Origin of the sequence: Anabaena sp. PCC 7108, assembly GCF_000332135.1 — a bacterium.
Classification (GTDB): Bacteria; Cyanobacteriota; Cyanobacteriia; order Cyanobacteriales; family Nostocaceae; genus Anabaena.
In genome coordinates, this window is the sequence record NZ_KB235896.1 from 5,631,054 (window position 1) to 5,688,724 (window position 57,671).

Annotated in this window: 38 protein-coding genes and 1 pseudogene (1 of these 39 only partly in view); 28 read left to right on the top strand and 11 right to left on the bottom strand. The window is 35.7% G+C overall.

Annotation, left to right across the window (positions count from 1 at the left end):
• Nucleotides 1–83: 83 nt before the first annotated feature.
• From ssb to ANA7108_RS0126295, 20 genes and pseudogenes are all read left to right on the top strand, one after another.
• The gene (gene ssb, locus ANA7108_RS0126195) at nucleotides 84–467 is read left to right on the top strand and encodes a single-stranded DNA-binding protein (protein WP_016953802.1); all 384 of its coding nucleotides are present in this window, start codon (nucleotides 84–86) and stop codon (nucleotides 465–467) included.
• 110 nt (nucleotides 468–577) lie between these two features.
• A complete protein-coding gene (locus ANA7108_RS0126200; protein WP_016953803.1) occupies nucleotides 578–1,021 on the top strand; it encodes a hypothetical protein in 444 nt (147 codons plus the stop codon).
• 397 nt (nucleotides 1,022–1,418) lie between these two features.
• Nucleotides 1,419–2,231 (top strand): ParA family protein, encoded by an 813-nt coding sequence (locus ANA7108_RS0126205; RefSeq protein WP_016953804.1) that lies wholly within the window; start codon nucleotides 1,419–1,421, stop codon nucleotides 2,229–2,231.
• Nucleotides 2,232–2,523: 292 nt separating this feature from the next.
• A complete protein-coding gene (locus ANA7108_RS0126210) occupies nucleotides 2,524–3,681 on the top strand; it encodes a ParB/RepB/Spo0J family partition protein (protein ID WP_016953805.1) in 1,158 nt (385 codons plus the stop codon).
• A gap of 103 nt (nucleotides 3,682–3,784) precedes the next feature.
• Complete coding sequence (locus ANA7108_RS0126215) at nucleotides 3,785–4,000, top strand: hypothetical protein (protein ID WP_016953806.1); 216 nt, start codon at nucleotides 3,785–3,787, stop codon at nucleotides 3,998–4,000.
• A 448-nt stretch (nucleotides 4,001–4,448) separates the two neighbouring features.
• Nucleotides 4,449–4,775, top strand: a complete 327-nt coding sequence (locus ANA7108_RS0126220) for a hypothetical protein (RefSeq protein ID WP_016953807.1) — start codon at nucleotides 4,449–4,451, stop codon at nucleotides 4,773–4,775.
• 82 nt (nucleotides 4,776–4,857) lie between these two features.
• A pseudogene (locus ANA7108_RS28040) lies at nucleotides 4,858–6,199 on the top strand (transposase).
• 89 nt (nucleotides 6,200–6,288) lie between these two features.
• Entirely contained in the window at nucleotides 6,289–8,139 is a 1,851-nt protein-coding gene (locus ANA7108_RS28350; RefSeq protein WP_016953808.1) for a dynamin family protein, read from the top strand.
• A gap of 91 nt (nucleotides 8,140–8,230) precedes the next feature.
• Nucleotides 8,231–10,363 carry a dynamin family protein gene (locus tag ANA7108_RS0126240; RefSeq protein WP_016953809.1) on the top strand — a complete coding sequence of 711 codons (2,133 nt, stop codon included), beginning with the start codon at nucleotides 8,231–8,233 and terminating at the stop codon, nucleotides 10,361–10,363.
• A gap of 149 nt (nucleotides 10,364–10,512) precedes the next feature.
• The gene (locus tag ANA7108_RS0126245) at nucleotides 10,513–12,174 is read left to right on the top strand and encodes a dynamin family protein (protein WP_016953810.1); all 1,662 of its coding nucleotides are present in this window, start codon (nucleotides 10,513–10,515) and stop codon (nucleotides 12,172–12,174) included.
• A 235-nt stretch (nucleotides 12,175–12,409) separates the two neighbouring features.
• Nucleotides 12,410–13,507: a hypothetical protein gene (locus ANA7108_RS0126250; protein ID WP_016953811.1), complete on the top strand. Its 1,098-nt coding sequence runs from the start codon at nucleotides 12,410–12,412 to the stop codon at nucleotides 13,505–13,507.
• A 163-nt stretch (nucleotides 13,508–13,670) separates the two neighbouring features.
• On the top strand, nucleotides 13,671–14,117 hold the full coding sequence (locus tag ANA7108_RS0126255; RefSeq protein WP_016953812.1) for a DUF1257 domain-containing protein: 447 nt from the start codon (nucleotides 13,671–13,673) through the stop codon (nucleotides 14,115–14,117).
• A gap of 3 nt (nucleotides 14,118–14,120) precedes the next feature.
• A complete protein-coding gene (locus ANA7108_RS0126260) occupies nucleotides 14,121–14,345 on the top strand; it encodes a DUF2997 domain-containing protein (protein ID WP_016953813.1) in 225 nt (74 codons plus the stop codon).
• A gap of 39 nt (nucleotides 14,346–14,384) precedes the next feature.
• Nucleotides 14,385–14,633 carry a hypothetical protein gene (locus tag ANA7108_RS0126265; protein WP_016953814.1) on the top strand — a complete coding sequence of 83 codons (249 nt, stop codon included), beginning with the start codon at nucleotides 14,385–14,387 and terminating at the stop codon, nucleotides 14,631–14,633.
• Nucleotides 14,634–14,638: 5 nt separating this feature from the next.
• Nucleotides 14,639–16,255, top strand: a complete 1,617-nt coding sequence (locus ANA7108_RS0126270) for an AAA family ATPase (protein WP_016953815.1) — start codon at nucleotides 14,639–14,641, stop codon at nucleotides 16,253–16,255.
• A 128-nt stretch (nucleotides 16,256–16,383) separates the two neighbouring features.
• Nucleotides 16,384–16,932: a WGR domain-containing protein gene (locus ANA7108_RS0126275; protein WP_016953816.1), complete on the top strand. Its 549-nt coding sequence runs from the start codon at nucleotides 16,384–16,386 to the stop codon at nucleotides 16,930–16,932.
• A gap of 311 nt (nucleotides 16,933–17,243) precedes the next feature.
• Nucleotides 17,244–22,361: a DEAD/DEAH box helicase family protein gene (locus tag ANA7108_RS0126280; RefSeq protein ID WP_016953817.1), complete on the top strand. Its 5,118-nt coding sequence runs from the start codon at nucleotides 17,244–17,246 to the stop codon at nucleotides 22,359–22,361.
• Between the two features lie 679 nt (nucleotides 22,362–23,040).
• Nucleotides 23,041–23,442, top strand: coding sequence for a hypothetical protein (locus ANA7108_RS0126285; RefSeq protein ID WP_016953818.1), 402 nt, complete (start codon nucleotides 23,041–23,043; stop codon nucleotides 23,440–23,442).
• Between the two features lie 580 nt (nucleotides 23,443–24,022).
• Nucleotides 24,023–24,502, top strand: coding sequence for a hypothetical protein (locus ANA7108_RS0126290; protein ID WP_016953819.1), 480 nt, complete (start codon nucleotides 24,023–24,025; stop codon nucleotides 24,500–24,502).
• 94 nt (nucleotides 24,503–24,596) lie between these two features.
• Entirely contained in the window at nucleotides 24,597–25,553 is a 957-nt protein-coding gene (locus ANA7108_RS0126295) for a DUF4351 domain-containing protein (protein ID WP_016953820.1), read from the top strand.
• 146 nt (nucleotides 25,554–25,699) lie between these two features.
• Here the strand turns inward: ANA7108_RS0126295 and ANA7108_RS0126300 are convergent, their stop codons facing one another.
• Nucleotides 25,700–26,929, bottom strand: a complete 1,230-nt coding sequence (locus ANA7108_RS0126300; protein ID WP_016953821.1) for a ParM/StbA family protein — start codon at nucleotides 26,927–26,929, stop codon at nucleotides 25,700–25,702.
• Nucleotides 26,930–27,031: 102 nt separating this feature from the next.
• Nucleotides 27,032–27,556 (bottom strand): hypothetical protein, encoded by a 525-nt coding sequence (locus tag ANA7108_RS0126305; RefSeq protein WP_016953822.1) that lies wholly within the window; start codon nucleotides 27,554–27,556, stop codon nucleotides 27,032–27,034.
• A 700-nt stretch (nucleotides 27,557–28,256) separates the two neighbouring features.
• On the opposite strand from ANA7108_RS0126305, the gene ANA7108_RS0126315 reads away from it, so the two are divergent.
• From ANA7108_RS0126315 to ANA7108_RS0126325, 3 genes are all read left to right on the top strand, one after another.
• The gene (locus ANA7108_RS0126315) at nucleotides 28,257–28,658 is read left to right on the top strand and encodes a ribbon-helix-helix protein, CopG family (RefSeq protein ID WP_042491374.1); all 402 of its coding nucleotides are present in this window, start codon (nucleotides 28,257–28,259) and stop codon (nucleotides 28,656–28,658) included.
• Between the two features lie 402 nt (nucleotides 28,659–29,060).
• Nucleotides 29,061–30,167 (top strand): IS630 family transposase, encoded by a 1,107-nt coding sequence (locus ANA7108_RS0126320; RefSeq protein ID WP_016953825.1) that lies wholly within the window; start codon nucleotides 29,061–29,063, stop codon nucleotides 30,165–30,167.
• A 161-nt stretch (nucleotides 30,168–30,328) separates the two neighbouring features.
• Nucleotides 30,329–31,963 carry a relaxase/mobilization nuclease domain-containing protein gene (locus ANA7108_RS0126325; RefSeq protein WP_016953826.1) on the top strand — a complete coding sequence of 545 codons (1,635 nt, stop codon included), beginning with the start codon at nucleotides 30,329–30,331 and terminating at the stop codon, nucleotides 31,961–31,963.
• 270 nt (nucleotides 31,964–32,233) lie between these two features.
• Here the strand turns inward: ANA7108_RS0126325 and ANA7108_RS0126330 are convergent, their stop codons facing one another.
• Nucleotides 32,234–32,764 carry a hypothetical protein gene (locus tag ANA7108_RS0126330; RefSeq protein ID WP_026104474.1) on the bottom strand — a complete coding sequence of 177 codons (531 nt, stop codon included), beginning with the start codon at nucleotides 32,762–32,764 and terminating at the stop codon, nucleotides 32,234–32,236.
• A gap of 58 nt (nucleotides 32,765–32,822) precedes the next feature.
• On the opposite strand from ANA7108_RS0126330, the gene ANA7108_RS0126335 reads away from it, so the two are divergent.
• Nucleotides 32,823–39,461: a hypothetical protein gene (locus ANA7108_RS0126335; RefSeq protein WP_016953828.1), complete on the top strand. Its 6,639-nt coding sequence runs from the start codon at nucleotides 32,823–32,825 to the stop codon at nucleotides 39,459–39,461.
• Between the two features lie 44 nt (nucleotides 39,462–39,505).
• Nucleotides 39,506–40,288, top strand: a complete 783-nt coding sequence (locus ANA7108_RS0126340) for a hypothetical protein (protein WP_016953829.1) — start codon at nucleotides 39,506–39,508, stop codon at nucleotides 40,286–40,288.
• Nucleotides 40,289–40,347: 59 nt separating this feature from the next.
• Here the strand turns inward: ANA7108_RS0126340 and ANA7108_RS0126345 are convergent, their stop codons facing one another.
• The 4 genes from ANA7108_RS0126345 to ANA7108_RS0126360 all read right to left on the bottom strand — a co-directional run bounded on the left by ANA7108_RS0126345 (nucleotide 40,348) and on the right by ANA7108_RS0126360 (nucleotide 47,693).
• On the bottom strand, nucleotides 40,348–41,010 hold the full coding sequence (locus tag ANA7108_RS0126345) for a Uma2 family endonuclease (protein WP_016953830.1): 663 nt from the start codon (nucleotides 41,008–41,010) through the stop codon (nucleotides 40,348–40,350).
• 441 nt (nucleotides 41,011–41,451) lie between these two features.
• Entirely contained in the window at nucleotides 41,452–45,561 is a 4,110-nt protein-coding gene (locus ANA7108_RS0126350) for a hypothetical protein (protein WP_016953831.1), read from the bottom strand.
• Between the two features lie 698 nt (nucleotides 45,562–46,259).
• Nucleotides 46,260–47,246 carry an MvdC/MvdD family ATP grasp protein gene (locus tag ANA7108_RS30745; protein ID WP_016953832.1) on the bottom strand — a complete coding sequence of 329 codons (987 nt, stop codon included), beginning with the start codon at nucleotides 47,244–47,246 and terminating at the stop codon, nucleotides 46,260–46,262.
• Nucleotides 47,247–47,456: 210 nt separating this feature from the next.
• Nucleotides 47,457–47,693: a hypothetical protein gene (locus ANA7108_RS0126360; RefSeq protein WP_016953833.1), complete on the bottom strand. Its 237-nt coding sequence runs from the start codon at nucleotides 47,691–47,693 to the stop codon at nucleotides 47,457–47,459.
• A 240-nt stretch (nucleotides 47,694–47,933) separates the two neighbouring features.
• On the opposite strand from ANA7108_RS0126360, the gene ANA7108_RS0126365 reads away from it, so the two are divergent.
• On the top strand, nucleotides 47,934–50,327 hold the full coding sequence (locus ANA7108_RS0126365) for a tetratricopeptide repeat protein (RefSeq protein ID WP_016953834.1): 2,394 nt from the start codon (nucleotides 47,934–47,936) through the stop codon (nucleotides 50,325–50,327).
• Between the two features lie 74 nt (nucleotides 50,328–50,401).
• On the opposite strand, the gene ANA7108_RS0126370 is transcribed toward ANA7108_RS0126365, so the two are convergent.
• Both ANA7108_RS0126370 and ANA7108_RS0126375 read right to left on the bottom strand, forming a co-directional pair.
• Nucleotides 50,402–52,000: a helix-turn-helix transcriptional regulator gene (locus tag ANA7108_RS0126370; protein ID WP_016953835.1), complete on the bottom strand. Its 1,599-nt coding sequence runs from the start codon at nucleotides 51,998–52,000 to the stop codon at nucleotides 50,402–50,404.
• Nucleotides 52,001–52,325: 325 nt separating this feature from the next.
• Nucleotides 52,326–53,429 carry a hypothetical protein gene (locus tag ANA7108_RS0126375; protein WP_026104476.1) on the bottom strand — a complete coding sequence of 368 codons (1,104 nt, stop codon included), beginning with the start codon at nucleotides 53,427–53,429 and terminating at the stop codon, nucleotides 52,326–52,328.
• Between the two features lie 1,011 nt (nucleotides 53,430–54,440).
• Here ANA7108_RS0126375 and ANA7108_RS0126380 point away from each other — a divergent pair.
• Both ANA7108_RS0126380 and ANA7108_RS0126385 read left to right on the top strand, forming a co-directional pair.
• Nucleotides 54,441–54,869: a helix-turn-helix transcriptional regulator gene (locus tag ANA7108_RS0126380; protein WP_016953837.1), complete on the top strand. Its 429-nt coding sequence runs from the start codon at nucleotides 54,441–54,443 to the stop codon at nucleotides 54,867–54,869.
• 701 nt (nucleotides 54,870–55,570) lie between these two features.
• A complete protein-coding gene (locus ANA7108_RS0126385; protein WP_016953838.1) occupies nucleotides 55,571–56,266 on the top strand; it encodes a response regulator transcription factor in 696 nt (231 codons plus the stop codon).
• Nucleotides 56,267–56,269: 3 nt separating this feature from the next.
• Here ANA7108_RS0126385 and ANA7108_RS0126390 read toward each other — a convergent pair whose 3' ends face one another.
• Entirely contained in the window at nucleotides 56,270–56,908 is a 639-nt protein-coding gene (locus ANA7108_RS0126390; RefSeq protein WP_016953839.1) for a DUF6753 family protein, read from the bottom strand.
• A gap of 299 nt (nucleotides 56,909–57,207) precedes the next feature.
• Nucleotides 57,208–57,671, bottom strand: the 3' portion of a protein-coding gene (locus ANA7108_RS0126395; protein ID WP_042490695.1) for a hypothetical protein. Its footprint extends 343 nt past the window's final position; the window shows 464 of its 807 coding nt (coding positions 344–807); its start codon lies beyond the right edge, outside the window; its stop codon occupies nucleotides 57,208–57,210.

Genomic DNA, 57,671 nt, shown 5'->3' on the forward strand with positions numbered 1-57,671 from the left:
AAAATCATTCGTTTAGTTGCATAACCGAGAATGCGCTATCGCGCTAATACCGTGAAAAAAATAGATTACCCAAGGAAAATAATATGACTCAGCAATACATCAATAAAGTTGATTTAGTTGGTCGCGTTGGTCAAACACCTGATGTTCGCTATTTTGAATCAGGTGCAATGAAAACATCCTTGACTCTTGCTGTCAAACCTCCCTACAGAAGTGAAAATCCCCTCTGGTTTGATTTAGAACTTTGGGGAAATATTGCTCAAGTTGCAGCAGACTGGGTTCAAAAAGGTTCAACTATTGGGATCACCGGTGAAATAGTCTTCGACAGATGGATAGATAAAAACACCAACGAATCCAGACAAAAACCCATCATTCGTGTCAGTAATCTAGAACTGATCAGTTCTGCTCAACGTAAGGACTCGAATGAAACCAGTGAAGACCAAGATTCCATAATTAACGCCAATTTCTAGAAAACTAACCACATCCCGCAGCATAACTTTTGTCTGTGGGATGTTGTGGTTGAAAAGCGCAAAGCGCAATTTTAATGAACAATTGAAAATTTCATCACAAGGAATAGACCATGATTAATTCAACCCAAACCATTCGACTGCTCAGTATTGATGAAGCCTTTGACAGTCAAGGTGTAAAGATTGTCTATGGTGAATGTACCTTCTCTTACTATTCAAAAGATGGCGTAGTGGAAGACACAATTCCCTACAGAACCAAGGGAGCAGCCGCAGTTTCCATTGCTGAATCTGGAATTAATGCTAATGGTATCGCTATGGGCTATTTGGATATTAACGTGGTGGATAGCGGTAAGGGATATAAGGAAAAGAAAACTGCCTTGGTTATCCGCACTTTCATCTGCACTACCACTGGTAATCGGAATCCTATACCAACTGCTACACCTGTTGTTCAACCAATTCCACAAGAAAATACTCAACAGCTAGTTGGTGCTGGTGTAGCTACAGCATCTAACAACGGACATTCTCGGAATACTAATATTTCTCACATTCCCTTTTAAGGATCTTACTTCTGGCTACTTTGCCAGAGGTATTTTTTTTCTGTGGGCAGATAATTTTTTTCACTTATCAGTGCTAGGCTATGACTTCAATGATAGATGTAGGAACTGTTATTTTTTTAACCCATGTTTTGAGCAATAGTCTACAGGTTGCAGCAACAGAGAAAATTCCTGTTTCAAGATTCGGTTAATTCTCATATATTGATATATGATGCAAAAGAATAAATATTAGACTTGTTAGGAAATAGATGGTGAAAATCGCTGAAATGTTTTCCAGGAAAGGAATTAAAGAATTTTAAGGGTTATTACCCAACGACTCTAATATATTCTTAAATCATATATCAATATATGATGTAGAAAATCCGATATATGATACTCACATAACATCAAAAAAATAGTCATGCAAATTAGATTAGCTGTAATAAGTAATGCCGGAGGAAGTGGTAAGACAACCCTTTCTGTCCATCTAGCTCATGCTCTGGCAAAACGCAGGTATAACGTAGCACTGTTTGACCTTGATCCGCAAGGGTCACTGACACTGTTTTGTGGTTTAAATCAACCAGAACCAGAACATACTTTAGCTGCTGTCCTCAAAGAGAATTTTGATGGTAATTGGCCGTTAACCCCTTGCTGGAGTGAACACACAGATAAAGTAGTCATTTGTCAGGGTGGTATGGTTCTCACCCAAACAGCAGATGAATTAGTGTTACACAAACGAGGAGCTTACTTATTAGGCGATCGCTTAACTGACTATCCTCTAGAACATGATTTGATGATCTTTGATTGTCCAGCTACCCTGGGTCCATTACCTTTAATGGCACTAGCAGCCAGTACACACATAATTATCCCTGTCCAGCTAGAACCCAAATCAATTCAAGGAGCGGCTCATTTACTGGAATGGTATTACTACCATTGCAAGCACCTACGCTTAAAACCCACACCAGAAATTCTCGGCTTTGTTCCCAACCAATATGATGCTCGACGTGCAGCCCATAGACAAATGTTAGCTGCATTACCATCTCAGTTAGAGCAGATGAATATCCATGCTTTTCCAGAAGTTCGGGATAGTGCTGAATTTGTTAACGCCAGTGGGCAAGGATTACCATTACCTATTCACCGTCCCAGTCATCCAGCAAAAGATGACTTTAAAGAAATTGCCTCAAAATTAGCGGCTTTGATTGGCAGTAAGAGTAAAGAGAAAGTTATAGCTTAACCAAGATGATGGCAGGAGTAAAAAAACTCTCAATTTAACCAAGCTGTTGTAAAAATTACGCATTTTTATTTTTTAGCAATGGCTGAAAAATACTCCTTTATTCAGTAGCTCATTGAAATTAATGCCTCATCAAAGTGCTAGAAATACTTGTGAATCAAACTCTTGATGTGTCAATAATTTTGCATAACCACTTACCTAATGGATTGAATGACGGCTTAGGCCATGCTGCGCTATTGGTACTGCACTCCGCGCGATCGCTGTTTCAATAAACAAATTAAAACTGTGCTAACTTATGACTACCCGTAAATCTCCTGACCTCACCAATTATTTTTCAGGCGCAAAGCAATCCCAACAGTTATCAGAAGCAGAAGCAGAAATTCAACGCCTAAAAGCAGAAATCGAAGAACTCCGCTCTCAAGGATCAAGTGAGTTAGAAACGCAGTTACAAACACTCAGAGCGCAACTTCAATCACAATCAGGTATTCAATATATTCCCTTAGACAAAATTCAAGCCAACCCTGAACAACCGAGACAGACATTTTTATCAGAAAGTATTGAGTCTATGTCTCGTTCCTTGGTATCAGATGGACAACTAGAGCCAATTATTTTAATTCAACGGGAACACTTAGTTATATTTGATGGTGAACGGCGTTGGCGTAGTGCTAAAAACTTGGGTTGGCAAAATCTGCAAGCTGTTATTATTCCTGAACCTGATGCTCTACACCGCAAAGCTTTAATCACTTCATTACACCGGGAAGACCTCAATCCTCTTGATAAAGCTGAAGCTATTGTCCGGGAATTGGCAACTAATACTGGTTTAGAACCCCAGGATATTCCCCGGATTCTCTCAACAGTAGTGCGACGGTTGAATGCACAAAAACGAATGAACTCCGTTGTGGAACTGCTCACGGTAACACCAGAGGAACAGCAACAAGGTTTAGCTACTTTGGACTTAGATGAGCGAGAAGTGGCAGTGTTGACTATACTTTTAGATTTACAACTTAATCCTGCTTCTATTGATGCCAATATTTTTCCGATGCTTTCTTTAGCTGAAGACTTGAAAGCTGCGATTAGGTCTTCTGGACTTAAAGGTGTTCACGCAATGGCATTACAAAAACTTTCTGCGAAAAATTTGGGACTACCAGAATCAGAAGCAGAAGAAATTAGAATCAACATCACCCAAAAGGTGTTAGCAGAAAAATTATCTGTACAAAAAACCCGGCAATTAGTCACTGAGGCGATCACTTCACAAAGTACCGACGCTGAGAAAATCGAAAAACAAGTTAAACCAGTAGCAACAGCAACACGCTCTTTGTATAAAGTTTCTGGGGAAGCGTTGAAAAAAGTTGAGGTGTCTCAATTAATGGAGTTTCAGGAAGTCCTTCGCAAGAAGTTGGCAGAGATTGAAGAAGTGATACAGGAAAAAGCTGTCAACGATAATAAGGTTTAAAATGTTCAGTTGAATTTGAAATTAAGGCTACAAAGCTCAAGGATTGCAGTTTTAATAAACAGCGATCGCTCGTGTTAATGATTTAGCACAACGAACTGCACTTTTGGAGGCGACAATAACAGACAATTTATCACTAACTCAGATCAACGAAAGAATTAAAGCCACTCGTCAGGTAAACCAAGAACCCAGTTCACTCAAGAATCGTTATAAGGAAGCATCAAAGCAATTACAAAAAGCGAAGGTTTGGGAAAATCCTAAAAAGCAAAAAGCTTTGGAAAAACTGCTGGCTCAAATAGAGGCTTTGTTAGTAGAGGAGTAGATAGGAGAAGTAAGAAAATTCGGAAATACCATTTGTGAATAAAACCAAAATACACGGCTTCTGCTCATTGGGGGTAGGAGCCACATCTTTTGGGCTTGATTATAATTTTCTATTAATTTCCAACTCTGAAGTTGCTTGCTTTTTAGTTTATATGTACTAATAAATCAGCTTTTTGTTGATGTGTAACAGTTTGTGTCCAACAAGTAGGATACGCACATTTTTTACAAACAAAAATTGATGAATTTTTACTACTCCGTATAATTACAAAACCTTTGATTTACCGTTAAAAGCAATAAAAGTGAGGTAGCATTATTGCACATCTTCTTAAGATATCAGGAGTTGTACGTAAAATTGCAAGATATTAAGATTTATTTCCCAGAAAAATTACGGAAATTGCTGTAAATTAGTGTTTAATAAACATAACAGTTAGTTGTCATGGTGGAAAAGTATGGTAGACCCTATATTTACAACACTACTCACTTCATCTGTAGTAGAAGCTGTTGCTACAACTATTGGTGACATTCTTGGTAAGTTCATTGACATTTATCAAGAATCCGAAGCGAGTCGCCATCGTTTGGAAGAAATGGCAGAATCTAGCCGGCTTCGGTTGAAAGAACTCCAACAAGAACACGAATACAGTATTATTAAATCTCTCACAGATTCCAAAATTAAGATAAATGAACAGCAAATTATTGAGCATTTAAGAGCAAGTTACTCTATTGCAACACATAGAGCTTTTAGAGATATAAATACAGAATACGCAACAATACTGTAGCCAAAAAAAGAGTATAAAAAGAGGGCTGATGTAGTAGAGTTATAGTCTTCCACAACGACAACTCGAAAGCCACATACAGCCCATGTTTGACATACTAGCACTGTTGCAATGCCTACTACCAGAAATAAAAGTGACGACGATGCGGCAGTTAAGCCAGATCATCACGGCCATGTTAGCCATGAGCGGGCGAGTCACAATGTTGGGAATATCGCGTTGGACGCTTAGTGGTGGTAGTTATCGGACGGTAATCAGATTTTTTCGTACAGTCATACCGTGGACAACGGTGTTCTGGGTGTTTTTTCGGCGGCATTTGTTCTGCCCAAATGATGTTTATTTGTTGGCAGGAGACGAAGTAGTAATAAGCAAAGCCGGGAAAAAAACCTATGGATTAGATAGGTTCTTTTCCAGTCTAATAAGTAAACCAATATTGGGACTATCTTTCTTTACATTATCATTAGTAAGTGTTCAACAAAGACACTCATTTCCGATTCAGATAGAACAGGTAATAAAAAGCGATGTAGAAAAAAGTAGTGTCTCGCCAAGTCCAGAAGTAAAACCTCAAGAAAAACGTGGACGGGGACGACCAAAAGGAAGTAAAAACAAAAATAAAAAGGAGGTGACTTTTACACCTGAATTGCTAAGAATTAAGAAGATGATTAATGAGCTATTTAAGTTAATAGCTAACTTTATTCCCCTCACTTACTTGGTCGTAGATGGTCACTTTGGGAACAATAATGCTTTGCAGATGGCTAGGCAGGTAAAGTTACACATAATTTCCAAGTTACGCCACGATTCGGCGTTATATATACCTTACCAACATACCTGACCCCAATCATCGTTCTCGTCGTAAATACGGAGATAAGCTGGACTGGCACAATATATCTGATAAATATTTGTGTCAAATTAGTATTGAAGAAGATATCCAAACAAATACTTATCAATCTACCTTACTGCACAAAGAATTTGCCCAGCCTTTGAATGTAGTGATTTTAGTAAAAACCAATCTGAAAACTAATGCTTGCAGTCACGTAATTCTGTTTTCTAGTGACTTAACTTTATCATATGACAAAATAATTGACTATTATAAACTGCGCTTCCAAATCGAATTTAATTTTCGTGATGCTAAACAATTTTGGGGATTGGAAGATTTTATGAACAGGGGTCAAACTGCGGTGACTAATGCTGTCAACCTTTCATTTTTTATGGTCAATTTATCTCATTATCTTCTAGCTCAGTTCCGTCAAGATAATCCTGGTTCTGGCATTGTTGATCTTAAGGCTTACTGTCGTGGTTTTCGATATGTTCGGGAAATGTTAAAAATGCTTCCGCAACAGCCTGAGCCTATTTTATTATCCCAGATTTTTGCCAAGCTTACCTCTCTTGGTCGTATTCACAATGCTTCTACAGCCGTTGAACCCTCGTAATTTGGCTACAGTATTGCGCAAACAGCCCCTTTTTTGATGGGATAGAGACGACTTACCACAGACTAAAAGCGTTATATGAGAAAACAAAGTTGCCGATTATTTTAGTATCTCCTTTTTGGGATGATACTAAACCTATAGAGTTAAATTATAAAGGTGGTTATGTAGATTTCCGCAATGCTTTCAATACTTCTTATCTCCAAGCCTCTTGGAAAAATTTAGCATCTAAACAAGATGGTTATTTTAAACGCCCTTTGTGTTATACAGATCGGGATATAAACTATATTTATAGCAATCTATCAGATATTCCAATTATTTTGGTACATGGAACAATTCAAGGAGTTCATACACCACAACAGAACATCCAAAGAATTTGCCCTCATATTACTTTTTGGAATTTATTCCCAGAACAAAAAGATAGCTACACAAGTTTAAATTTGAATTTCTTTCCCTTACAACTACCAATAGGTATTAATTCCTTACCTGATATTGATCTACAAATAGGAGAATACAGCCTATATTTGCAAGATAATGTAGGAAAGTATCTAACTAAAGCAATTGGTTTATTAAGTTCTTTTTACCATTTATATCATTTTGAAAGCCGTCCAAATTTGCAACAATTTCAGTTAGACAATATACTTGAATTAGAAGCTTTATCGCTTCAGGTTAGTTGTTTGTATGATTTTCTTTCTCAAAAAAATCCTAGCAAGGCAGATTATTATAAATTTCAAAAAGAAACATTATTCCTAGAATGTGAAATTGATAAACTTAGAAGAAGCTATCATTTTACTCAATTTCATAACACTTCATTGAAGTTAGAAGTAAGAAAAGAAGAAGACCGTCGTTGGTTTGCTAATCAACTGATAACAATGATTGACACAATAGATGAATTTCAGTGCCAAATAAGAGATGAAATAGGATTAGATTTATCTTCTTTCACAGATTCTTTAAAAGAAGCAATTAGAAGCTTGGTAGCTATGAAATTTCGTTTCTTGATTATTGGAGATTTGAATCGTGGTAAGAGTACGATTCTTAATGTTTTGCTTGGACAAGAATTACTTCCAACAGCACCAATTGCTACCACTGCAATTCCTATTTTTGTCAAATATGGTAAACAGGAGAAAGTATTAGTTCATAAAAAAGATGGTTCACAGGAAGAATTGAGTCTAGAAGAGTACAAACAAAGATATAGCCTCAACTCTAAAGAATTACGCAATCAAATTAAATATTCATACAAATCAGAAAAAGAATGGCTAAGTCATTTAGATCATGCTGAGTTATACTATCCAATTGAATTATTGTCTGGAGGAGTAGAGTTTATTGATACAGCAGGATTCAATAATCAGGATATACGATCAGAGCAAATATTTACCACAATTCAAGAGTCTCACGTTATTATTTTTATTTTAAGTGCAGACCAACCATTTACTAAAATAGAGAAAGAATATCTACACTATTTAGTATCTGATGATAATCAAATCAGAAAGCCAATATTTTATGTAATTAATAAGTGGTACAACCTTGAAGACGTTCCCGAAAAAGAGAAAGAAGAAATACATAGAGCTTTTGTTGAGGTTTTTTGTAACTGTTTAAAGATAAATGAAAATGGAGCAGAAAAAATGTGGGGAGACACAGTATTCAATGTCTATGATAAAATAGGTTTAGAAAATTTAAAACAAAGAGAAACGTTGGATGACACTGGACTTCAAGGATTCACAAAAAGGCTTGATGATTTTATAATGAATGAGCGATTAACAACTGAAATAGATCAAGCTATGCAAATAGCAGAATTTGTTAAAGTTCAGATATTATCTCAAGTTAGCGAAAGATTAACGAAAAGTCAAGATGAACCAGAAATAAACCGCTTAATAGCTAATATTTCTCAACAACTGGAAACATTGAAAACAAGATATAAATTGATAACTAGTTTGGCGAAAATCTAACAGTTCAACTAAAGTTGATATCAATCAATGTATTTTGTGCGGCAGATTCCCAAAAAATAAAAGCAATTAAACAATAATGAGGTTAACTACCATGTACAATCAAAATAACGCATTCGACTTAGAAGCAACAAAAATCCGTCCTTGGTTTGCCGAAGAACTTGGTAAAATGCGTCAAATAATTGCTCAATCTGAAAAGCAAGCAACAAAACAAGGAGCATCGGGAGAATTAGCTTTATCTGCCTTCATCAATAATTTAGATCAAGAAATAGAAAAATTAAAAAATGGTAAGTTTCGCTTTTTGATTATTGGAGATTTTAATCGTGGAAAAAGTACAATTCTTAACGCTTTTTTTGAACAAGAATTGCTGCCGATGGGAGCGGTCGCTACCACTGCAATTCCTACTTTTGTCAAATATGGTGAAGAGGAAAAGGTATTAGTTCACAAAAAAGATGGAACAAAAGAAAGGTTGAGTTTCAAACAATATAAAGAGCAATACACGCTCAATTCAGGAAAAGTAAAAGAACAAATCAAGAATATATTTAAGTCAGTAGGGGGTTGGCTAAATCCTCTAGACTATGCTGAATTTTATTGTCCGATTGAAGTGTTATCAAGAGGTGTAGAATTTATTGATACAGCAGGATTAAATCATACAGAAGAAGAAAACAACAAAACATTTTCGTATATTTCACAATCCCAAGCTATTCTTTTTGTTTTAGCAGCAGATCAACAATTTACTATTCCAGAAAAAGATTATTTACAAAGGTTTCTTGAAGTTAAAAAAGAAATTGAAAAAAGTGACATTCAGCCAGAAGTAAGACAAAATGAACTTCAAAATAAAAGCTATAAAAATCAAGTAAGACCTATTTTTTATTTGATTAATAAATGGGAAAATATTGATGAAGAGAGTAAAGAAGACGTACATGGAGCTTTTGTTGACGGGTTCTGTAAATGTTTAAAGATAAATGAAAATGAAGCAGAAAAAATGTGGGGAGATACAGTATTCGATGTCTGTGCTAAAACAGCTTTAGAAAGTTTAAGACAAGGAAATTCCATTGATGGTACTGGAATTAAAGAATTTCAAAAAAGATTAAACGATTTTTTGATTCATGAACGATTAATGACAGAATTATTGCAAACTGTTTATACAGCCAAATTTGTTGCAACTGGAGTAGGTTCAAAAATTAACGAAAGATTGTTTGTACTTAAAGATGATTTAAAAACATTGGAAGGAAAAATTGAAAAAACTAAGCCTTGTATTGCGTTAATGAAAAAGGGTGTTCAAATTTTAGAAACAAATGTTAGAACACAAAAAGATGCCTGTATTGATAAAATTGGAGGAGAATATCATAAATATTTTTCTGATTTAGTGATCAACTTTGAAAGAGATTTTGAAATGCCTCCAGTATCCGGTCTTAAAGATAATGAGCGTGAACAATATACCCGGACTTTAGAGAAAAAATTAACACAATACCGACAAGAAAAGCTTGAAAATTGGCACAACATCAGTAAAGGTATAGTATTAGGTATTATTAATCCCTTGAACGATTCATTTAACAAAGAAATTGATGATTATACTCAACAAAGAGACGTAATCAGAGAAATTCTTAATCCAAAAAATTTTAATGCTCGGAATCAGACAGGTTTATCAATCCATGCGAATGATTCATCAGAAGAAGTTTCCTTAGACAAGGCTGATGCTAATGCAATAATAAAAATGCTCATGGGTGGGACTGGTGGTACAGTAGGTACGATAGCAGCGGGGGCTGGCACAGTAGCAATAGCCAATATGGCAGGCGCAAATCTATTCTTACTAACTGCTGGTTTAGCTTTAACCCCTGTAGGATGGGCTTTATTGGGTGCTAGTGCTGTTGTTGGAGGCGGGTTAGCTTGGTGGCAAAGACGCGGAGAAGTCCAAAAGTTTCAAAAAGAAATGCAAGAAAAGGTTAAAAAAGAATTTCAAAAATTACTTGAACCAGATAAAGTCTCGAATCTTAAAAAGCAAGTTAGTCAATTATTTGAACCCTTTCAGAACTTAGCCACATTAATCAGTGAGGATGTTCAATCTTTGGAAAAATCTCTCAATAATGTCTTGGAATCAAAAAGAACAACTGAAGTTAATTGTGAAGCAGAAGAAGAGCGCCTAAAAATATTATTAAATAGTATTTCTGCTCAATTGGAAATAATCAATGCAAAATATGAAGAAATTGAACGAAAGATAAAGTAAGTTAGATATTTTATTAATTCTACTTACTTGAGCGTAGTTTACTAAGAATATACCCTTTAATAATTTATTCTTTAGTAGACTACGTTTTTCCATACTGAACTGATGTGAAAATTTATCCTTAAACTTACTTGTTCCAAATTTTAATAAAGATGAAATCATTTTTTATAATTTCAAAATCTATTAGAGATGCTTGTCAATTTCTTAATCATCAAGAAGATCAACAACTTATAAAAGATGTAGAATTAATCTGCAAAGAATTAGTTAATCCAGATTTTAGGATAGCCGTGCTTGCCCCATTTAATTTTGGTAAATCTACCCTAATTAATGCCATGTTAGGTAGAGAAATCATGCCAGCAAAAATGGTTAGAACGACTGGAACAGTGATTAGTATTAAATATGGAGAAACTCTGACAACACTGATTACCTTGAAATCAGGTCAAGTCATCAGACATAGTGACACAAAAATCCTTCAAGAATTTGCTGTATTAAATAAAAAAGGACAACGAAGAGAAGATGTCATTTCTGTACAGGTTTTATACCCTAATGAATTGCTAAAAAATGGAGTAGAAATTTTTGATTTACCAGGAACTAATGATAGTCAAGAACAAGATACCTTGGTGCGTGATAAATTATTACAAGTTGATTTAGTCATACAAATATTAAGTGCTAAACAACCTTTTACATTAGATGAGCAAAACAAACTTAATAATTGGTTGATTAATCGAGGTATTAAGACATTTATTTTTATTCTTAACTGGATGAATGAAATAGAAAGTAAATATGAGAAAAATGAAGTGTATAATGATGCTTATTCAACAATTAAGAAGTTCAAATCTGATTTACCCCTTGGGGTAAAAAAACTATATCGTGTTGATGCACTACCAGCTATAAAAGCAAAACAAGAAAGAAATATTTGGAAAACCTTTACAAGTGGTATTATTACTTTTAATGCTGGCTTATTTACTATTATTTCTATTCAGAAAAAAAGAACAAATCAAACTAGATTACTTCGCATAATTGCCATAGCAGATCGAGTAAAATTCATTTTGCAAACAAAAGTGAATGATTTAGATAAAGAAATTAGAACTAATGAAAATATTAGAAATATGGCTATTGAAAAAGGAAAACAACGCGAAAAATATCTGAGAGAAGAATTCAAAAAGAAAGTAGAATATTATCGAAATTGGCTATATTTAAACAATATTTTAGGAAGTTATCAAAGCGAAGCAGCACAACACTTAGAGAGAGGAGAATTTTATACGTGGCAAGATCATAAATTTAAACCAACTATTACTAACTATATTCAATCAATTGAAACTTGGGCTAATCAGTCCTGTGATGAGTTTCGGAAAAACAGACTGAATAGTATTAATATATCCTTGCCTAGTTATCCTAATATATCCTTACCAAAGCGTCAAGATAGAAATGCTGGACAGTGGTTTAGTGATGTTTTTAATGGTGGCGTAAATCGAAGAAGATTAGATGAAGAATATGAAAGAAAAAAATGGGAATCCTATAAAAATGCTATTTATAACTATTTGTCAGAATTTAGCCAAAATGCTCTTATATCGCTCAATCAATATGAACAAAAATTTGAGTCATTATTAATTTTTACAATCCCACCAGAGTCATCTGAATTAATTCAAAAAAGAAATTATTTAAAATATTTAAATTCCTCCCTAGATGAACTTCAAAGTATAGAATCCCTAAAAAGCACAATTCATCCAGATAGATTTAACTGGTTAGAACTTGTTCAAATATTTATATTATTTTGGAAAAATTGGATATTGTTCTTTTTTCAACAAGACTAAATTTAACAACTCATTTGATTATCATTTAACTCTCAACTTATACATTCTCTCTCACTTTTCAAGTTTTTCTATTAATAAAAAGGTTTAAAGAAACGCAATATCAATTGATTCAGGTGTTTATAGTTAAAATTTCGTGATCTGGTCATATTGTAGAATTTATCTTAAAAAATAACTGAGCTATAAATACCAAAGCTAACGCTTTTTTGGAAGTAAAAAAATTAACTTCCAAAACAATATGCTACAAGCAGTCATTCCCAACTCAAATGAAACCTTCCTCAAAGACGCTGTTGTTGAAAAATACAACTTCTCCAAACTAAACAAAACACGCATCCGGTTCAAAATCCAGTTAAAGAAAACCACTAAAAGCAATGCTCCAAAATGGGCAGATGTCCTCAAATCTTCTCAAAATGAGCAAGAATCTGACTTAGTAAAAGTTACAACTTCAGAAGTTGGTTTAAAGGGCATCAAAGTTTTCAAAGCTTTAGATGAAGCCGCAAACAAATTAAGACAAGAAGTTGCTTCAGTCCAAGAATGGATGAATTATGACAATGGTGATTGGATTTGTTCCATAGACTTAGCACCCATAGTCTGGAGTCAATTAATCGAAATTCGAGATAATATTGCCCCTACTTTACGCACCCAATTGAGAGAAGAGTATGACGAGGGTTACACAGATTATCAAGAACGGATTGATAAATTCCTCTCACTGAATGCTTGGCAATTATCTGTAGAACAACAACAAGAAGTTAAGCAAAACTTAGTAAAAGCTTTTCCCTGTTTAGAGGAACTAGAAGACTATTTACAAGTAATAATTGGTCGTCCTGTGATTATTCCTGCTATTAGCGAGCAATTATCAGAACAACAAGCTGAATGTTTACAGCAAATAACTCGGTTTATCGAGCAGTATGACACAAATTTAGAACAAACACTCAGAGAATCAGCGATACCTTCGGTGCGCTTCGCTAACGCAGGTGGCGAACAACTAGCAGCGCAATTACTCGAAGATTTGAGCAATTGGGAACCAGGACGCAAACCAGTCAACTTTAAGAAAAAGATGGAACGTCATTTCAAGAAAGTGCAAATGCTTTTGGGTAACGCCAGTTTTGAAGCAGGTAGCAGTCTCGAACAAATGATGACTCATCTAGAAGACATTCTCGAAAACGCTTCTGTAGATGCCAAAAGGCTTGATTTACAGGGGCGTTCTCAATTAGAGGGAAAAATGGACGAAATTTACGCCAAGCTGCTGGATGAACAACGTCATCTTCAAAGATTAGCAAGTGATGAGGGTATGGGGTTAAGCAAAGCTACAGCCATGTCTCTCAAACTTCGCTGAAAAATAGTCAAGTATTTATATCATCGTTGAGCAAAAACGAGGTGTGAGGTGTAGATGAGAATAATACACCTCATACACTTGCTACGCAATTAAGAGAGGAAGTAATAGCAACTGTTTGCTTTCCTGTTTATCAGTATTAATTTCCCAATTCACAGTAACTAAGATGTCACATTTCTCAACTGTCACCACAAAATTAACTAATCGTGAATGTTTAGTTGATGCTCTACAAGATTTGCAGCTTACCGTGCAAGTTTATGAGAAACCACAATTGCTCAAAGGTTATTACGACGACTCTGAAGGCAAAAGTGCAGAGATTGTTGTTCCTGGTTCTACTTTAAATGCCCGCGCAGATATCGGGTTTTTGTGGGATCAAGAAGCGAGGTTCTATCAAATCATCCACGATGCCTATGAAACCGTACCCCGACTGGGAGAAAACTTCTTTTCTCATACCCTCATGCAAGCCTACGGTAAAAACATGGTTCGCGCTAAAGCAGCACAGTTACAGGAACAGCTAGGAGAATGCACCATTACAGAAGAAACCAAGGGTCAGTTACATACCTTGCGTCTTGCGTTCTCAGCACATCAACAAACTCAGCAAGTACGGAGATAGTTTATGGAAAGGGCAATATTGATACATTTTGACACTGCTACAGGTGAAGTAAAAATAGAAGCTGAAGGATTTGAGGGATTGTCCTGTCTAGAAGCAACCCAACCTTTTGAGGAAGCTTTGGGAATAGTAGAGAGCGATGCCTACGGCGGTGAACTACGCACTTACAAACCCGAATCCCACCAGCAGCTTCGTAGCACTAATACCCATCAACACCGACTGCATCAATAAAATTTCACCGGGGAATAAACAAAATTCCCCCATCTTTCCATGAGCAAACTACCTGAAGAATATCCCATGCTCCATATCTACCCCTCAAAAGGAGCGCGACAACCAGTAATTATCAAAGGAAACACTGAGGGACTTTGCACTTTAGTTAATGCCCTAATTTCCGCTATTGCTCATCCACAGTCTTCTGGAGTTGCTGAAGTCTTTAACAGTGATGCCGAAATTTACGAAGTAGTTGTACATCTTGTTACCACTCATAACGAACTTTCTTCCGTACCTGAGCAAAATTAACAACCATGAAACTATCAAACCTAATTACCACCATTGACTCTCAAATACCCATTGTGGCTTTAGAGGTTCTATCTCCTGAAGAAGCAACCATTATTCAATGGTTAACCACTGAAGTTATGGACAAACTTAACAGTCCTGTGTATTTCTGGAATTTGGGAGTATCCAACTTAGAACAATGTCTAATTGCTGACGACGGTGGACTGGTATTCAAGTCAATTGAGACTTACAAAAAGCCTCCTCACATAGACCCTTTAATATATGTATTCGAGTACATCAACAATTTTGAAGGGAATGGGGTTTTCATTCTGGGAGATATTCACCCTTTTGTGGGTAAAAATTCCCTGCAATTGAGTTGGGAAGTTCTCACCAGAGTGAAGAACTTGTATCATCGTCTCAAACCAACTGAAAAGCGCATTGTACTTCTGGGTCAAAACATTCAACTACATGAATCTTTGCTGAGGCTAATTCCTTGCTGTGAAGTTCCTTTACCCAGCATTGAGCAAATTCAAGACCACTTAGAATCATATTTGCTCTATTTGCAAGAATCTGCCAGTGAGCAAAAGGTGAATTTTACAGTTTCTCTGACCACTGAAGATAAAGAAACCTTAGCAAGAGCAGCATTAGGACTAACTTTGGAAGAAATCAGTGACTTTCTGCGGTTGACTGTGAAAGAACGATTAACTTCTTTAGGCATTGTCATTGATGCTACAGTCATTTCCTTGGTTGTCGAATATAAAACCCGGCTACTGGCTCAAATGGGTATTGAATTGGGTAAACCAACGACAATACCTTTTGGCGGTTTGGATTTACTGCGGGATTGGCTGCAACGCCGTCGTCGGTTGTTTTCCCAAGAAGCGCGATCGCTCAATTTACCCCAACCTAAAGGAGTGCTACTAGCCGGACCACCAGGGACAGGTAAATCAATAGTAGCGAAGAATATTGCCACCATCCTCAATCTTCCATTGTTGCAATTAGACATTGCCTCAATGCTTGGTAGCCTAGTGGGAGAATCTGAAGGCAATGTCCGTCGCGCACTCAGTACGGCTGAAGCGATCGCTCCTTGTGTATTATGGATTGATGAAGTTGAGAAGGCACTTTCCGCTAATGGCGATACTTCTGGAGTTTCACAAAGAATTTTAGGAAATATCCTCACCTTCATGTCTGAGTGTACAGCAGGGGTGTTTGTGGTGGCAACCTGTAATGACCCAACTGCTTTACCGATTGAGTTTAAGCGCAAAGGACGGTTTGATGAGAATTTCTTTGTTGATCTACCCACAGAAATAGAACGTTGTCAAATTCTCAGAATTCATCTGGGACGATACGGTATAAAAGTTCCTGAAGAGTATCTGGAAGCGATCGCTGCTAGTACCAGCAAGTTTAGCGGTGCTGAATTGGAAACTCTGGCCTCAGAAGCCGCACTACTAGCTTTTGATGAGGGAAGACCACAGCAGGTGACACTAGCTGACTTAGAAAATTGCCAGCGAAATATTACGCCTTTAGCTGTTCAAGATGCTGCTGCTGTTGAGCGGATGCAGTCTTGGTCAAAGGTGGCACGACCAGCTTCTAGTCCTGTGCAGGTTTCCAAGAGAAGTCTTCGTACCTCTAAATTCCGTACCAATTAGATTGCCTCCGGCACAGAAGTAAGCGAGCGATCGCTTTCAGTGGTCAAGTAAGCCATAAATCACTAAACCGCTAAATACTAATTGGAGTTTTTAGCGGTTTACCACCATGAAATATCGTTGTAATCATCATGGAAATATATTTAGTATTCGTAGATGCTGCCCAGAATAGCAATAAGTTCTGGAGTGCTAAAGTTGAGCAAGAAAATTTAACTGTTGAATGGGGTCGAGTAGGGTACAAATCTCAACAGAAAGTTCACTCATTTGGTAATTTTCAACAAGCAGTTTCTAAATTTCACAATCTCGTTGCTGAAAAGAAAATGAAAGGCTACCGAGAAAGCCAACCTCAAATTGATAATAATTCTGATTCTTCGGAAATCAAAAGAGCTATTCAATTGCTAGAGATATTACGTCCTTATGTAGCTGAAAGACAATTTGCAAATAGCAATTATTTAGAGACATTAAACCAATATCTCAAAATTGTCCCTACACCTTTGGGCATGAAAATAATACCATCCTTAATATACCGTCATGTAGGAGACGTAGACCACCAACTATCACTACTGAACTCCTTATTAAGAAATGAATCTGTTCAAGGTGAAAATACATCAGAATCTGGTAACAACAGGAAAGTTATCAGCTTAAAAACAATTAGTAAGAACTTTTGGAGGTATATCTAATACTGCCTCACATTCAAATTCTCAAGCTTTTCAACCTGTTAATGTAATTTTTTCAACCATAAATATTTACAAATTATTAAAAAATAATATGGCTTACTAATGAATGTAAGCTATATTTTTCTCTGATATCATTTGACTTTAAAGATGCACATATAGTATTTCCTGGTCTAATAAAGTACAAAATTATCTGCGTTTATCTGCGTTCAATTATTACTACCCATACTTCACTTGAATGCGAATATCTATAACATATTTAAATTGTAAATTTGCGCTATGCGCCCATTACCAAAACTATTTTTTGGCAATGGTATATGTTTACAATCAATTCAACAATAGAATCAGAATTAAAAGCCACACCCCAACAAAGATGGGAAAACAATAAACAGGCAATTATCACTCTGCAAACACTCAACACCACTCCCACCCAAGAACAACTACAAACATTAGCCAAATTCAATGGATGGGGTTGTTTACCTGAAATATTTAGCTTAAATCCACAAAACAAATGGGTTGCTAAAGCACAAAAAGAATTGCTAACTTTACTGAATCAAGATGAATTTAATAACGCTGCCAGTAGCATATTAAATGCCCATTATACAGAACCAAAAATTATTCGTAGTATTTGGGAAATGCTATCACGCATAGGATTTACAGGAGGCAGAATCTTAGAACCAGCTTGCGGTACTGGTTTATTCTTTGGATTAATGCCAGAAGATATACGCTGCAACTCAAAACTATTTGGAATTGAATTAGATAAAACACCCGCTACCATAGCCAAACATTTATATCCCGAAGCTCAAATCTATAATCAGGGTTTTCAAGAAGTCAGCTTCCCAGAAGGATATTTTGATTTAGTATGTGGGAATTTTCCCTTTGGTGATTATGGAGTAAACGACTCAAAATATAACTTTCTGGGAGTCAACATCCATAACTATTTTCTAGCCAAATCTGCCGACTTAGTGAGAGAGGAAGGGTTAATCGCAGTCATTACTTCTACCTACACTTTAGATGCTCCAAGTTCTCAAAAGTTCCGGGCTTGGTTAGGACAAAAACTAGAACTGGTAACAGCCGTAAGACTTCCTAGTGGAGTATTTAACACCATAGCTAGAACTCAAGTTAGCCCCATTATGCTAATCTTTCAAAAAGTCAAAAATCCTCGTCATTCCAACACATCAAAATGGATAAATACTCAAGAAGTGCAAATTGTTCCTCAAGATTGGGGTAATGAAGGTGACAAAACTAAAGCTCATCTCAACGAATATTTCCTAAGTGAATTTCAAGGCAGAAGTTTTGATAAATATTATCAAAACCAACTGCAAAAATCTCCCCAATACACACATTTACAACAGAGAATCTATCCTCATGTACATCACTTATTAGGTACACCAAGCATTAATAAACTGTACGGTGAAGGTTTTGCTCTATTAGATGACGGCAGAGATTTATCTGAAGCATTGTGCAGAATACCTCTAAATGTTAACTACTCTCCTAGAAAAGAAACTGAAGAACTTCTCTTAGTTCCACCTGAACTGCAACACATTAAAGAAATGGCTTTTTGTATTCATGAAAACCAAATTTATCAAAGAGCGAAAAGCCATTTAGTTTTAGTAGAAACAGTAGAGAGAAATCGAATTGAGGATTTTTGGCAGCTACGTAGTTGTTTAATAAAAGTCATCAATGCCCAACAAACAGTAAATGATGAAGAATTAACACAACTCCAACGAGAACTTAAAAACAGCTACAACTCATTCATTCGCAAATGGGGGAGAATCAATAGTAAATACAACCTAATACATCTGGGAAAAGACCCCAACTATTATTTAGTCAGAACTCTAGAAAAGAGCAATTACAAATTAGCTGATATTTTCTCTAAACGAGTTTGTCGTTCATATTCTGCTCCCACAAAAGTTAATTCAGCCCAAGATGCTTTAACACATTCGCTGAATATCAAAGGTTGCTTAGATTTGGATTATATCTCAGAAATTAGCAACCTGACTCCAGAGGAAATCATTCAAGAACTCGATGCTGATAATCTCATCTTTTATAATCCTACTACCCAGAAATGGGAACTTGCTGCTCAATATTTATCTGGTAACGTTTACAGAAAACTGCAAGAAGCGATCGCAGCTAGTTTAGCGAAAAACATAGAAGCACTCAAAGCAGTTCAACCGTTACCAATGCTGCCAGATGCTACAGAAGATATCAAACTTGCTTGTCTAGAAACATCCAATATTGATTGGAATTCTCTCACAGATTCCCAAAAAGATAAAATCTTGAACAAGAAGATTCACATAATGCTGGGTACAAACTGGATTAAACCAGAAATTTACCAGCAGTTTGCGAAAGAGATATTGAAAATTAAAGTAACGATATCTCACATTACTTCATCTAGCACATCTTTTTGGACAATAGGAGGGAATTCTGATGACCTTACAGAATACGGCACAAGTTATATAGATAGTGCCAAACTTTTGGAAAAAGGATTAAATCGTCAAGACCCCAGAATCATTATCTACGAAAGCAAGGATACCATTAATACTCTAGCATCTAACGAAGCAACAGAAGAAGCCAGAGCTAAATTAGAAGTCATCAAATTTGCTTTTAGAAATTGGATTTGGGAGAATCAACAAAGATGTGTGGATCTGTATACATATTACAACACACACATTAATGTTTTCTCTGCCCGAAAATATAATGGTAGTTACCTCCAGCTTCCAGGTAGTAATCCTCATGTGCAGTTAAACTATTGGCAATTAGATGGTGTTTCTAGAATCCTTGAAGAAAATGCCACTTTTCTAGCCCATGATGTAGGACTTGGTAAAACATATACCATGATTGCATCTATCATGGAATGTCGGCGGTTGGGATTAGCTAACAAGCCAATGTTAGTTGTGTTGAATGGCACTGAAAAGCAAATTGAAGAGAGTTTTAGATATCTCTATCCAATGGCAAACTTATTAGTTCCTGAAAAGCTAGATGCTGAAGGGAGAAAAATCTTCACTGCTGCCATTCAAACAGGGGATTTTGATTGCACTATCATTACTCATTCTCAATTCTTCAGTTTAGCATTATCGGAGGATTATCAATTAGCGTTCCACAATCAAGAAAAAGAAATTCTCCAAGCTTTCTTGAGAAATGAGTCAAATGACAGAATCACCACTAAACAATTGAAAAAGGCGTTAAAAAGCCTAGAAAATAAAATCAACAAGGTAACAGCATCAACAAGAAAAGACAATCACATTGATTTTGATAATTTGACAGATATGTTGGTGATAGATGAGGTTCATGAATTTAAGAATCTCTCGATTATTACCAAGATGTATAACATCAGAGGTATTCCCAAAAGTTGGAGTCAACGTGCTAGTGATACCTACATGAAGATTCTGCATATTCTGGGAGATATGCTCACCGAAACTTGTTCTCAATTCACAGGAAAGGTAATTGGTGCAACGGGTACAATTTTGTCCAATACTATGGCAGAATTATTTAATTGGATGCGGATGTTTCAACTTCCCAAATTACGAGAATTGGGAATAGAAACTTTCGATGAATGGGCTAGTCAATTTGCCGAACCTACTTCTTCGGCTGAAGTTACTGCTAGTGGTAAATACAAAGTAGTGACTCGGTTTAAGAGTTTCTGCAATATCCAAGCTCTCCGAGGGCTGATGGATCAATTTGTTGACCTCCGCACAAATGATAACATTGGTGATGTTTTAAAACGTCCCAAACCTAAGTTTATTGATGTTGTTGTAGAACCATCTTCAGCACAGTTACAATTTCTTAGGGATGCTCTCAAAAGGTCTGAGAAAATTTACACTCGGCAAGTTGCACCCAGCATTGATAATATGCTGAAGGTAACGACGGATCTCACAAAAGCTGCTTTAACTATGCGCTTATTGGGAGAAACTAAGGAAGCAGATATCAGTAAGTTGCATGAGTGTGTTTGGAATAGTTGGCAAATTTGGAAGCTGACGAATACTGTCAAGGGAACTCAATTAATATTCTGTGATGCTAGTATTCCTAAACCAGATAAATACAGTACCTATTTGTATTTGAAAATGCTGTTTATAGCATTAGGAATTCCAGAATCACAAATTGCGTTTGTCCATGATTTTAATAAATCTAAACGAACTAAACTGTTTGAGTTAATTGATTCTGGTGCGGTGCGTATTTTATTGGGAAGCACGAAGAAATTAGGTACTGGTTGCAATGTCCACCGTCGCGGATTATGGGCTATACACCACCTAGATGCCCCTTGGCGACCTTCTGATCTTACTCAACGTGAGGGGAGAGGTATCAGGCAGGGAAATGGGGAATTTATGGGTTTTACCCTACCTTTTGTGTGGATATTTAGGTATATTACTGAACGTCTAGATGCTCTCAGATGGCAAACTTTACAATGGAAGCAGGAAATGACTGCTAAATTCCTCAATGGTGAGGATTTGGATAATGTTGAAGATTGTGATCAGGGGATTTATTCCTATGCTCAAATTAAGTCAATGGCTACAGGAAATTCTCTGTTAATTGAGGAATCCAATTTGCGTAGTGAGTTGAATTCTCTACTCATTCAACAAAGGAGTCATCAAAGACAACAATTTAGTTTGGGTTGGAATATAGATAACTGGAATCGCAAAATTCAAGATTTAGAACGCAAGATTGACTGGCTTCAGGAAGATTTGAAAATAATCAAGCCAGTTTTCAAGGAAATCAAAGCAGCGCAAATTTCTAAACGAATATCTCTGGAGTGTAAAGAGATTTTCCAGAATCAAAATACTTCGACAAGAAAGGTTGCTAATTACCGAGGTTTTGATGTATATGCTTATTATCGTCCTGGTAATAATAAGTTAGGCGTTTACATCAAATGTTGTGGAAATGAGTATTATTTCCCCTGGGTTATTGACAACAAAAAAGGAAGTATTGAGTTTCAACGTTCTCATCCTTTAATCAGTCTTGATACTATGATAGATTCATTACCGGAATATCTACCAAGATTGCAGGAAGAATTTGAAAATGCAAAGGTTGAAAAAGCAAGATTGGAATCTCTTGTAGGACAATCTTTTCCACATTCAGAGAGGATTGATGATGTCTCCAAACGATTGCAGGAAATTGATGCTATGTTACAAGAGGATGAAGCTGCTTTGGATACATCAGAATTATCTTCTAATGATGAAAATGATGAAGACAGTGATGATGATTTCTGGCTAAATGATGAAAGGTGTATTCAAGAATGCCATATTCACCCAGGAATAGTAGATAAATTGTTTAGTCGCAGCACGGAAGATATCGAATGGATTAGTGATATTTCTCAAGTTGTCACGACTATCAAACCTATTAATTCCCAACCTCCTACATCTAGCACAATTAGCAAAATTCATGATTTTCCTAGCAGTATAAAGAAGGTAGCAGGTGTGCAACTAACTCTGTTTTAAGATTACTGCTAGAGTTTTTGATGAATTCAAAACTGGGTATTGGGGAAGTAGTTCCCTAATACCTATTTTTTAAGTTAAATAATGAATACTTCAAAAACATTACATACAGCATTTTCATGTAAATTGGGATGCTCCCAATTTTGAAAAAATAAATGCAGCCACACCAAAAACTATCTAAAACTATCTTCCCTTTGCATACTTTGCGGTTCAATCATATCCAGTATGGGATAATTTTCTGTTGTTATACCACTTCTTTATGAGGCTGCGCCGAATTTTTCAACCTTGTATTTTCTTTCTCTGTGTCCTCTGCGTCTCTGCGGTTCGCTAATCTTTAAATTGAGCGCATCTTTATACAGAATTGGTATTAAACAAAAACAAACTTACACATTTTTCATTTATTTCTCACATCAACTTTTATCGAGTCTTAGATCAATACTTATCGGTTTAGCTCAAAAAATGAAATCATGTAGCAATGGCTACGCCCGCCGCAGGCATCACTTAACATTCAAGACGGTCGTTACAAAAACTAACCGGACAGTATTGAGTCTTACATATACATCAAAAAAGCCCAACTAACGACATATACTGCTTTAATACAGTGAAAATATTGATATATCGCTACGCGAAACATTTGTGAAAATCATGAAAACCAAAAATCACTGTGTTTTAGGAGAAAATTATGCAATCTGTACTTACTTTAATGATTGAAGCTATCTGTGTTACTTTCTTTGTAGCGATGTTTATAGATTTTGTTGCTGGGATTTTTCAATTAATACAAGCTACAACATCAGTTACACCAAACAACACATTAATATCAATTTCTAAAGTCAATAAACCAATTATTTGTCAACCATTACCTGACCCTTGGACAATGGAATTAGAAAGTGATATTTTATCTAACGAAACAATGAGAAGTGAAACTATTCCTTTTCCTGTTCCTACACTAAAACTTTTACCACCTGCAAAAGAAATTAAATCAGAACCAAAACGTCGAGGAAGACCAAAAAAGAATAATACAACTCCTACTCCAAAAACTACTTCTACACGCAAACGCAAATCACCTCAAAAAGCTGCTGCGTGAACAAACAAAGATAATCACTCACTGTGTAAATCATCTTTGAATAATATGTAAAAAATCCAAAAACCTAAATCATGGCATTTTTAAATCTTAACCGATGGTTTAGGTATCAATCCTGGTCAGGTTTTACTATTACAGGGAAAAAAAGAAAATAAAAATGGCTCTCCTAGACTAGTTATAGAAAATTAATACTTGATATCAGGTTAAGTCCTTACATAGTAGGGAATTCAAGAATCAGAAAGCATATTTTTATTAAATCTTTGATTCTATTTGAGCGAAACCTAGTTATATCAAGTGTTTTAGGTGTTTTTTAGTATCAATTTATCAAACGAAGTCTAGGAAGTCCATAAAAATTTCACCTTTAATCTTTCCCTAAATAACTGAATCACTACAAACTCATAAAGCCAGGGGAAAGAGTTATTTTCATTGACAATAATATTTCTTATGTCTATACTAGAAAATATTAGATTCGCATATTCAAGAATTAAAGTCACTCCAGGGATAAAATCATACAGTTTGAATAAACTTATAGCATTATCAAGTCTGGTTCATATCACTTAATGATTGAAACCCAGCATAGAAAATGCAATTCATCAAAATACAAACTGCTGTAAATATCATCTGGATAACTATGCTAATTATTTGCCCTAAATGCCAAAGTGATAACTCTCGTAAATTATCCCTAATTTATCAAGAAAATTTCACTCATAGCACTAGCACAGTCAGAGGTTCTATAGGTTCAAAGTCTGCTGCTGCTTATAAAAATGAAACTAATACTACATCACTTGGCAAGATAGCAGCACCACCAGAAAAACCAAAATCAAATATTATATTAATTCTTAAAACCATTTTTATTACGTGGATAGGTATTATAGTATTCACAGTTTTTAAAGCCTTAGCTATGATTGAATTGTTAATATTTGTAGTTTTCCCAATCTATCTATTCTGGGCAGTAAGAAAAAACATTTTACACTCACGTAAATACCCTAGACTTTATAAAAAATGGGATAATTCTTTTATGTGCCAGCGTTGTGGAACAATCTTCGATAGTCTTGAAAGTTAAAGCATTTTTCAAATCATATTTATTGTAAAAAAATTATAAATATAGCAAAATCTGTATATAATATTTTTTCTAATCATGCTCATCTACTAAAAAAATGACTGAATTAACAGCTAACTATGATGAATCATGGAAAGAAGCATTAAATGAATATTTTGAAAGCTTCTTATTCTTTTTCTTTCCTCAAATCCATGAATTAATTGATTGGAAAGAATCCCCTCAACCCCTAGACAAAGAACTCCAAGAGATTACAGCTTCATCAGAAACAGAAAAACGGATTGCGGATAAACTTTATAAAGTTTGGTTGTTAGATAAACAACAGGTATGGATTTTGATTCACGTTGAAGTTCAAAGTCATTATGAAGTTGACTTTGCAGAAAGAATGTTTATCTACCACTACCGCGCTTTTGATCTTTACCACAACAAGGTACTTAGCCTAGCAATTTTAGGTGATAATAGACCAAATTGGCGACCTGATTGTTATCATTATTCTATTGGAAATGGTGAAACTCACCTTAAATTTCCCATTGCTAAACTCCTTGATTACGAATCGCGTTGGAATGAGCTAGAATCTAGTAACAATCCCTTTGCTATCATCACGATAGCGCACTTGAAGACTAAAGCCACAACCAGTAATCTTACTGAACGGGAAGCATGGAAATGGAAGTTAATTCGAGAACTTTACGAGCGAGGGTTAACGAAAGAACAAATCGTTAAGCTATTCAAAATCATTGATACAATGATGACTTTACCTAAGCATTTGCAAGAAGAATTAATCACTAAAATTAAACGTTTGGAGGAGGAAAGAAAAATGCCCTTAGTTAGCCCAACAGAAAAACTGGCTATGGAACGCGGTGAACTAATAGGTGAAGAACGATTAGTTATACGACTACTTAGTCGGCGATTTGGTGTAATTGCATCCACCTTAATTGAGCAAATTCATCAACTATCTGTTGAACAGTTAGAATTACTGGGGGAAGCACTTTTAGATTTCTCAACGATAGCTGATCTAGAACAATGGTTACAAAATAGGTCAAATTCCGTAGAGGAATAGCAAGTACCGAAGAACCAAAAAAGGGAGGAGTTGTCTCAGGCGATTGCGTGTAGCACACTGCCAAAGGCAATCGCCTCTCTTAATTTTTAAAGGTTTAATCATCACAATAAACTACCAGCTACAAAAATTCGACTTCATTAACAAATTTAAAGTCTATCTGGCATTTCCAAAAAGCCCTTTGGCTTTGGTGAAGGCAGGTTAACAACCTTGTTCCCTGAAACAGTAGAACCAGAATTATTAGTTGTAGTATTACTATTTTTAGTAGTTAAATTGGCACTACCAAACAATACTTGATACAAAGCCCATACATCTGCTAATCGCATACCCATTCCTACTTTATCGAGTGCTGGGGGAATTTCTACACCACCATTCCAAATCAATTTCACATTACTGTAATATGCCTCTAATTCTGGTTTAAGATATTCCGCAGTACCACCACACAAAATCATCTCATTAATATCACGGGGTATTTCTTGTAATAACCAGCGTACTAATGCTCGAAAATATTCATCCCGACTAAGTTTGAGAGCAAAAGATATATCTTGAGCTTCTGCTAACACCTCAGCTTCACTTTTACGTCGTGATAAGGTAGCTAAAACTTCCGACTTACATTCAGATCCTGCTGCTACCACCGCAGCTATCAGATGTGGATCATCTTTCGATAAACCACTACAACGTCTAACAAAATCATCCAACATCCATGACATCCCAAAGGTATTTGATACCCCTGGAGTTACTGCACCTTTATTAGATATCTGTACAGAAGCATTGCGATATCCCAACATTACTACCGCAAGGTTGCAATTCCTAATGTTTGTTCCCAAAATAGTGCGTCTATGTAGATAAATACCAACTCCTTCGGGGACAACGTTCAAGTCTATCAACTTGATCCTGATTTCACCAGTAGGTGTATTGAAACGTTTTAGTGCCTGTTTTAATTTAGATTCAAGACGCTCCTTATCTTGATATTCTGAAGGTGGTAATAAAACAGCAAGTGAAACTGTGAATTTGTTCATCAGTTTCAATTTTTGACTAACCACCCACAAAACACCACAGATTTTTTGTACTGCATTTTCTTCTTTCAACTGCTTGAGTAAGGAATTACCACCATATTTTTTTCTCGCTAGGAAACCAATAGCATAATATTCCTCACCAATACCCACCCAGCAGGTATTCTCTGGATCTGTTTCACCTGATTTAGTTTTTTCATAGTTTTCTACTGACGCAACTGATACATCTGCTATTTCTGGTTCCATACACAGCAATGTAGGAAAGTCATTTTTATGAGATACACTTCCAATTGCTTTAGTTTGAGAACCACCTAAATCTATAGCCAGCATTAAATCCGGGGTTACACTATTTGTAGTTTTAGTCATTTTATTACTCACTTTTCCACCAATTAACTAAAATATATTTTTTGTGATTGAATTTTGTTAAGTATGAATTCAGGAGGTAGCTAAATTATTTAGTTATAGTGTTTATCCAAATAAAGAACGAATATCCTGTCTAACAGCCTTTTGTTCATCCGTTAATTCCATCTCTACCTCTACATCTTCATCCCAAAAATCATCATGTAGATCAGTTTCTGGAGATTGGAGAACTGTTGTGTTATTAGTAACTATTTGTTCTATTGGGTTTTGATAACTAGCATAATTCTGTTTTATTACAGAATCGTTTGTAATCAAAGCGGTACTAAAACTGTCCATACCTTGAAGAATTATTTGAGACAAGGGTAAATTAAAATTTAACTTTATTTGAATATAATCCCAATGATTTAAACAATCGAACAATGATGATAAAGTTATTTCCTTCAATAAATTATCATCAACTCCATTTACGTTGATATAAGCTAATGGCATAAAACATATTCGAGCTGCTTGCCATACTAATTCATCAAAATTTTTATGGGGATAATTAACCAAATAATTTAACAATATTCCATCTGGTGTATTTTCTCGAAATTGAAATCTAAGTCTCTTGGTTATAAATTTTTGCTCTGCCATAATAGTCATTCCGTTTATCTTTTATGATTTTTAAACCCTAATATCCAATATTGATAGAGGTAAGGTATCTGGTATCACAAAATCTAATAAATAATAAAAACTATATTGCAGCATTCAGGTATGAATATAAAACTAACAAAAAGTATAAAACAGATATAATTTTTGATATAACTTGATTACTATTTCTATGCAAACACGCTTAGAAGCAAATAAAAAAATTAAAACGCAAAAAATTTTAGACCCTAATGGAAAACAATTAGGTTACAAAAGTATTATTGTGTACTTCTGTTATCGTGAGTAATAATACTTATTATAGTAAGTCTAGCCAATCCCAACCAATCCTAGCCAATCCTAGCCAATCCCAGCCACTTGATGGATAATTTAATAGTACAAATTAACTAAATAAACTTTTTAGGTGGCAAAAAAGCAACCAATCCTAGCCAATCCTAGCCAATTTTCAGTAAGGAATATATACTTGTATATTAATTTACATACTAAGTAAATAGCCTTGAAATACCTACAGTAGAAAGGTTTGAAAGGTATAATTATATGTTATAAATTATACCTTAGTTGTGTTTGCCTTAATTCCCGGTGAGACGCAAGCCATGTTTTGTGCATGCGTTATACTTGGACAAAACCCCTCAAAATAGTATTTTCACCGCATTTTTTAGCTGAAAAAGTTTTTTTGGAAATAATCATCATGCCAAAAAAAACTCAGAGAACTGATGGAGTTATCAGAACAATTAGGCTTTCAGTTCGTTTTGCTGCTGATGAGTACGAGCAACTTAAACAGAAAGCAAAAGAAGGCAGAGTGAGTATCACAGAATTTATTCGACGTGCTGCATTTCGACGGCGTGTTGTAGAATTGCCCCCTCCCCCTCAGTTAAATTGGAAGTTGTACACAGAACTAAATGCTATTGGGGTGAATCTTAACCAAATAGCTACAGCAGCAACTAGGGCATCGAAAGCAGGGGAAGCCGTAAATATTGATCCTGAGCAGCTACAAAACTTAGTAGAATCCCTGCGTGCATCCATCAAGGAAACACAAATGCAACTGCTGGATTGTGAGATAAGAGATGTTGAACAAGAAGACCTAATTTGATTATTGAATTAGTAATTGGCCAGAACGCACGGAGAGGAAACGATGGCGGAACGCCCGCTTTCAGCGATTGCGCGGAGCGCAGTACCAAAGGCGATTCCTACGGAGCGCTTCGCTATCGCACGTAAAGTAGAAACAGCTTCTCTCACATCTTGCACCTTCTCAATAAGGGTGCGGTGGGCAATGCCCACCCTACGCAATAATAAGGGTTGTAGACTTAGATTTTCGCAATAAGATGATGGTGCAAGATATGATTTCTAAAAATAGCCCACTTTCAGCGATTGCGCTTCGCGCACTGCCAGAGGCAATCGCTCTAAAATTCACCATATTTTCCCAAATCACTAAGCTGTTGTGCAGCTTGATTGTATAATATAAAATTAAGTTACTAAGCAATCACCAGGAAGTATGCCAGCAAAAAACCATCTATCTCAAGAGCAGAGAGAAAGGTTATTAAAAAACCTTAAAGAGCAAGAAAATCCCTATATAAGAGAGAAGGTTCTTATCTTATTATTGATGAATGACGGCAAAACTTACCAAGAGATTAGTGATTTTTTAGATATTGCATATCCAACAGTAGCATATTGGGCAGTGCATGGAGACCCTGATAACCTAGAAAGTTTTTTGGATGGAAGAAGAGAAGGGAACTTTCGTAAAGTCACCAAAGAATATGAAGATTTATTATTAGAAATAATTGAAAAAGAACCAACAGAATACGGATATGAATTTGGTCGCTGGACAGCAGCAAGATGTGCAACATATTTAGAATCAGCAACAGGAATTAAGTTAAGTGGTTCTCAAGTAGGAAGAATTTTAGCAAAAAAAAAGTACGTTTACCTTTGGGCAAGATACAGTCTGGAAGATAAACAGAATCCAGAGAAACGGAAGTTATTTAAAGAAAAATTGGCAGAATATTTAAAAATAACTAAAGAAGCCCCAGAGCGTTTACAGGTATGGTTTTGGGACGAAAGTGGATTTAGTTTAAGAGTGATAAGAAGAAAAACATGGGGACGGAAAGGTAATAGAAAAAAGGTGACAGGGCAAAGAAGACGAGGAAGAGTAAATATTATGGGAGGGTTGCGTTATCATGACAAGAAAAGAATTAACTTTGTTATCAAAAAGGGGAATGCAGATGTTTTTTATGAACAGTTGATTTCGTTAAATAATTTCCTAATACAAGAATGGATAGAACAAGGAAATCCAATCGAAAGCTTCAATAATAATTCTGCTAAGATAGTTATTATCTTAGATAATGCCAGTTTCCATAAAAGAAAAGATATTTTATCTCGGATTGAGTTAGAAATGCCAAATATTATTTTGGAGTTTTTACCACCGTATAGTCCAGATTATAATTTAATTGAATTAGTTTGGCATTCCGCAAAAGAATATATAGCACATAGATTATTTGAATCTGTATCACAGCTAGAAGAGTTATTAAATAAATTGCTAAATGAAGGAGGTCTTATTATTAACTGGGAGCGTAAAATCAAGAATAAAGGCAATGCTATTTATTAAATTTAGCTGCGTAACAGCTTATCCCAACAAAGTATTCAGCTAACCCCTACATAACCCGTCGTAGACATCGCTGATAGGAGTACCCCTTGATTGGCAAACAGTTTAAAAATCACAGCTTTCGCTCCACCCTAGAATATGTGCTGGGTAAGGAGAAAGCCACCATGATCGACAGCAATATGGGTGGAACTACACCCATACAACTAACTAGAGAATTTGGTGCAGCTAGAAGATTTCGCCCCAATCTCCAACGTGCTTGCGCTCATGTCATTCTTTCTATTCCTCACCGCGATGTATCCCATGACAAAGGGGAATATCATGAACATTTGGAGGATGAGCAATACACAGAAATTGCCCAGCATTGGCTCAAGTCCATGAAATTCTTGGGAGAGGAATTAAATCAAAGCCAGTACGTTGTTGCCCGTCACCATGACACCAACCACGAACACATTCATATCATTGCATCTCGTATTCGCATGAATGGCTCGGTTGTACCAGATTCCTGGGATTATCGCCGCAGTGAGGTGATATTACGAAAATTGGAAAAAGAATACGGTTTGGAGGCTGTATCCTGTAGCAGTGACAGAGTAGCTCAAACAGTTCAAAAGGAAAGTGGGTTTGAAACAACTGTTAGCAATCGCCAAGGACAAACCCAAAAGCAGAAACATCACTCTTCTAATCAACCACCTATTACCCAACTGTTAGCGGACATCATTGATGCAGCTACGAAAGACCAACCAACTGTTACCCAATTGATACAGAGACTTCAGCAACAAAGTGTTGTGGTTCATCCCCAATTTAGTACCGGGGGGTTGTTTAAAGAGGCGATCGCTTTCGAGTTGAATGGTGTCAAAGTCGGTGGGTATAAATTAGGGTCAGCATACAGCTTTCCAGGACTTCAGAAAAAACGAGGCGTATCTTATGACCCTAAACGGGATTTACCAGCAATATATTCCTATCAGGGTAAAAAACAGGTAGAAATGCCAACACCTGCTATAGAAACAACGGTAACAGTATTGTCCCCAGAGAAAGAAATACCATTAACCAATAAAACTACGCATAAACAAGAAACTACTTCAGAAATTAGTGCGGCGCGGAACTCTGCACCAGAACTACCGGAAGTAATCACTTCCCTCACCGCAGACATATCACAATCAGAATTACATCAAGCTATTACTGCACCAGAAGCTAAAAATAATACAAATGAGGGTAGTCAAGCACTAATCGAAGTTGAGGAGGCGAATAGCCAAAATACAGTAACGGAGATAATGACAGAACACCAAGTTATGGCTAAACGCCCACCGGAGGCAAACAACTTGCAGCAGCACTTGGCGATTGCGCGGAGCGCACTGCCGGAGGCAATCGCTTCTAGTAAACCTGCAAAAAATACTTTGGAAACCGAGAATAGAAGCAAGGTTTCTGTAGACAACCCAGCTTTCGGTCAGGGGAGTAATGCAATACCTTCCAACATCACACCTTTGTTGAGCGCACACCAATCGGTTTATAGTTCAAAAAATCACACTAACAACATCAGGCCAATTATCAGATTTTTTTGGCAACAAGCAGGACAACCAGAAACATATTCAGGAAAATACTACGACCTTCAACTAGAGAAAGACATTCTCAAACTAAAACGCAAAAATGGGGAAGAAATTGCAGAAATTTCTCTCTATGATGACGCTGAAAGTAAAGATAAAGGGTTGACAGATGAAGATTTGATGATACTAGAGAGACTGAAAATGTTACTGTTAACCCACAACCGACAAGAAGAAAAAGAAAATAGCGGAGAATTGGAGTAAAGACAGTTATATCAAACATGAGTTTGATTTATATCAAACGATATAAAGCAACAAACAAAAACTACCTCCAATTCTACTTTTTTTTACTAGCACCATCAGTGAAATAACTTTTAGAATCAAATCTGAGGAAACTATTAGTAGTTATAGCAATCGCCCGTGTTAGGACATCAATTGATGATAAAACTCAGATAACAAAAGACTTTTCATACTGTCACCTGTTCCTTGTGACCTCCTGTAACAGTGATGTATAAATTACCAAATTGGCAAATTTCAATACCGTGTTTCTGGTTCAAAAGGCAAGGTATCAACATCTTCAAAATTACGCAAATCTATTTCCATCTGCTTCCTTCTTTGTAAATAGGTTTTGTTGTTTGAAATAATTGCTTGCATTTGCTGTTCACCAAAATTTATGCCCTGTTCCGCATATCGAGCCGACAATTGATTGTAATTATCAACTTCAATTTTTTTACGACGTTCCATTTCTGCTAATGATTTAGCACTGATACCAATACTATGAACATATTTCACATACTCTGGTTTCAAAGAACCATCAACATTAAATTGCTGCTTCTCTTGTTCTGTAAAGAAATCGTAGGCAGTATAATTTATCCAAGGTTCAGGGTCAGTTTCATCTAGATGCTTGAGATAATCATATTTTACTTTTAATGTATTTGCATAGTCTTCTATTGATTCGTTACTCATACCCATAGATAACATCTGGCTTCTAGCTTCATCTTTGAGCATTCCATCTAAATTCAACTCTTTACAGTGCATATTTAACCAACGAGTCAATCTCGACATAATTCAACCTCAATCAAGAAATAGCAATTATCTTTTTCATCAAAAATTTATCAAAATTATGACTTTAGAATTCAAGCACTTTGATACTAGACTAAATCAGTGGATTCATACAGATGGTAATACCGAAAATGCCAATTCAATTTTAACTGAAAAACTAGATAATACACTTTTAGAATTCTTCTTACCAGAGAGAGATTTTTCCTTTGGACAAATGGATGAACACTGCACAGCAGAAGACTTAAAGAACCACCCAAATGGCGATGTGTTACTGTTTTCATCCAAAACTAGGCTACTCTACGGTTTACCAGAATGTTTAGAGATCATTGAAAAACTTTGTCCAGATAGAAAAGACCGTGGTGCTTACGGTTCTATTTTTTTAGGATCATGCAAAAACGCCATCCATGAAAAACTCAATATTTTAGTAGTAGATGACACTAATGGAGAAAATGGAGGGATTTTACCAAATGATGTGGCATATAAATTTGTAGGTGACTGCTACGGGCAAATTTCAACTGAACTATATGACACAATAACTAAAAGAAACGAACAACAAGATAAAAGTTTCCGTGTAATACAACACCGCTTTGGCTGGAGAGATGGAGATGGGGAAGATACCAAATATCGGTTTGGCAAAGGCACACTTCGTCCTTATAATCTAGATGAAATAAAATATTTAGATTCCAATAATAAACCCAAAATAGACCTAATCATCCCCATATCTAGCTTTAAGGGAACAGATAAAGATAACCCATCTACACCAATTAAACCCCAAATCAAACCAGGTTTATATAATCAAACTATTTGGTTGGGTGAAAAATCACAGTCTCAAAAAGGTAAGACTGCCATTTCTCAACTACTGGCTTCTTTCCCCCAAGGCATCAAAGACTTTGCCGAAGAATTAGAAAAGCAAGCACAAGAACTCGCAGAAATCCAGAAAGACCCAAGGAAAGTAGCACAGTTATATTGTGAAAAATACGAAAAACGCAAAACTTTTATTGAACAGCAAAAAACTGAACAATTAGTAAATGAAGCTGTAGAAAAAGCAGTGGAATTATCTACTGATGAACCTAAGATAGATGAAAATTTATATCCAGATGATTTACAAGAAGATAGTGAATCTGAACAAGATGACTTGTTAATATACAAAATTATCAAAGCAGACTTACTTGGTCATTCCCAACTTTTAGAAACTGAGAAAGTTAAACAAGAACTTACCCGATTTGTACAAAATGAATGGCGGGATATTGCCCTTGGTCGTGTCCTTACATTTGACCGAGGAATGATTATTCCCTCCAAAGAACTCAAAAATGGTGAGATTTCTGTGCCTTGGATAGCTGAGGGTGAAAAAATCCTGAATTTTCGCTCCCCTTTCCTCAATGCTAATGGTTTATGTGTTTCCATCAACAAACATATTGAAGATTACTTAGGACCAGATGGCAACCCCTTGGCAGGAATTATCGTAGTTAACGATGAAGACCACAAACGCATTCAAGCTAGGATTGAAGCCCTAAAAGCACAAGGTATTGAAACTGAAGAATTAGACCCCATAGAAACAGAATCAGAACGTCAAGGTCGAGACTTTGATGGTGACTGTATTGGTGTGGAATTAGCAAGTAAATATCCTAATTTTACCGCCGAAGCTGAATACAGAAACTTGCCTGAAAATGCTTATGCTCCCACAGTCAAACTGAAAAAGCAATCTTTTTACAGAGAAGATGGTACACAACCTGAATTTGAAGAAATCGCTATTCACATGAGTGATGGTATCAGTGTTGGTATTATCAATAATCATGTGACAGCACTAGAAGCTTTAGAGTCAGAAATTGAAACTTTAATAACTTATGGAAATTCTCAACAACAAACAGAATATTTAGACCAAGTTGGTAGTCATTATAAAAAATTAGTCAATTTAGAAAATAATCAAAACCATCCTCAAGCCATACGGGAAGAATACAGAGAACAGATGCAGGAATTTCTCAAACTTGCATCTGTTCAAAATAGAAATTCTCAAGTGATAGAACAAGCAATGGCAATTAATCGCAATATGTACCGACAAATGATTGAAGCAGCTTGTTTCCAAAATCAAATTGCGGTGGATTTATTTAAAAGTGCCAAAAAACCTGATATGGAGGTAATAGCTGAAAATAAACGCTATCTTTATCGAGATGTTAATTATATTAAAGATAAAAAATCTTCATCTGCCTACTTAAATGAAGGTATTACTACTACTGGCTATTCACCAGTGGAGTTACTAATTAACCAAGTTAATAAATACTTTGAAGCATCTCATTTAGAATCACGTCCTATTATCCAATTTCAAGATTTATTTAAAGGTGTAGAATTTACTCCTCAACAAAAATTTCAGGCTATATTAACCAAACAAGAATTTGATGATAAATTCAATGTAGCTACTAGATTAAATAAACGTCGAGAAACTGAACAAGGACCTTATGCTGTTGTCAAAACCAGCAATGGTACAGAAATCACCATTACTAATCTCACTCGCTACGAACATCCAGGAATTTGGAAAGGTTCTACACTCAATATTCGTTTAGAAGAAATTCCAGAAAAATATCGGTCTTTACAACGTCCCCATACTTTGTTAGCAATAGCACAAATTGATGGAGAAACGGAAAATGGAGAAGCTAAATATTGCAAGCTGGGAACAGTTAGTCAACAATCTGTAATTGACTATAAACTTAAACCAGGAATGATAACTCAGGGAGCAACATTAGTTGAAATGAAACCTGAACTCAGAGAAAGTCAAATCAAGTTACTGTTTCAAGAAGCTTATGCTGTTGCTGAAAATTTCTATAATTTAATTCCTGAAGACCAAAAATTAGCAGCCGCAGCCGCAACATGGAATATATCAGCTTCTCGACAAGATGAATTAGAACAAGGAGATAATTCAAGTTTCAACTCTCGTAAGAAAGTTTCTAACTTTGTATTTGCAACTTTTGGTAAGGAAATAGTTGGCCGATTAGATGAGTTACAATTTTCACAACTCAAAGTATTAGGAATTGGTAAGGAAGGAGATAATTTTGTTGGCAGAGAATGGAATCCGCAAGAAAAATATTCGATAGAAATACAAGCAAGTCGCTATCCTCCAGGACATGAAAGACATAATTCTAGATTGGTTTTTGTTAAAGATGATGATGAAAAATACAAAGAATTTGCTGTTTTGGAACAAAGAACAGGCCAATTAGCAATTGGTACTCAGGCACAAGCATATATTAAACCAGGTGAATCTTATACAGCTACGGCAACTATTAATTTACCATCGCAACCACCAATCAACATTACTATCAGAGAAATTAGTAAATTTTCTCATGCAGGTAAGACTTTCAATAATGAACCAGTTACACTCACTATTGGTAATGTACCAGTTCCTATTGACACAGCTAAAATTAAATTGGCTGGTCAAACATTAGGAGAACTAGATGCTGATTCAATTCAAGAATTAAGAAAAATAAATTATTTAGCTAATGGTAATCCGCTACAACTTAAATTAAAATCTATTGGTGATAGTCAACATGAAGGTGGTTTTATTATTGCTGAATCACCTCATGGCAATTTATTAAAAATCAATAAAATTAATGTTTATGATTTTAAAGGTCAAGTTTTTACGGGAGAAGAATATAAAAGCGTTAGTTTAGAAGTACCAACCAGTAAAAATAGGGATGCTGTTTTTCTTAATGGAGAATTATTAGGAGTTCTCCACTACAAAAAAGATAAGGAAGCACTACAAAATTTGGGAGTGCTTAAACATGGTCAACAAGGTTCTGTGAATTGTACATTACAAAGTAATTTTTCTCACACTTTTATTAATATTGAACCCAACACAGTACAATATCCCGAAATTTGGACAAAGGAATCTCAAGCTTTTCAAGATAATTCCCAATCAAATACGGTAACAAAGCAAGAGGTGATGGTTGAAAAAAGTGGACTATTGCTGGAAAAGATCAAAGAACGTCCGACAATATTATTCACTAGTCAGGAAGATAAGGTACTGGGATTAATAGGAATAGCAGTGGACAACCACAAAACAGAATTAGTTCAGAATTGGTTTAAATCTAAAAATATTGAATTTAATGTTTTACCGCCACAAGATGTACCACTAGAAACAAAAAAAGGTCTTTCTGTAATTTACTTGGTTAGTAGTACAATTTCATCTGATGATTTTGATGCTTTGAAGGCAAAGTTTGGACAACCATTAAGTGCTGACGGAAAAAATAGTGCTTACAATCAATATCTTAATTCCCTTCCCAATAGACCACATATAATAGGAGAAAGACTAGATAAAGTTCAAGAATCAGTTACAACTACAATACCTGTTACAGTTACACCCAATTTAGCAAATAAAAATCTACCGGAGCAAACAATTGTAGTTGCTGAAAATCTGCAAACTATATCCGCAGTAGCTGAGGTATTACCTGCTGATAACACCATTGTCTCCAAACCTGAAGAGAAGGATGTTGTGATTTCGGGTAAACCTGTGCAAATGGTGTTTCCTCTGAAAATGCACGGTGAACCCAATCCTTTACCTGTCAGCACTACTATTGATGCTATGCGCGGATATGGTAGATGCCACACAACCAGGACTTATGAACCGTACAAAGCTTATGGGTTTAAAGAGGGAGATATAGCGATCGCCGTAGGTGGCCATTCTGCGATAACTTCCAGCAGACCATCTCCTCAAAACTCTACACAAATAGCGATCGCCTCCAACGGGCGTTCCGCCATCGCCATATCCAGTTCCCAACAAGTTGCCTTTCGAGTAGGTAAACAATACCGCATCACCCCAGAAATGATTGCAGATCCAGCATATCAGCAACAGTGGGCAGCAATGGAAAAACACAGCAGTCGAGAACTGGCCGGTTTTAGGGATAAACCCGAAGTGTGGGGACTGCATACAGAACCGCTGGGAGATTATGTCAACGGAAAAATTGTGTCTTTCCCCAGTCCAAACCTTGAACAGTCATTAGTTACACCTGCTATACCACCACCTTTATCTACAGCTACACCCCCAGCTACTGTTATTACTTCTCCAGTGAATATCGGTTCGAGAAGTTCTGACCCTCTAGGTGCGGCTGTGACTAATCCTACTGTTAAAGCCAAGGAGTTAGGCAAAATCCAAGGAGAATATCCTGTATCTTTCCGTGATAACGCCGCAGTACCCGCCGGTAAATATGGACCAGAAACTTATACCCAAGATAAACCTGCTGGAGTCCCTTTTGTCTCTGCTGAACAAGCTTACCAACACTACAAAACAACAGTACCTTTGGGAGAACCACGAATACAGTTAATGACAGAAATTATTCAAGCTAAGTTAGAACAACACCCCAAGTTGTTTGCAGCTATCACCCAAAGAGGAGGAGTAGAATGGTTGGAAAACTGTACTCACTATGTCACTTCTACCAGAGATAACTACTGGGAAGGCAAGGGTAAAGAATCTCCGTTTATTCGCGCTTTGATTGAGGGATATTCTAAAGTGTTGGAAAATTCTCAGACTATTCAAGCATCCTCAGAATTGATACCAAAGGTTTCTGTACAAACAATTACAACCCTGTCCACACCTCAATCCAAAGATTTTGTCCAAGAAATTCTTAGTTCTCCCAAAACTTCCAACCCACTTGCTAATCTCCAACCCCTAAATGCTGCTGTAGCAACGCATATGCAAAAGGATGTGGCAATGGCTGAAGTAGCTACTCAATTCATTGGTATATCATCTGCACCACCTGAAACACTCTCTAGCACCCGTAATTATCAAAAAGCTTGGGGGGAAAGGGCAAATACGGGGGTGTACTCAGCTAATGACACGATTATGGTTTCAGGTTCTGGTCCTTGGAGGGGTGTTACTCAACAACAAATTTTGGACACCTTCAATAATCATTATGTACCGTTAATTGATCAGGCGATCGCTGTTGGTAGTTCTTTTATAGTGGGTAATGCTGCTGGTACTGACCAACTGGTAAAACAATATTTAGAAGTACAGGGATATAAGTTGGAAGCTGTAAATGATGGGTACACACGCGCAGTCAAGCTAGAACAAGATACTACGCTTACCAATCAACAACCACAATCTATTACACCAACAGCTTCAGAAGTATCTTCCCCAGTACCTATACAGCAATCATCTATGATGTCATCTAATGAGATAAAGTTGCCTAACTCTACGCCGTTTTCCTCATCCAACATTATTCAAAAGGAGGTAGTTGCTGATAAAACTATTCAGGATCAAGAAACAACATTAGAAAAATTAAGAACTTGGTATTTGACTGCACAAAAGTTGGGTAAGTCAGCAGAATATATTCAGCGAATTGCAGAGGTTGGTAATCAATTTAAGTCAGGTGTAGAATTAACAGAAAAAGCAGTAGTAGCAATGAATAATGATTTTCAAGAACTACATTCTATCAATCGTCTTACCCAAATTGCTCAACGAATGGGGGATGTATTTGGCATTCCTCAAGATAATGGAGACGTTATATTACAAGGTAAAGAATACTTGATTTCAATCAATAACTCTCACAAAGATTTAACGATTATAAAAAAAGATGGAACTGTTTTAATGGATATTAAATTAGGACAAATTAATCAGACTCAAATATCCGCTGAAGTTATGGATGTATTTGAAGAAATCAACAATAATATCAATCAATCTTTGGCATCAGTCAAAAATCAGTATCTTCAAGTTTAATATTTAACCAAATTAGTCTTTATTCAATTCATTGGCATAAATTTATGACAACTAATCCTTTAACTATACTCACTGAAGAATCAACCAAAATATCACCCGATATTTCCCCTGCTAAAGCTGCTTATATGTTAAGCCAACTTCTCGAATATGTTGATTATAATGAATTAGAATCAATTCCGGTAACAGAATCTGTAAACGTTGAAGAACAAAGCGATGCTATTAAAACACTGGCATCTATTATTGCTAGTCTCAATTCTGGAAGGACTATGGAAGAATCTGTTATAATAGCTTTTGAACCAGAAGAGATCCAGGTAGAAAATCCAGAGTTTATTCCTAAATTACCAGTTATATTGGCAGATGATTTAACTGTGAGTACAATAGAAAAGGAGAAAAACAATCTCGATCAAATTAATCATGATTCAATTATAGTTTTGGTAGATGAACAGAAAGAAAACCAAACAGAAATATATGAGGAAGACATTATCTTGTACGTCATTCCTTTGATAATAGCAAGGTTAATGAGCGAAGAAAGTTTAATAGAAGATAGTGGAGATGGAAAGATTAGAGTTTATCAATCAGATGAATTTACTGCTTCACTACAAGTTACAGCGACAGAGGAGCAAATTTTAATCTTGAAAAGAAAGCAACATTTGTATTCTGAAGCCGAAGTTGCTTTAAATGCTGTGAGAAAAACAAATTATGCCCAGTTTCAAGTTACTACAAATCAATTAACAGAGGCAGAGATAGAAAAGTTTAAACTGATAGCGTTAATGGAGTATAATCAAAGTAATCAACTACTTAAAAAGGAACAAGAGTTAGGAGATTAAAAGAATTTAGGACTTAATCAATAAATCCAAAACATTGATTAATAAAGAAGTTCAAAAATTTACAATGTATTTGGGTCAATTCCCCTTGCTTGTAACCTAGCTAAAAGAGCTTGCAATTCTTCCTCTTGGGTAGAATATCTGTTACCATTTTCGTCATACCAATATAACCATTCCCTAGTTCTACCTTGATAAGTTCCCTGTTCCCTACCAATACCTAAACCTACTTCTGGCATCCAAATTTTATCCCCTGGTTGGAGAACATATTCACCATTGACTAAGCGGTAAACTTCTAAACGTTGACGTTTCCGACGTAGGCGTGTAGGGGCATAAATGACATAATATAAAATGCCTAATTCTGCATAGTCTAATTTCTTTTGCTCATATTCGTAATTGTAAGTTTGAGAAACAATTTCTAAGGCTAAAATTGGGGAAATACCATCTTCTTCCCAAAGTACATAACTAGAACGTCCATTTTCACCAACAAAGCGTTCTACTCCCAAACTTAAAAACGCATCTGGGACTATAGCAGGTTTACTTCCTGCATAATAAACTCCCATATTAATACCAAAAAACCAGTCATCTCGCTTTTGCCAAATATTGACTAGGATGGCTAATAATAAGTTGGGAATTAAAATTTGTAGTTCGTTATCCACTGGGGTATCGTCTGAATCTGGTAATTCTGCTGAAGAAGGTAAACAATGTAATGTATTGTAATTTAACATATAGGACTCCTATTTAATTTTGGCGAAACTAGGTACATCTTGATTCCTTGTTTCCTGTCTTCACGAAAATTATGGCTTACACCACACTCCACGAACGTGAACACTATCAGGAATCAAACTGAATTCCTATAAATATTTAACTGTTGACAGTTCATTAAAAAAATGACTCATATCATTTCTATTTGTGAGTTTCACTACTCGTTAGAGATATAGTTATTATATCTGTTGGGTTAGGAAACAGAGAACGGGAGCATCCCAATTTTGAAAAAAATAAACGTAGCCACACCAAAAACTCTCTTCCATTTGTGTAAAAGCCTACAGCACGCTATGCACGTGCATCCTTTACGATAATGCCTCCGGTTTTCGTAAGGGATACAATTAATTATATAAAACCTGGATAGTTTTTTTATTAGATAAAAATAAACTTACACACTTAGGATGCTACCCAGGAAACAAATAATCAACTTCTATCAATTCCTGAAACCAACATTTAGGCAATATTGAAAGTAAAGCAGCGATAATTTTAGACTGCGATTTAATTGGCATTTTATCTAAAAAATACTGCCAATCAGTATCATTTAAATGTTTATCTATCTCAAATACTTTATTAAGTATTTCGTGATTAGATTTCGTCTCCAAATCTTGCAGACTAAAATCTATATCTGTCATTTCCAATTCCTCTTTTAAAAAATCACTTATATCATCCAAATTATTCCTTTTACTATTATTACTATTTAATAGAGAAAGGAATATTTTTAACCATTGTTTCCAACCTCCTCCAAACTCAGTTGCTAACTTGGAAACATAACCCTGACTAATACCAGAAACTGCGGCTACAACTGGTTGAGTAATCTTTTGTTCCTGTAACCAAAGTTCTTTAACTGCGGCTTGAATTTTCCACCAAGATTTCTCATCCTTACAACCAGCTTCAATCGTAATTTCTGCTGCTTGCACACATTTGAATTCATATTCTAAAAAGCTTAAATCGTAATCAGCACAGAAGTAAAAATAAAGTTCTGATTCTGGGCGATTATTTACTCTTAATCTGCCGATAGCTTGGATAATTTCAGATTGTGTAACCCAGTCAATAAAATTTTGTAACTCTTGATTTATTTCTGAGTGTTCTAACAAGTTATTACTACTGTTAGCATTTATTTCCAAATCATCTAACTGATAGTCACCTTTGTCCTGACTGGATTTTAAAGTTAGATATAATGTTTCTAAATGACCGATATTCTGATAGGGAATTCCAAAAGTCGCTAAAGCTGTAATTTCCTGGAAATCGTTAGAACCACGACTATCTCTAAACCAACCACCATCTTTAGTTTCACAGCATTTTACAAAGTCAATAAATTTGATGTTACCGTGATGAGATAATAATTCTTGTCGCAGTGTGGTTACTCTTTCTTGACAGTAGGAAGAACGATTTTTAGAAACTTGTCCTAATCCGGTGATTTGGATAATTTGTAAATTGTTGGCTTTGGTTATTTCTTGCTCTATAGTTAAAATTTCCTGTGGGTTAATATCAAACCACCAAGCTATGTACTCAGGTTTGGTGGTAGCGTCTAAGTAAACATTCCATTTTGTTGATTGACTAATCGCACTATGACGTGAGTTACGAGTTGTAATACTTAGCTTTCCATATTCAATGCGAATTGTACCAGGAATTTGTTTACCCCAAACTTGTAAAAACGGTATAAACCAGTTAACTATTATCTCTACTTGAATTTTCTCCACTAATTCAGAGATGGGATTACCAAACTGTTTTCGCATCTTCTTTGGTAAATCACCTAAATCTATTCCATACTTGCTGGTGGAGTTAAAGATTGGTAATAAATCTGGTTGTAAAACTTCTATCGCTTTTGTGATAATTGCATCTAAATTTTCAGGTGGTTTACCCAAAATTCTTCGGACATCAGCATCATTCCAACCGTAGTAAGGTTGTTGAATATCTCCTGTTATACATTGTCTTAAAATTGCCCACATTGGTTGTAATTGCAGACTGATTTCAGGAGAATTAGTCATTAACTCTGCCATTACTCGGTCAATGTCCCGTAAATTGGCAGTGATAGTATTAACTGGTTGTACAGTTTGCATAACTTCATCCCAGAAAATACCGCTAGTTGACCAGTCGAAATCTTCTGGTTGGGGTGCGCTATCAGGATGACAACGAATGCGATCGCTCTTGAAAGTCTCTTTTCTCAAATACCGATGTCCAAAACCTGCTCCAGCAACACCACGACAAGCTTCTAGTAAGTGACAAGTAGCGCAAATAGGATTTTCTGCACCTTCAATAGAGTCTAAATTCTTGCTGCGTAAAACATTAAAAATTTGACTACGATGACAATTACCTTTTGTATCTGGTGTTTCTCCCTGCTTAGGCCATCTTAGGTAACGTTTACCGTTTGGGGTAGTATCCCAAACCATACCTGAATTACGTACATCCAGATATTCATAATTGCGTTCAATTGTTTCTGTACTCACATTGCGAGCATGACTGGTAAAGTACCATAACTTTTCTACTCCCAAAGCTTTTGGTAAAGCTGTTCCTGCATCATGGCTTTTAAATGTACCAGTGGGACTTTTATCTAAAATGTGCTTCCACCCGGCTGCAATAGCTTCAGCGTACACTTGCAAACGCTGACCTTTTTTGAAGATAATTTTCGGTGGTTGTTGTAAAGTGCCATATTTGGGGAACTTTCCAGGTTTGTACTCAATCACCTTGCACGGTGCAATGGGTGAGGATAAACTTTGCCCATCTTCCGAAAGCAGTTGTTTTTTATCAGGTTGTGATATGGAGTCAAATTGATTTTTGATAACTCCCTCATGGGAAAGTAGCTGTCTTTCCTCTTGTGGTATTAAGTCTGGTTGATTTTTGATAACTTCCCCATCTGTGGAAAGTTCTGTTTTTCCGTTTTCCCTATTCTCTGTTCCCCTATTTGTGGTTCTCCCACCGAAACCATCATGATCTGCATTTAACCGACCGGATGAGACAGAAAAATCACCCTTGACAACACCATCACCTTGTGAAGCAGCATCAAACCTCTCAACCTTGTCTCTTCTCTCTTCGTGTTCTCTGTGCCTCTGTGGTTCGTATCTATCCGATACTCCCGAAAAACCTTTCTTGGGACGATAACGCTCCATCATCCGTCCAAACCAGAGCTTGAGGTTGTAGAGCATTCCCCATTCTCGGTCTATCTGAGCTAGGGATTTTTGTACTTGTTCTGAACATCCAGCAAAAAACTCTTCTGGTGTTATGGTTGCGCTGACCGTTTGCGGAGCGTTTTCAAGAGAAAGCATCGTTTCATCATGCCAACTCACCACCACCTGATATCCACCTTTACGGCAGTATTCAACGCCTTTTGCATACTGCTGAATTAAATCTAAATTGTCTGTAGAGTTGGTAGCGGGTTTTAGCGTAATTAGCTTATCCTGCACCAACTGGAATGAACCTTGTTTGAGTAGTTTTCTGATTTGCTGATGGATATGATGGCGATTCAGGTAAGCAGCAGTGCTAATTAGTTTAATCTCATCTTGCCGACCTACGGACAGTAATTCGTCAATGTCTAATTGCTCTTTGGTTTCCAGTTGTCCCCAGTCACCCACAGATAGAGAATATCTCAATTTACGGCACTGTTGCAGAGTATCTTCGTTGGCTTTGGCAATGTGGGGATTGAGTATTGCACCAGCATCAGGCATCAGCCGAATTTCTTGGGGACGTAACCGCTTGAGGTAATCTTTGAGGGTTTGTTGACCATAGCGTGCGGCAGATGCTGTACCAATCACTGCAATATCAGTTTGCCCAGAACGCCACAAAGACACGGCGGTGAGTAGAGATTTGAGTGCGCCTTCGCAGAGAATTACTACTTTCACCTTTTTGGCGTTTGGATGTTTCCAGCAAAACAGAGGTAGTTCACCATTTGGTAATTGGGGTCCGCTTCCCCCCTGGTAGGCACTACTCAACCAAATGTATTTGGGTTGAGTTCGCAAGGTGGCAATTTGAAAGCCGGTGATTTGAAAATTGGGGTCAAGGGCTGCGATCGCAATTCCTTCTCTCCCTAATAGTTTACCTTCAGGTGAAATACCTGTAAGAGCCGACGTTACACCCGCTGGGGAATAAGCTCCAGGTTCCCAGCTTCTCACCCAGCCTAAGTCTTTGAGCCAGTTAATCTCTTGAATAGTCAACTGTCGTTGTTCTTGGAGATGGGAGATATGTTGAGTACCCAAACTACTCACTGTGGAGTTTAAAAGTAATCGGTTTTGGCGATCGCGTTCCTCAATACTCAAACCCCTGTTTGTTTGTCTACTGTCAGCCCGTTTTTGGGGCGAATACAGAGGTTTATCCTGGTTTTGGGCATTATTTTGGTCATCTAGAACAAATAAACCGCCCATATCGTTACGCAGGGGCTTGATAAAGCGATAACCAGCCGGGGCATCATGTTGGCTGAAACTCCGTAGGCACTCAATTAGATTATCTGGGCGAATAGCGCAACCGTGATGGTTGCCACAGATAGGACAAGGATTGCGTTTGGTGGTGTATTGACGTTTCATGGCAGCGCACTCAAAACCAGGTGAGTAGTCCCCGCAGGGTTGGCATAGATGTTCTGACTAGCATACAACCCGGTTTTGAGTAGTTTTTTTTCGGACATATCTATATAATGTGCAATTTTTAGGTGATTTTGGTGGTTAGGGGGTTAAAGCTTTATTGGGTAAGGGTTTCATGAAAATCAATTATCACAAGGGGGGGAGTTAATTATCACAACGGGGGGAGTTAGTGAGTAGTCGAAAATTGCCCTTTTTTATTCTCAATAAGGGCGAGCAGTTTTTATTTTTTAACCTAATATCAATAGTTTTAGGCTTTATTATTGTCAATAAGCTCTATGTTTATCGCAAGTGGGGGATTTAGCGATCGCTCCTCACTGTGGTGTTGGTGATAGTTCCTTGAGGGGGAGTTATTGAGTAGTCGAAAATTGCCCTTTTTTATTCTCAATAAGGGCGAGTAGTTTGTATTTTTTAACGTAATATCAATGGTTTTAAACTTTATTATTATCAATAAGCTGGATGTTTATCACAAGTGGGGGGATTTAGCGATCGCTCCTCACTGTGGTGTTAGTGGTAATTCCTTGAGGGGGAGTTATTAAGTAGTCGAAAATCGCCCTTATTGAGAATAAATAAGGGCGAAAAGTTTTTATTTTTAAACGTAATATTAGGAATTTTAGGTAGGGATTCGGTAGAACCAAAAATGTTAATCAACTATCAAGATAGTTTATTAATAAATTACAAATCTCTTCTGTTAATGGTATTTGTGTTTCTATTTCTAGCCAAAGATATTGACCAAAAGGATTATTTTCTAAAAAAACATATTCATTTTTTGGTGTAACAATAAAATCCATAGCCCCATATAAGAGTTTTTGCTCTTTTAAAAATTCGATGCAGAAATTTTCTATGTTTGAAGGCAACGTAAAAATAGAATGGGGATTCATTTTAGTATGTAATCTCCAGTCTATTTTTGTCTCTTCATTTGCTTGTGAATCAATTTTGACTGCAAATACCTTTTCTCCAATAACTGTAATTCTTAATTCAAAGGCTTTTTCCACATATTCTTGTAGTTGAGTAGGTGATAAAGCAATACTTTGATAAAATTCATAAAAATCATCTTTGCCAATCTTTCTTGATGGTATTCCTTGATTAATACCATTGATTGTCACATTTCCCGTATAAATGGTTTTAATTAAGACCTCTTCTCCACACTCGACAAAAAACTCTTTGGCAATTTCTGGCTGTGTTGTTATGAGTGTTTTAGGAATTTTCACACCGTATTTATTAGCCAGTAAAAGTTGTTGAAACTTAACTTTAGCTTTATTTGCTACAAATGGATCATTTATCCATGTTATGTTAGGTAGCGAGTACAGTATATTGATAAAAGCTTTTGTTTCTGAAACCATAAAATCTTCTTCTGAAGATTCAGCCATTTTCCCAAAAAAAGTAAATTCAGGTTTTCTTAACCATGCTACTTTTAGTTTTGATAAATTTAATATTCTGCTTAGTTCGTCAGTAATCTCTCCATCCCATAAACCATTTTCATCAATGTAAAGATTTACCTTATATTTACAAAGCAAATCTTCTGAATTTAATCGAAATACTTCAATGTTTCTTTGATGTAGATTTTTGATAACTTCGTCAGTATGTGTATCCTGTTTGTTCGTAAAAATTAATATCATATTTTGCAAGCTCATTTTCTAGTGATGAATTAGGTATTTTGATCAATTAACTGTATTTGGTATTGAAATCTGGCTTTGAACCATTAGAGAACATTGTTAATAAAGGCGTTACAAATATAAAAATATTGCAGTACGATAGAATATATTTACTCCTATCGTACTGTATTATTATCTTATTTGATATTGAGCCTTAATCATGGTTTTAGCATATTGCTAATTTCAGCTTTAAGTATCACTTTCCTTTGAATCATCTCTAGCCTGAACCCAGTTAGAACCTGTATTACTATATGTTAATGAAGTACCAGCGTAGATAGGAATATTCGATGTTTGAGTTTTAGGATCATAGGACTGTTTTAGTATCTCTGAACCTTTAATTGCTTCATCATACAATGCTGGAGCGACGGGTTCTACGAAATTTAGGGTAAAAGGTTTTGCTGTTCGCTCAAGAGTTTGTGTTTTCATGAGATTTTTTCCTACATTAGTTTATTCATTTATCTTGTAGAACCCATTTGGGATCTTTTATGAAACACTGTTAGCGGCTTTGGGCAAAAGTGGCTGACTTAGTTAAATCCCCTTCTTTTCAGATTTACAGGGTAGATACCAAATGGGTTCTATATCTAAAAGTTTGATATATAAGCCGTAAACACTGCTACACACAGGTGTTAGTCTTGATAAACAAGCTAGATAAACATTTGTTTACGGATGACTAAACAGAGATTTGAAACAGCATTGCAACAGCTAAAACCAAGACGTAGAGAGGTTTTAGAGCTTTTTTTAGCTGGTAACACTGATCAGGCGATCGCTAAATCCTTAGTTATCGCTGAAACTACCGTAAGGCAACATATTAGAAAGATTTGTCAAGACTTCGGCTTAAAAAATGGTTTTGATGATGATCGAACTTCACAACGAGCCAATTTAATGGCCTTATTTGCTCAATACAAGCCTGATTTACTACATAAACCAACGGTTACAGAAAGCCAAAATCAGGCTAGTGACAGTATTTTGCCCTCTCATACATCTACATCTAATAAGCAAGAGGCTTGTTCTACGGAATATGATCCTAATTTCGTGGGACGTAACGACGATATCGCACATCTTAACAACCTCATCAACAAAGGTGCAAAAATTATCCAAATCATCGCACCTGGAGGAACTGGTAAAACTATTTTAGCCAGTAAATATCTACAAAGTAAGTTTAAAACAGTCTTAGAATTTCCTATTGGTAAAGAAATAAAAGATATTGCCTCAATAGAAAATCTTTTAGAATTTAATTTGCGTAAATTAGGAGAAGAACCCGGAAAGGAGTTAATGGCATCTTTACAGCAATTAAAACAAAAACTCCAAACACAGGAAATAGGCATTTTAATAGATAACCTCGAACCTGCTTTAGATGCTTCTGGTAAGTTTATTGAACAGCATCGTAGTTATGTAGAATTGTTGCGAATTTTAACAGATTCTAGCATTAAATCTATTACTCTTATTACCAGTCGTGAGCGTCTTTGTGAGGGTTTGGACATTATCCTGTATAAACTGCCCAGTTTAAATTTAGAAGCATGGTCTGAATATTGGCATCATCAAGAAATTAACCCAGATACTCCCATATTAACTGAAATTCACAAAGTCTATGGTGGTAATGCTTTGGCTATGAAAGTATTATGTAATCCCATTATAAATGATTTTAATGGAGATATTATTGCTTATTGGCAAGAAAATAAAACCGACGAAAATTTAGAAGTTGAAACTGCGGTAGCTAATTTAATTAAGGAACAATTTGAAAGATTAGCTCATATTAATCTTGATGCTTATAATTTGCTTTGTCGGATGGGATGTTATCGTTATCAAGATGAATATGTTTCAACTGTACCAGAAAAAGGTGTATTCTGTTTAATTTGGGATGTAGTAAAAAATCAGCATAAAAGAATTATTAAAATTTTGAAAGAACGTGCTTTAGTTGAATTCAATAATGATGAGTATTCGTTACATCCTGTAATTCGCAAAGAAGCGATAGAAAGATTGAGAAATAATGAAGATTGGGAAAAAGCAAATACAGAAGCAGCAGAATTTTGGACTGAAAGTGTTGAAATTATTGAAAATGCCAAAGATGCTTTAACTGCTTTTGAAGCAAGTTTTCACTACTTGCAAATTAATAATATTGAAAAATTATCTTATACTCTTTGTCAAGAAAGAGGGAGTAATTTTGGTAATTTTGAAACTCTTAGTAGGGCTTTTTATAGAATTGGATTACTCAATAAAATGAATCAAATGATCCAACTAATTCTTAAAATTGATAATATTGATGAAAAAAAATATGTAAGTGAGTTGTACAATGCAGCAGGTAGTTTTTATTGGTTATCTGGCGACATACATGAAGCTATCAAATATTTTGATCAGGGTAAGAAAACTGCAATAAGGCATAATTATAATATTTTCACTATAATTTCTCTACTGAATTTAGGACTTTGTTATTTAGATTTATTTTTAATAGATAAATCAATTGAGATATTTGCTGATTATATGAATAAAATTGAATCAGTTTATAAATTTGAAGAAGATAGACAAAAACAAGAAATGATTTGGGTAGGTTATTTTTGTTTAGCTTTATTAAATTCATTAAAAAATGATTTAAAATCTTCTAGTTATTTTGTTGATAAAGCATATAAAGAAATTAATGCTGTTTACAGAATGACTCCTTGGACGAGAGGATATAGCTATATTTATTTATCTTTAGCATATAAAACATTAGGTGAAGTTCAAAAATCTTTTAATTTATGTAATCAAGCAATTATATATTCTAAAAATAGTAACTATCCTCAAGTAAAAGCAAAAGCATTAACAGGTTTAGCTGAACTTTATCGCATCCAAAACGAAATTGAAACAGCCCTTATCTATCATCAAGAATCAATCGAAATATTAGAAAAAATAGGTGCAAAGTGTGATTTAGCAGAAGCCTACTTTCAACTAGCATTAACCTATCAAAAAATAGGAAATAAAGCTAAAATTGAAGAACATTTTAACAAAGCAATATATCTTTGGAGTCCTGAACAAATAGACGCATCTGAGCAAATCAAACGAGTATTAAAAGCAATGAATAGTTAATATTTATAGATGTTCATAGATGGATTTCTAGAATCCCTATAAGCCATTCCTATTACCTCATAATTTTCAATAGCTTATCTAAAATTTAAAATCTCTTTAATTATAGCAGTATACTTTTCAGGAATAGGTGCATCCTTACCCTTAGTCTCAATATCCCTGACCCAGCTTTGACTCATACCTACAGCATTAGCAAAGTCTCTTTGACTTATTTTTTTAGCTGTTCTCATTTCTTTAACCAAGCTGCCAGTTATTTTATTGATAACAGTTATGGAAGTAACTGTTACTTTACCATTACTTGCTAATGAAGTTTTAGCTACGCTAGAATTATTTATGACAACATCAACCGGATTTTGTATTTTTACACCAGCTTGATTAGATTTTGTATTTTTTTGATTTTTTACTGATTCCTTATTATTTATCTGTGAAGGTGGTAACTTAAAATTTAACTTAGCAGGTAATAAAATATTTTGAATATAATTATCTGGTAACTTTTTTTTTCCTAGTAACTTTTGATTTCTTTCTTGAGGTGATAAATGAGCTATTTCATCTGGTATTGCCCACAAAGGTCTTAACCACATTGGGTAGGTTTGATCATCAAACTCAATCGTCATATTAACTTTATCTTTTAATAGCAGAAAAGCTTCTTCTAAATCTTCTCTCAATCGCCAACCATACCGATAATCACTGACTGCTTTTTCAATTTGAGAACCTGGTAAGATATTACTCAATAAATTATGAATTGTGTAAGTACCATTTTTATGAGCGCGATTATTTTGAATAATATATAAAGCAAGTTCAAAAGCTAGTTTATGTTTATGTGTATCTAAATCAAAGACTTGCTTAGGCATAAACCCACATTGATAGAGTGCAGTTTTTGCTTTTTCTCCTTCAGCATTGAGAAAATTATAAGTCCAAAGTCCAGGCTGTACACGAATGATAACTTCTAATAAATCTTCTGGTTCTTGAAATAAATTCGGTTGACTATATTCCTGTACACTTACCATCCACAGTAAACAACGTTCTTTAATACTAAGATTTAAATCGCCTTCGTACCATTGAATTACCGCTCCTAAAGTACCAACTACCATAGCCAAATCTGCTATAGCTTTGAGTTTTTGTGATTTACTGAGTTTTTTACTTTTATATATTTGCAGCGTCTTAATTAATTCTGAACCACGCAGGATAAAAGGCTGTTTCCAAGGTTCTTTTTGTTGTGTAGCATAAGTAGCAAATACTGCGTGTAATCTAGCAGCCATTACACCGTACTTTTCCAGGATTTGGTGTTCCGCACCATCCAAGATATATTGTGGTTGATGTGCTTGTTGGTGAAGTATGTAGAACTCGATATAACGACCTTTACCAAATTCTTTTGAGAAGTAAAGCTTGCCATCACTATATTTATTCCAATCAGGTTGTTTAAGGTATGCTTGGGTAGCACTAATAATTGGCGCACTTGTTGCTGTCATCTCGTAGTTGTTGTTTATAAATAGCGGTTGTTCTGTGAAAGGAAGGTTTTTAGCTTTCCTAAATCGTTTAGTAGCTACTGGTATTTGTGGATTAGCAATAGCGCCAGTTCCAGTTTTGCGTGTAGCATCTGCTGGGTAAGGTATTGCTAATTGATAACCTGATAATTCAGGTTTTGGATATCTTCTATTATTCTCTCTTACTGACACCAAAACTGTCCTCCCCCAAATTACCAAATGTTGACCTGATTAGAAGTTTCATTTCGCTGTAGATACTGTTAAAATTCAGAAATGTTGATTTTCATAAGCACAAGATTTATAGGCATACAAGGAAAACCCATATACCTTTAAATTTGTTATTTATTAATGAATTGCTACTTTTTTAAAACCTGCTACTTATAAGCCTCTTGCAACAATTAATCTTAATTAATCTTGGTTAAGCTATGGCTACGCCATTCAAGCTATCAAGGGTTTTTATTTGAATTTTCACTTCTATCTGCCTCAGATATTGTCTCTTGGCTTAAAATCCTGAATATTAAGCCACTTCTGAAACTACAGTACCTACGAAATTTTCATCAATATCTGTATTTTGCTTTTCATTCTCGTGTGAAAGCTTTTCTTCTACCAGTTTTGTCAACCAGTCCATAACAGTTAAACCTGAATCTTTAGCAGCATCTTGGAGCAGAGGTTGTAACTGTGCTGGAAGTTGTAAAGTCAGGTTAAAGGTTTCTCGTAATGGAATTACATTTTTTCTGACTTGAGAAGATTCTCCAAAGCGGTAAGTCCAGTATTCGCATTCTGCACCACGTTGGTTGCCGTCTTTCTCAACAAAGCTTAATTTACCCAGGCGATCGCAATAAAAACTTTGGTGATCATCTTTTATCAACTCTTGACTAGAATGACGGCAATTCCAGCAACTACGGTTTAATGATTGCTCAGAATTATCAGTTGATTGCTGTTGTTGCTCAAAAGAGTGCTTTTGCCTAGATTTATTTGCTGAGTTCTCACGATGGTACTCTCTGGCTACTTGGGCAACATGATCAGCTGTAACTTTTCCATTGGGGGCTGTAGAAACTGCTTTAGCCCAAGCTTCGCGTTGTTTTTCTGGGGGTAGTGTTACTAAAGGTCTGATTTGGCGTTCGTTCGTAGGCAGAATTTGATTTTGTGATCCATGGGTCACATTTACAAAACTTTGTGATCCACGGGTCACATTTTCATAAACCAATGCAGCTTGTATCAAGCGATAAGCAGACCGTCGGGACATTTCCCAACGGTTCAGGCAATATTCATCAAAGGTTTTGTAACTTTGCCGATAAAGCTGTTTATCTCGAATTTGGCCCAAAGATTGTCCGATGTCCCAAAAAGCTCTTAAACCCTTTTCAATTCTGTCCTCTAATCTACCTAGTTCGACTGTTATGGCTTCGCCACGCAGGCTATCACCTTCATTCAGATGATCCGCGCTGTTTGATAGGTATTGATTAGCTGCCTGATTTTGTTCAGAGTTCGTCTCCATTGGATCAATATCTTCGGCAACAGTAAGATTTTGTGTATCCAAAAAGATGGTAGAATTAGAAGATAACCCTGCTTGGTTCTCTCCTCCATTCATAGAGACTCGATTTAAGTCTATTGTGTACGTCATAACTTTAGATTTGAGAGTGATAACACCTTGTTTATTGACAGATGCTTTCTCAAGTAGATTTTGTTACTTGCCCCCTGCAATATTAATAATCTTGCACAGCGCAATATAAGTTGCATCTAAATTTATAATTTCTTAACAATTGATGTTGACTAAGATGGCACTAGGTCTCCCACTAAAACAGATGCAATAACCATTTCTAGTCGATGCAGTTCAAGTTTTCATATAGCGGACTGGAGTTTGATAAAATATGCTTATATATACTATAATATTTACTGACAAAGGATTTGTCTTTATTCACTCAATCGCACACTGCCATAATCCTCTTTTATCAACATTAGATAAATTAATGAAGTTGCGTTATTTTAGCCAACGAAGAATTAAGGTTTTACCCTACTTTGACCGAAGAGGGATAAGTACGGAAAGTATGGAAAATTTCGTAATTGCTCAATAATTTAGGGCAAAAATGATTGTTCACTCCCCCCTTTAAAATTGTTGAACCCCTTGATTTATTGTTGAAGATAGGTGAAGAGAGCGAATAGCTAATGGGTAAATAGCTCAAGAAAAACCTCAAAAGACGCAAAATCGTTACCGATACGGTAGTTCTTCCCAAATTATTGAGCTAATACAAAATTTTAACTTCTTACCTAATAAGGGTGATAAAATGTATTTCTTAGGAACAGCCCAACTAGAATTGAGTAGTTAGGCACAATTTAATAAAAAACCTCTCTTCAAACCTTTATCTTGTGATATAAGGAGCTTTCACTGCCTTTTCAAGGAGTCGGAGGGTTAGGTTTGTCATATTTTTTATCGCTTATTTACTTACAACACCTGTTAGGGATGAAAGAAACATATCGTGTTCTTATAATGATTTACCTGTTACCTGTTTGATTAGAACATTATTTGTCTTCACCAATCCTATCAATTAAGTAAAACGTGCGATAAAAATAAACTGTTGTACTTGTTGAAAAAGCAAAAGTAAATTTTATAACTGGTAGAACCAGGTTTTCTACTATGCAAAAACGTCATAAACGATTAGTCGAGTTAATTGAACATTTATTAAAAGAAGGCTGGACTCAAACAACTTTATCTGTAGAAATCGGTGTTGATTTTTCAACTGTATATAGATGGTTGAAAGGTAAAGCCATTCCCGAAACTGACTCTAAAAATTTCTTGCGTTTAGCAAAATTGAGTGGTGGTGATAGTGAAACTCTGCAACAATACTTAGAAGGTTATATATCTCTATCTACTTACCTTCAAAATTTTGATTTGGACAAAAACTCATTAAATACTGTTACAACCAGCAATAAATATCCTGTTGAACAAATTAAGAAGGAAGTCATGGCACGAATTTATACCCTAGATCCAGTAGATATTGCTGATATAATCAACACAAGTGTAAAATTTTTAGCAGAAAGTAGCAAACCAGCTATAAGAGCATAAGCTAATTATTAATAGTACAGCTTGTGCTGTTAATTGTACCACTACCAAAAGATATAAAAAAGGTATAAAAATTTTATAAACCGGAATTTGATGTCAAGTTCCATTGGGAGCAGCGCGATTGTGTGAGGTGCTAAAAATTAGGGGTATGAATCACCTTTTTAATAGTGCGATGGCTACGCCCGCCGCAGGCATCGCAGTGAAATACTTGTTTTTATTGAGAATCGAGCTAAACCCTGATCTCAATTTTTCGCGTTGCTCCCGTTGTGGTTTTATATTAGTATACCCAGTATTTTAAAATACCCAAAATAACTTGGCTGTATTTTGTTGTGTTCTGCGGAGGTAAAGGTACAAAAATTGATTTTTCTTAGGTAATTTCTCTCTAATCTTTATGTAAATGCCATTCAAAAAAATAGCACCCAAGATATAGAGGGCTAATCTAGCCTTACCTAGAGAAATTTAATAAAATTCAATCTTTTGGATGTTGTTTTTCTATCTTTAGTTTGATATTGAAATTATTTAAATTTTTTCTTTTTGATAATTATTAAACACACCCATAGAGTTTACTCTATAGGTGAATCTTAAGAAAATATTAAATTAATATATTTGTCATCTATCTAACTTAATAGATAAGTTAGCATTTCTAAATATCATCATTAATACTGCCAAATCAGAAGAAACCGCAAACATAGTAGGTGAACAACATGATAAAAACAGTAATTATCGATGACCATGAGTTGAGTAGATATGGTATCAATGTGTTACTTACGGCTGCTCATGATATCGAGATTTGTGGGGAAGCTGAAACAGCATCAGAAGGACTCAAACTAATAAAAACTTATACTCCACACATAGCTCTTGTTAATCTGCATCTTCAAGATGATAGTGGTATTGAAGTCGTAAAACAAATTAAGCAAGTATCATCAATCACTAAAATAGTGATTTTTAATGCTCAAGCTATGGAAGACTCTGTTAGAGAAGCTTTCGCAGCAGGTACAGATTCATATTGCACAAGGACGATAGCTAAAGAAAAGTTAGCAGAAGCTATTTATGTGACACACAAAGGAGGAAATTGGTTAGATTCTGCGATCGCTAAAATATTAATTCAAAATTTGCAACCTCAATCAGTAGTTGTGACTCCCAGCTTGAAAATAAAACGAGTTTGTCGGCAATATTCGCTTAGTTCTAGGGAATTGGAGATTTTGCAAATGATTGCTATTGGTGATAGAAACAATCAAATTGCCAATAAACTTTTTTTGAGTGTGGGTACTGTGAGGTCTCATGTCCATCGTATTCTAACTAAACTCGATTGTCAAAACCGCGCTCAAGCTGCTACGAAAGCAATTGTAGAGGGACTGATAGATAGTGCTGAAATGGATCAAATCAGTTTAACGGCTTGATTTTTATTTTTGATTTAATTGATCTAGATAACGTTGTCGCTCGTCATTATTCACAACCCAAATCATACATCTGCCTTTCAATTGAGCTTTTTTGGCTCGACAAACACTCAGGTCAAAATCGTTCCATTTCATAATTTGACGAGCAAATTCTCCGTCTTTTGACTTAGCCCAATTCAAAGTTTCTTGTTCTTCTACAGTCAAGCGAACTGGTTCTGTTAACCCTCTACCTTTCCAAATAAAAATTATATTACCAGCCAGCATAACGACACCAAACACACCAGATAATACCAGGGCAGCGGCTATTAAAGGACTAAAGACGGGTCTAGATTTTTTTTGCTCAGTTTTACTCAACAAGGTTGATGCTGCTTTAGCGATCGCACTTTTTTGTTGAACAATGGCTACACTTGATGCTTTATCGAGTTTGTCATCTATTTCTGTTGTCCAACCTTCGACTACTGTATTAAGTTTACCGGGAATGTCTTCCATTAAGACCTCAAATTTACCCAGGGAACTTAATACCAAAAACAATGGGTCTTTAGGATTGATACCAGAACGTCTCACTACATCGAGAACTTTTTGTTTAAAATGATCTGATTGTCCTGCTAATGTTGTATCTAAAGAAGCTTCTACAGAGGTGTTCATAAGTTCATGTTCCTTTTTTTATGTTTCTTGATAGAGATGATATAGTAATCAAACCTGATTCCTATATGTCAGTTTTTTATTGTGCTGAAATGGACAGAATTAATTACATATTGGTTATTTAGCAATTCTCTATCAGTCAAAAATTTTAGTCCAGATGTTTGTGTAATTAATTTTGTCCGATTACTTATATGCAGCTTCATATTAATTGGGTGGAAATCCTAAAATTGTTCTAAATTATGATTTTTATACGCATAATTTTATTCCCACTTTTTCCTGATTTTGAATATTTACAACAAAGCTTAAAAATCGCTATTTAATTGATTTTGTAAATCCACTGTTGATGTAATATTCAATAAACCCAATAATTCTCCAATATGTTTATTATTCTTAATTTGCCCACTAAATTCTTCCATCCAATTAAAAACACGAGAACGGTTCATAGAATCTATTTCGTAATTTTGGAGGGCATAGTTATAAGGTGAATCCAGAGATTCTAATAATTCATAAGTATCTCTCCATAACTTTCCCAAATATAATTCATTGTTTTCACTTGCTTGGATACGCTGTTGGATATCAGAACCATCATAGTAAGGAAATTCGTCACCAAAATACAGATTTTTGATAATGATGTAGTCTGCTTTATTTCCATAACAATTAAAAAGCTCTTGTAGATAATCTGTACAATCTCTCCGATAAGAAATTGGATGTACAAAGGTGATACGATAACTTAATTGTGCAATTGCATCCCACAGCATTACTTCTT

Bases quoted from the DNA above. Each gene is read 5' to 3' on its own strand.
- ANA7108_RS0126315 (WP_042491374.1), top strand. From the start codon at position 28,257: ATGCCAAAAAAAACTCAGAGAACTGATGGAGTTATCAGAACAATTAGG.
- ANA7108_RS0126200 (WP_016953803.1), top strand. From the start codon at position 578: ATGATTAATTCAACCCAAACCATTCGACTGCTCAGTATTGATGAAGCC.
- ANA7108_RS0126380 (WP_016953837.1), top strand. From the start codon at position 54,441: ATGCAAAAACGTCATAAACGATTAGTCGAGTTAATTGAACATTTATTA.
- ANA7108_RS0126255 (WP_016953812.1), top strand. From the start codon at position 13,671: ATGTCACATTTCTCAACTGTCACCACAAAATTAACTAATCGTGAATGT.
- ANA7108_RS0126270 (WP_016953815.1), top strand. From the start codon at position 14,639: ATGAAACTATCAAACCTAATTACCACCATTGACTCTCAAATACCCATT.
- ANA7108_RS0126330 (WP_026104474.1), bottom strand. From the start codon at position 32,764: ATGTCGAGATTGACTCGTTGGTTAAATATGCACTGTAAAGAGTTGAAT.
- ANA7108_RS0126325 (WP_016953826.1), top strand. From the start codon at position 30,329: ATGATCGACAGCAATATGGGTGGAACTACACCCATACAACTAACTAGA.
- ANA7108_RS0126280 (WP_016953817.1), top strand. From the start codon at position 17,244: ATGTTTACAATCAATTCAACAATAGAATCAGAATTAAAAGCCACACCC.
- ANA7108_RS0126335 (WP_016953828.1), top strand. From the start codon at position 32,823: ATGACTTTAGAATTCAAGCACTTTGATACTAGACTAAATCAGTGGATT.
- ANA7108_RS0126300 (WP_016953821.1), bottom strand. From the start codon at position 26,929: ATGACTAAAACTACAAATAGTGTAACCCCGGATTTAATGCTGGCTATA.
- ANA7108_RS0126250 (WP_016953811.1), top strand. From the start codon at position 12,410: ATGCTACAAGCAGTCATTCCCAACTCAAATGAAACCTTCCTCAAAGAC.
- ANA7108_RS0126360 (WP_016953833.1), bottom strand. From the start codon at position 47,693: ATGAAAACACAAACTCTTGAGCGAACAGCAAAACCTTTTACCCTAAAT.
- ANA7108_RS0126345 (WP_016953830.1), bottom strand. From the start codon at position 41,010: ATGTTAAATTACAATACATTACATTGTTTACCTTCTTCAGCAGAATTA.
- ANA7108_RS0126320 (WP_016953825.1), top strand. From the start codon at position 29,061: ATGCCAGCAAAAAACCATCTATCTCAAGAGCAGAGAGAAAGGTTATTA.
- ANA7108_RS0126240 (WP_016953809.1), top strand. From the start codon at position 8,231: ATGTACAATCAAAATAACGCATTCGACTTAGAAGCAACAAAAATCCGT.
- ANA7108_RS0126245 (WP_016953810.1), top strand. From the start codon at position 10,513: ATGAAATCATTTTTTATAATTTCAAAATCTATTAGAGATGCTTGTCAA.
- ANA7108_RS0126385 (WP_016953838.1), top strand. From the start codon at position 55,571: ATGATAAAAACAGTAATTATCGATGACCATGAGTTGAGTAGATATGGT.
- ANA7108_RS0126340 (WP_016953829.1), top strand. From the start codon at position 39,506: ATGACAACTAATCCTTTAACTATACTCACTGAAGAATCAACCAAAATA.
- ssb (WP_016953802.1), top strand. From the start codon at position 84: ATGACTCAGCAATACATCAATAAAGTTGATTTAGTTGGTCGCGTTGGT.
- ANA7108_RS0126265 (WP_016953814.1), top strand. From the start codon at position 14,385: ATGAGCAAACTACCTGAAGAATATCCCATGCTCCATATCTACCCCTCA.
- ANA7108_RS0126375 (WP_026104476.1), bottom strand. From the start codon at position 53,429: ATGACGTACACAATAGACTTAAATCGAGTCTCTATGAATGGAGGAGAG.
- ANA7108_RS0126295 (WP_016953820.1), top strand. From the start codon at position 24,597: ATGACTGAATTAACAGCTAACTATGATGAATCATGGAAAGAAGCATTA.
- ANA7108_RS0126205 (WP_016953804.1), top strand. From the start codon at position 1,419: ATGCAAATTAGATTAGCTGTAATAAGTAATGCCGGAGGAAGTGGTAAG.
- ANA7108_RS0126220 (WP_016953807.1), top strand. From the start codon at position 4,449: ATGGTAGACCCTATATTTACAACACTACTCACTTCATCTGTAGTAGAA.
- ANA7108_RS0126285 (WP_016953818.1), top strand. From the start codon at position 23,041: ATGCAATCTGTACTTACTTTAATGATTGAAGCTATCTGTGTTACTTTC.
- ANA7108_RS0126210 (WP_016953805.1), top strand. From the start codon at position 2,524: ATGACTACCCGTAAATCTCCTGACCTCACCAATTATTTTTCAGGCGCA.
- ANA7108_RS0126390 (WP_016953839.1), bottom strand. From the start codon at position 56,908: ATGAACACCTCTGTAGAAGCTTCTTTAGATACAACATTAGCAGGACAA.
- ANA7108_RS0126260 (WP_016953813.1), top strand. From the start codon at position 14,121: ATGGAAAGGGCAATATTGATACATTTTGACACTGCTACAGGTGAAGTA.
- ANA7108_RS0126350 (WP_016953831.1), bottom strand. From the start codon at position 45,561: ATGAAACGTCAATACACCACCAAACGCAATCCTTGTCCTATCTGTGGC.
- ANA7108_RS0126365 (WP_016953834.1), top strand. From the start codon at position 47,934: ATGACTAAACAGAGATTTGAAACAGCATTGCAACAGCTAAAACCAAGA.
- ANA7108_RS0126275 (WP_016953816.1), top strand. From the start codon at position 16,384: ATGGAAATATATTTAGTATTCGTAGATGCTGCCCAGAATAGCAATAAG.
- ANA7108_RS0126290 (WP_016953819.1), top strand. From the start codon at position 24,023: ATGCAATTCATCAAAATACAAACTGCTGTAAATATCATCTGGATAACT.
- ANA7108_RS0126305 (WP_016953822.1), bottom strand. From the start codon at position 27,556: ATGGCAGAGCAAAAATTTATAACCAAGAGACTTAGATTTCAATTTCGA.
- ANA7108_RS30745 (WP_016953832.1), bottom strand. From the start codon at position 47,246: ATGAGCTTGCAAAATATGATATTAATTTTTACGAACAAACAGGATACA.